The 56,247-nt window shown below is 71.3% G+C and carries 46 protein-coding genes and 1 pseudogene (1 of these 47 only partly in view); 19 read left to right on the forward strand and 28 right to left on the reverse strand.

What is annotated here, in order from left to right; translation table 11 throughout:
* A pseudogene (locus ACIY1X_RS02630) lies at window positions 1-375 on the forward strand (MFS transporter); the annotation flags it as partial.
* Here the strand turns inward: ACIY1X_RS02630 and ACIY1X_RS02635 are convergent.
* From ACIY1X_RS02635 to ACIY1X_RS02650, 4 genes are read right to left on the reverse strand one after another with little or no spacing between them, the layout of a single operon-like run.
* The gene (locus tag ACIY1X_RS02635) at window positions 364-1,392 is read right to left on the reverse strand and encodes a S49 family peptidase (protein ID WP_399677792.1); all 1,029 of its coding nucleotides are present in this window, start codon (window positions 1,390-1,392) and stop codon (window positions 364-366) included. The pseudogene ACIY1X_RS02630 and the gene ACIY1X_RS02635 overlap by 12 nt on opposite strands.
* A gap of 29 nt (window positions 1,393-1,421) precedes the next feature.
* A complete protein-coding gene (locus ACIY1X_RS02640; protein ID WP_038208289.1) occupies window positions 1,422-1,790 on the reverse strand; it encodes a Rieske 2Fe-2S domain-containing protein in 369 nt (122 codons plus the stop codon).
* 11 nt (window positions 1,791-1,801) lie between these two features.
* Complete coding sequence (locus tag ACIY1X_RS02645; RefSeq protein ID WP_038208274.1) at window positions 1,802-2,479, reverse strand: HAD-IA family hydrolase; 678 nt, start codon at window positions 2,477-2,479, stop codon at window positions 1,802-1,804.
* Window positions 2,463-3,518 (reverse strand): RluA family pseudouridine synthase, encoded by a 1,056-nt coding sequence (locus ACIY1X_RS02650; protein WP_399677793.1) that lies wholly within the window; start codon window positions 3,516-3,518, stop codon window positions 2,463-2,465. Before ACIY1X_RS02650 ends, ACIY1X_RS02645 begins: the two co-directional genes overlap by 17 nt.
* Window positions 3,519-4,065: 547 nt before the next feature.
* Here ACIY1X_RS02650 and ACIY1X_RS02655 point away from each other — a divergent pair.
* Window positions 4,066-6,963: an Rne/Rng family ribonuclease gene (locus tag ACIY1X_RS02655; RefSeq protein ID WP_399677794.1), complete on the forward strand. Its 2,898-nt coding sequence runs from the start codon at window positions 4,066-4,068 to the stop codon at window positions 6,961-6,963.
* A 107-nt stretch (window positions 6,964-7,070) separates the two neighbouring features.
* Here ACIY1X_RS02655 and ACIY1X_RS02660 read toward each other — a convergent pair whose 3' ends face one another.
* The 6 genes from ACIY1X_RS02660 to hemC form a co-directional block, all read right to left on the reverse strand.
* Window positions 7,071-9,341, reverse strand: coding sequence for a polysaccharide biosynthesis tyrosine autokinase (locus tag ACIY1X_RS02660; RefSeq protein WP_399677796.1), 2,271 nt, complete (start codon window positions 9,339-9,341; stop codon window positions 7,071-7,073).
* 15 nt (window positions 9,342-9,356) lie between these two features.
* Window positions 9,357-10,484, reverse strand: a complete 1,128-nt coding sequence (locus ACIY1X_RS02665; protein ID WP_399677798.1) for a polysaccharide biosynthesis/export family protein — start codon at window positions 10,482-10,484, stop codon at window positions 9,357-9,359.
* Between the two features lie 202 nt (window positions 10,485-10,686).
* Window positions 10,687-11,973: a heme biosynthesis protein HemY gene (locus tag ACIY1X_RS02670; RefSeq protein WP_399677799.1), complete on the reverse strand. Its 1,287-nt coding sequence runs from the start codon at window positions 11,971-11,973 to the stop codon at window positions 10,687-10,689.
* 34 nt (window positions 11,974-12,007) lie between these two features.
* Window positions 12,008-13,090, reverse strand: coding sequence for a uroporphyrinogen-III C-methyltransferase (locus ACIY1X_RS02675; protein ID WP_399677801.1), 1,083 nt, complete (start codon window positions 13,088-13,090; stop codon window positions 12,008-12,010).
* On the reverse strand, window positions 13,087-13,866 hold the full coding sequence (locus ACIY1X_RS02680; RefSeq protein WP_399677803.1) for a uroporphyrinogen-III synthase: 780 nt from the start codon (window positions 13,864-13,866) through the stop codon (window positions 13,087-13,089). Before ACIY1X_RS02680 ends, ACIY1X_RS02675 begins: the two co-directional genes overlap by 4 nt.
* A gap of 8 nt (window positions 13,867-13,874) precedes the next feature.
* Window positions 13,875-14,819 (reverse strand): hydroxymethylbilane synthase, encoded by a 945-nt coding sequence (gene hemC / locus ACIY1X_RS02685; RefSeq protein WP_399677805.1) that lies wholly within the window; start codon window positions 14,817-14,819, stop codon window positions 13,875-13,877.
* Window positions 14,820-14,876: 57 nt separating this feature from the next.
* Here hemC and ppc point away from each other — a divergent pair, with 57 nt between their 5' ends.
* Window positions 14,877-17,750, forward strand: coding sequence for a phosphoenolpyruvate carboxylase (gene ppc / locus ACIY1X_RS02690; RefSeq protein ID WP_399677807.1), 2,874 nt, complete (start codon window positions 14,877-14,879; stop codon window positions 17,748-17,750).
* Window positions 17,751-17,948: 198 nt separating this feature from the next.
* Here the strand turns inward: ppc and ACIY1X_RS02695 are convergent, their stop codons facing one another.
* Window positions 17,949-19,418: a rhomboid family intramembrane serine protease gene (locus tag ACIY1X_RS02695; protein ID WP_399677809.1), complete on the reverse strand. Its 1,470-nt coding sequence runs from the start codon at window positions 19,416-19,418 to the stop codon at window positions 17,949-17,951.
* A 73-nt stretch (window positions 19,419-19,491) separates the two neighbouring features.
* A complete protein-coding gene (argH, locus tag ACIY1X_RS02700; RefSeq protein ID WP_399677811.1) occupies window positions 19,492-20,889 on the reverse strand; it encodes an argininosuccinate lyase in 1,398 nt (465 codons plus the stop codon).
* A gap of 150 nt (window positions 20,890-21,039) precedes the next feature.
* Here argH and ACIY1X_RS02705 point away from each other — a divergent pair, with 150 nt between their 5' ends.
* Genes ACIY1X_RS02705 through ACIY1X_RS02715 form a run of 3 tightly spaced genes read left to right on the forward strand, consistent with a single transcriptional unit; the run spans window position 21,040 to window position 24,127 of the window.
* A complete protein-coding gene (locus ACIY1X_RS02705) occupies window positions 21,040-22,095 on the forward strand; it encodes a sensor histidine kinase (protein WP_399677813.1) in 1,056 nt (351 codons plus the stop codon).
* The gene (locus ACIY1X_RS02710; RefSeq protein ID WP_399677815.1) at window positions 22,092-22,886 is read left to right on the forward strand and encodes a LytR/AlgR family response regulator transcription factor; all 795 of its coding nucleotides are present in this window, start codon (window positions 22,092-22,094) and stop codon (window positions 22,884-22,886) included. Before ACIY1X_RS02705 ends, ACIY1X_RS02710 begins: the two co-directional genes overlap by 4 nt.
* Complete coding sequence (locus ACIY1X_RS02715) at window positions 22,883-24,127, forward strand: AI-2E family transporter (RefSeq protein ID WP_399677817.1); 1,245 nt, start codon at window positions 22,883-22,885, stop codon at window positions 24,125-24,127. The genes ACIY1X_RS02710 and ACIY1X_RS02715 overlap by 4 nt, the downstream gene beginning before the upstream one ends.
* A 17-nt stretch (window positions 24,128-24,144) precedes the next feature.
* On the opposite strand, the gene ACIY1X_RS02720 is transcribed toward ACIY1X_RS02715, so the two are convergent.
* Window positions 24,145-24,477 (reverse strand): hypothetical protein, encoded by a 333-nt coding sequence (locus ACIY1X_RS02720; protein ID WP_399677818.1) that lies wholly within the window; start codon window positions 24,475-24,477, stop codon window positions 24,145-24,147.
* A gap of 27 nt (window positions 24,478-24,504) precedes the next feature.
* Window positions 24,505-25,854 (reverse strand): bacterial transcriptional activator domain-containing protein, encoded by a 1,350-nt coding sequence (locus ACIY1X_RS02725; protein WP_038208221.1) that lies wholly within the window; start codon window positions 25,852-25,854, stop codon window positions 24,505-24,507.
* Window positions 25,855-26,102: 248 nt separating this feature from the next.
* Between ACIY1X_RS02725 and ACIY1X_RS02730 the strand changes: the two genes are divergently transcribed.
* Window positions 26,103-26,879, forward strand: coding sequence for an SGNH/GDSL hydrolase family protein (locus tag ACIY1X_RS02730; protein WP_399677820.1), 777 nt, complete (start codon window positions 26,103-26,105; stop codon window positions 26,877-26,879).
* Between the two features lie 6 nt (window positions 26,880-26,885).
* On the opposite strand, the gene ACIY1X_RS02735 is transcribed toward ACIY1X_RS02730, so the two are convergent.
* Window positions 26,886-27,752, reverse strand: a complete 867-nt coding sequence (locus ACIY1X_RS02735; protein ID WP_038208219.1) for an amidohydrolase family protein — start codon at window positions 27,750-27,752, stop codon at window positions 26,886-26,888.
* A gap of 103 nt (window positions 27,753-27,855) precedes the next feature.
* On the opposite strand from ACIY1X_RS02735, the gene ACIY1X_RS02740 reads away from it, so the two are divergent.
* The 7 genes from ACIY1X_RS02740 to ACIY1X_RS02770 all read left to right on the forward strand — a co-directional run bounded on the left by ACIY1X_RS02740 (window position 27,856) and on the right by ACIY1X_RS02770 (window position 36,460).
* Window positions 27,856-28,632 (forward strand): crotonase/enoyl-CoA hydratase family protein, encoded by a 777-nt coding sequence (locus ACIY1X_RS02740; RefSeq protein ID WP_038208216.1) that lies wholly within the window; start codon window positions 27,856-27,858, stop codon window positions 28,630-28,632.
* 35 nt (window positions 28,633-28,667) lie between these two features.
* Window positions 28,668-30,542 (forward strand): feruloyl-CoA synthase, encoded by a 1,875-nt coding sequence (locus ACIY1X_RS02745; protein ID WP_038208212.1) that lies wholly within the window; start codon window positions 28,668-28,670, stop codon window positions 30,540-30,542.
* A 16-nt stretch (window positions 30,543-30,558) separates the two neighbouring features.
* The gene (locus ACIY1X_RS02750) at window positions 30,559-31,323 is read left to right on the forward strand and encodes an SDR family NAD(P)-dependent oxidoreductase (RefSeq protein WP_038208210.1); all 765 of its coding nucleotides are present in this window, start codon (window positions 30,559-30,561) and stop codon (window positions 31,321-31,323) included.
* A gap of 29 nt (window positions 31,324-31,352) precedes the next feature.
* Complete coding sequence (locus ACIY1X_RS02755; RefSeq protein WP_038208209.1) at window positions 31,353-32,345, forward strand: Bug family tripartite tricarboxylate transporter substrate binding protein; 993 nt, start codon at window positions 31,353-31,355, stop codon at window positions 32,343-32,345.
* A 14-nt stretch (window positions 32,346-32,359) separates the two neighbouring features.
* A complete protein-coding gene (locus ACIY1X_RS02760; protein ID WP_399677855.1) occupies window positions 32,360-34,063 on the forward strand; it encodes a tannase/feruloyl esterase family alpha/beta hydrolase in 1,704 nt (567 codons plus the stop codon).
* A 20-nt stretch (window positions 34,064-34,083) separates the two neighbouring features.
* Window positions 34,084-35,859, forward strand: a complete 1,776-nt coding sequence (locus ACIY1X_RS02765) for an acyl-CoA dehydrogenase family protein (RefSeq protein WP_399677822.1) — start codon at window positions 34,084-34,086, stop codon at window positions 35,857-35,859.
* 112 nt (window positions 35,860-35,971) lie between these two features.
* The gene (locus tag ACIY1X_RS02770; RefSeq protein ID WP_399677824.1) at window positions 35,972-36,460 is read left to right on the forward strand and encodes a MarR family winged helix-turn-helix transcriptional regulator; all 489 of its coding nucleotides are present in this window, start codon (window positions 35,972-35,974) and stop codon (window positions 36,458-36,460) included.
* Here the strand turns inward: ACIY1X_RS02770 and ACIY1X_RS02775 are convergent, their stop codons facing one another.
* From ACIY1X_RS02775 to ACIY1X_RS02785, 3 genes are all read right to left on the reverse strand, one after another.
* Window positions 36,461-37,231, reverse strand: a complete 771-nt coding sequence (locus ACIY1X_RS02775) for an SDR family NAD(P)-dependent oxidoreductase (protein WP_399677826.1) — start codon at window positions 37,229-37,231, stop codon at window positions 36,461-36,463.
* Window positions 37,232-37,275: 44 nt separating this feature from the next.
* Complete coding sequence (locus ACIY1X_RS02780; protein WP_399677827.1) at window positions 37,276-38,040, reverse strand: sulfite exporter TauE/SafE family protein; 765 nt, start codon at window positions 38,038-38,040, stop codon at window positions 37,276-37,278.
* Window positions 38,041-38,287: 247 nt separating this feature from the next.
* Window positions 38,288-38,902: a hypothetical protein gene (locus ACIY1X_RS02785; protein WP_399677829.1), complete on the reverse strand. Its 615-nt coding sequence runs from the start codon at window positions 38,900-38,902 to the stop codon at window positions 38,288-38,290.
* A gap of 197 nt (window positions 38,903-39,099) precedes the next feature.
* On the opposite strand from ACIY1X_RS02785, the gene ACIY1X_RS02790 reads away from it, so the two are divergent.
* Both ACIY1X_RS02790 and ACIY1X_RS02795 read left to right on the forward strand, forming a co-directional pair.
* Entirely contained in the window at window positions 39,100-40,065 is a 966-nt protein-coding gene (locus ACIY1X_RS02790; protein WP_399677830.1) for a serine/threonine protein kinase, read from the forward strand.
* Window positions 40,066-40,078: 13 nt separating this feature from the next.
* Window positions 40,079-41,230, forward strand: coding sequence for a hypothetical protein (locus tag ACIY1X_RS02795; protein WP_399677831.1), 1,152 nt, complete (start codon window positions 40,079-40,081; stop codon window positions 41,228-41,230).
* Here ACIY1X_RS02795 and ACIY1X_RS02800 read toward each other — a convergent pair.
* From ACIY1X_RS02800 to dctP, 3 genes are all read right to left on the reverse strand, one after another.
* Window positions 41,216-41,815: a hypothetical protein gene (locus ACIY1X_RS02800; protein ID WP_399677833.1), complete on the reverse strand. Its 600-nt coding sequence runs from the start codon at window positions 41,813-41,815 to the stop codon at window positions 41,216-41,218. The genes ACIY1X_RS02795 and ACIY1X_RS02800 overlap by 15 nt on opposite strands.
* Window positions 41,816-42,378: 563 nt before the next feature.
* A complete protein-coding gene (locus ACIY1X_RS02805) occupies window positions 42,379-45,357 on the reverse strand; it encodes an EAL domain-containing protein (RefSeq protein WP_399677835.1) in 2,979 nt (992 codons plus the stop codon).
* Window positions 45,354-46,418: a TRAP transporter substrate-binding protein DctP gene (gene dctP / locus ACIY1X_RS02810; RefSeq protein ID WP_399677836.1), complete on the reverse strand. Its 1,065-nt coding sequence runs from the start codon at window positions 46,416-46,418 to the stop codon at window positions 45,354-45,356. The genes ACIY1X_RS02805 and dctP overlap by 4 nt, the downstream gene beginning before the upstream one ends.
* Before the next feature lie 156 nt (window positions 46,419-46,574).
* Here dctP and ACIY1X_RS02815 point away from each other — a divergent pair, with 156 nt between their 5' ends.
* Both ACIY1X_RS02815 and ACIY1X_RS02820 read left to right on the forward strand, forming a co-directional pair.
* Complete coding sequence (locus tag ACIY1X_RS02815; protein ID WP_051953850.1) at window positions 46,575-48,074, forward strand: diguanylate cyclase domain-containing protein; 1,500 nt, start codon at window positions 46,575-46,577, stop codon at window positions 48,072-48,074.
* A 105-nt stretch (window positions 48,075-48,179) separates the two neighbouring features.
* On the forward strand, window positions 48,180-48,788 hold the full coding sequence (locus ACIY1X_RS02820; RefSeq protein WP_399677838.1) for a hypothetical protein: 609 nt from the start codon (window positions 48,180-48,182) through the stop codon (window positions 48,786-48,788).
* Between the two features lie 15 nt (window positions 48,789-48,803).
* Here the strand turns inward: ACIY1X_RS02820 and ACIY1X_RS02825 are convergent, their stop codons facing one another.
* From ACIY1X_RS02825 to ACIY1X_RS02850, 6 genes are all read right to left on the reverse strand, one after another.
* Window positions 48,804-49,295 (reverse strand): cyclic nucleotide-binding domain-containing protein, encoded by a 492-nt coding sequence (locus ACIY1X_RS02825; protein ID WP_399677839.1) that lies wholly within the window; start codon window positions 49,293-49,295, stop codon window positions 48,804-48,806.
* 58 nt (window positions 49,296-49,353) lie between these two features.
* Window positions 49,354-50,358, reverse strand: a complete 1,005-nt coding sequence (locus ACIY1X_RS02830; protein WP_399677841.1) for a TRAP transporter substrate-binding protein — start codon at window positions 50,356-50,358, stop codon at window positions 49,354-49,356.
* Window positions 50,359-50,423: 65 nt separating this feature from the next.
* Window positions 50,424-51,257, reverse strand: coding sequence for a shikimate dehydrogenase (locus ACIY1X_RS02835; RefSeq protein WP_038212510.1), 834 nt, complete (start codon window positions 51,255-51,257; stop codon window positions 50,424-50,426).
* Between the two features lie 22 nt (window positions 51,258-51,279).
* Window positions 51,280-52,137 (reverse strand): sugar phosphate isomerase/epimerase, encoded by an 858-nt coding sequence (locus tag ACIY1X_RS02840; protein ID WP_084217334.1) that lies wholly within the window; start codon window positions 52,135-52,137, stop codon window positions 51,280-51,282.
* Between the two features lie 25 nt (window positions 52,138-52,162).
* Entirely contained in the window at window positions 52,163-53,563 is a 1,401-nt protein-coding gene (locus ACIY1X_RS02845) for an MFS transporter (protein WP_399677843.1), read from the reverse strand.
* Window positions 53,564-53,625: 62 nt separating this feature from the next.
* Complete coding sequence (locus ACIY1X_RS02850; protein ID WP_399677845.1) at window positions 53,626-54,546, reverse strand: shikimate dehydrogenase family protein; 921 nt, start codon at window positions 54,544-54,546, stop codon at window positions 53,626-53,628.
* A gap of 210 nt (window positions 54,547-54,756) precedes the next feature.
* Between ACIY1X_RS02850 and ACIY1X_RS02855 the strand changes: the two genes are divergently transcribed.
* Window positions 54,757-55,557 carry an IclR family transcriptional regulator C-terminal domain-containing protein gene (locus ACIY1X_RS02855; RefSeq protein ID WP_399677847.1) on the forward strand — a complete coding sequence of 267 codons (801 nt, stop codon included), beginning with the start codon at window positions 54,757-54,759 and terminating at the stop codon, window positions 55,555-55,557.
* A 12-nt stretch (window positions 55,558-55,569) separates the two neighbouring features.
* Here ACIY1X_RS02855 and rtcA read toward each other — a convergent pair whose 3' ends face one another.
* On the reverse strand, window positions 55,570-56,247 hold the 3' portion of the coding sequence (rtcA, locus tag ACIY1X_RS02860) for an RNA 3'-terminal phosphate cyclase (protein WP_399677849.1). It continues 366 nt past the right edge of the window; the window shows 678 of its 1,044 coding nt (coding positions 367-1,044); its start codon lies beyond the right edge, outside the window; its stop codon occupies window positions 55,570-55,572.

The raw sequence follows: 56,247 nt of genomic DNA on the forward strand, positions 1-56,247 counted from the left end.
CCGCTGCTGCGCGCCAGCGCGCTGCTGGCGGCGGCCTCGATGACGCTGGTGCTGCTCACCCCTTCGCCGTGGGTGGCGCTGGCGGGCTTCGCCGGCGTGGGCATCGGCTTCGCCAACGTGGTGCCGGTGCTGTTCGCCGCCGCGGCGCAGGTGCCGGGGGTGGAGCCGGCGCGCGGCATCGCGGCGGTGTCGGCGGCGGCGTACCTGGGCTTCATGGCGGGGCCGCCGGTGATCGGTTTTCTCGCGCGGGCCAGTTCGCTCACGGCCGCGCTGGCGGTGGTGGTGCTGTTCGCGATGGCGCTGGCCGTGGCGGCGCCGCGCGCCGCGCGGGCGGCCGGGGGCGGAGCGCGCGCCCCGGTGCCCTCAGCGGACTGAAGGGCCGGCGCGCATGCCGCGCAGCGTCACGTCGGCGAAGGCGGCGCCGAAGCGCTTGGCCAGGCGCTCGGCCACGTTGTCGCGGCGGGTGTAGTCGATCACCTCCTCGGCCTTGACCACCTCGCGCGCCACGTAGTCGACGTTGCCCAGGCCGTCCGCCAGGCCGAGGTCCACGGCCTGCTGGCCGGTCCAGAACAGGCCGCTGAACAGGCCCGGCGTGTCGGCCTTCAGGCGCTCGCCGCGGCCCTTCTTCACCACGTCGATGAACTGGGCGTGGATCTGGTCGAGCATTTGCTGCGCGTGCTGGCGGTGCGTCTCGCTCAGCGGGCTGAACGGGTCGAGGAAGCCCTTGTTCTCGCCCGAGGTGAGCAGCCGCCGCTCCACGCCCAGCTTGTCCATGGTGCCGGTGAAGCCGAAGCCGTCCATCAGCACGCCCACGCTGCCCACCAGGCTGGCCTTGTCGACGTAGATCCTGTCGGTGGCGGCGGCGATGTAGTAGGCGGCCGAGGTGCAGCTTTCCTCCACCACGGCATAGATGGGCTTCTTGTGCTTGGCCCGCAGGCGCTTGATCTCGTCGTTGATGATGCCGGCCTGCACCGGGCTGCCGCCGGGCGAGTTGATCAGCAGCACCAGGCCCTTGGCGCCCTGGTCCTCCAGCGCATTCTTCATGGCGGCGACGACGAACTCGGCGCTGGCGTCGCCGCCGTTGGCGATCTCGCCCTCGATCTCGACCACCGCGGTGTGGGCCGTGCTGGTCGTGGCCGAGGGCTGGGTCCGCGAGAAGCCCAGCCACAGCAGGGCGATGAAGAAGGCCAGCCATGCCAGGCGCACGAAGGTCTTCCAGCGCCGTGCGGCGCGTTGCTCCTTCAGTGCGGCGAAGGCCAGCTTCTCGAGGGCGGCCCGCTCCCAGCCGGGCTTGGCGGCAGGGTCGGCAGGGGCCGCGGCGGGTGCGGCGGCGCCCGGGGCGGGCGCGAAGGGTTCGAAACCCGAAGGTTCGCGGCGGTCGGAATCGCTCATGGGAAGAGGTGCAAGGGCCGTGCGCCCGGTCAGAAGGCGACGGGCTGCAGGTTCCAGTCAGTATGCCAGCGGACCACGCCGTCGTGCTCCGACAGGGCGATGCGCACCAGGCCGCCGCGGCAGGGGCCGCCGGCGCACTCGCCGGTGTCGGGCCGGTACACGGCGCCGTGGGTGGCGCACAGCAGCCACTGGCCGGTGTCGTCGAAGAAGCGGCCTTCCTGGTAGTCCATCTCCATCGCCACGTGGGTGCAGCGGTTGAGGAAGGCGTGCACGCGGCCCTCGAAGCGGATGGCGAAGGCGCGGCAGGTCTGCCCGCCGTAGACGACGTCGAAGCCCACGGCCAGGCCGCCGTCGACCAGGTCGCGGCTGTTGCACAGGGGGATGGCTTCCTCGGTCATCGGCGGGTGGATCAGGCGTTGGTCAGCAGCCAGTCGGACAGATCCTGCACGGAATGCGCCACGTGCAGCGGCGCCAGCGCCTCGAAGCCGGCCGGCTCGTGGGCGCCGTAGCTCACGCCCACGCCGGCGCAGCCGGCGTTGCGCGCCAGCTGCAGATCGTGGATGGTGTCGCCGATCATCAGCGTGCGCTCAGGCGGGACCTGAAGCTCCTCCATCAGTTCGAGCAGCATGCGCGGATGGGGCTTGCCGAAAGTCTCGTCGGCGGTGCGCGAGGCGTCGAAGCGGTGGCGCAGGTCGATGCTGTCCAGCACGGCGTCCAGCCCCCGGCGCGACTTGCCGGTGGCCACCGCCAGCCGGTGGCCGCGCGCCGCCAGCGCGTCGAGCATCGGCAGCACGCCGTCGAAGAGCACCAGGTCGTCCTGGTGGCGCAGGTAGTGATGGCGGTAGCGCTCGCCCAGCTCGCGGTACTTCGCCGGTGGCACGTCGGGCGCGGCCTTGGCCAGCGCCTCGGCCAGGCCCAGGCCGATGACCCAGGCGGCATCGCGCTCCGCCGGCCGGCGTCCGCCCACGTCCACCACCGCGGCCTGGATGCAGCGCGTGATGACGGCGGTGGAGTCGTACAGCGTGCCGTCCCAGTCGAAGGCGATGAGGTCGAAGCGCAGCGGGCGCGGGTCAGTGGGGTTCGTCATTCGTCTCGAGGGTAGCGCGGGCCGGTGTCGGCAGCAGGTCGGCCAGTTCCGCAGGCAGCGGCGCCTGCAGGGCGACCGGCTCACCGCTGGCGGGATGATCGAAGGACAGGCGCCAGGCGTGCAGGAACATGCGTTTCAGGCCCAGGCGCGCCAGCGCGCGGCGGCGCTCGGCGTCGCCGTACTTGTCGTCGCCGGCGATCGGGTGCCCGGAAGAGGCCAGGTGCACGCGGATCTGGTGCGTGCGGCCGGTCTTGATCGTCACCGCCAGCAGGGTCATCGGCGCGGCGTCGCCCGGCAGCGTGAGGCGCGCCAGCACCCGCACCAGCGTCAGGGCGCGCATCGCGTCGGGATGGTCCTTCGGCACCACCTTCACGCGCCGTTCGCCCTCGGCCTGGCCGGGCGTGGGCGCCAGCAGGTAGCGGGCCAGCGGCGCGTCGATCACCTTCAGCCGGGCGGGCCAGTCGCCCTCCACCAGCGCCAGGTAGGTCTTGCCGGTCTCGCGGCCGCGGAACTGCGCCTGCAGCGCCGTGAGGGCGCTGCGCTTCTTGGCCACCAGCAGCACGCCGGAGGTGTCGCGGTCCAGCCGGTGCACCAGTTCCAGGAAGCGCGCCTGCGGCCGGGCGGCGCGCAGCTGCTCGATGACGCCGAAGCTCACGCCGCTGCCGCCGTGCACCGCCACGCCGGCGGGCTTGTCCACGGCGATCAGGGCCTCGTCCTCGTACAGCAGGTCGAAGGCGCGCGCCGGCGCGGGCGGCGCGGCGGCCGGCTCGGCCACGCGCAACGGCGGCAGGCGGACCACGTCGCCGGGGGCGACGCGCGCATCCGCCTGGGCGCGGCCCTTGTTCAGCCGCACCTCGCCGGAGCGGATGACGCGGTACACGTGCGTCTTGGGCACGCCCTTGAGGTGGCGGAAGAGGTAGTTGTCCAGCCGCTGGCCGGCCGATTCCTCGTCCACCGTGAGAAAGCGCACCTGCTGCGCCGCCGCGGCCGGCGGGGCGGCAGACCGGCCGGCCGGCTTCGCACCTATAATGTTTTTCACCAGCGCGATCGTGCAAGTGCTTGATTGAACGGGAAGTTTAGAGCACCCACCCATCGCCTGGCAGGTCGATGCCGCTGCGGCGCATGGCTTGCCCCTCGCGGCATCCCAGGCAAGGCAATGAGGCCGACGCCGACGAAACCCCCAACGGAATACATGCCAGCCGGCGCCCCGCAATCGAATGCAGCAGGTGCCGGCCGGCGGATCGAGACGAGTGCCCCGGTGCTGATGTGGCTTGTTCAATGGTGCCTGCGCTGGCTGATGCCAGCGCCCTCCGGCATTGAATCGCCCGCAGCGCCCGTCACTGCTGCGCCCCAGGCCATCGAGAAGGTGGCTTCGCAGCGCCTGATCGGCCTCGCGCCCATCCTCGCGCCCCCACCGCCCCGGTTGCTGCCGAACTGACCCGGAGGGTGGGCCCGGCGCCCCCTCTCCCCTGTCGGCAGCCTGGTGCGCACCGGTCGTTCCGCCCGTTTCGCCGCGTCGTCCTCCGTGCATCGAAGGTCCTCCGGGACCATCGAGAGACAACGAACAACAAAGGACACGCACTCCCATGAAACGGATGCTGATCAACGCCACGCAGGCCGAAGAGCGCCGCCTGGCCATCGTCGACGGGCAGAAGCTCCTCGACTACGAAATCGAGATCGAAGGGCGCGAGCAGCGCAAGGGCAACATCTACAAGGCCGTCGTCACCCGCGTCGAGCCCAGCCTGGAGGCCTGCTTCGTCGACTACGGCGAGGACCGCCACGGCTTCCTGCCCTTCAAGGAAATCTCCAGGCAGTACTTCGCCGAAGGCGTCTCGGCCAGCCAGGCCCGGATCCAGGACGCGATCAAGGAAGGCCAGGAGCTGATCGTCCAGGTCGAGAAGGAAGAGCGCGGCAACAAGGGCGCGGCGCTGACCACCTTCATCAGCCTGGCCGGCCGCTACGTCGTGCTGATGCCCAACAACCCGCGCGGCGGCGGCGTCAGCCGGCGCATCGAGGGCGAGGACCGCGCCGAGCTGAAGGAGGCGATGGACCAGCTCGAATACCCCAAGGGCATGAGCATCATCGCGCGCACCGCGGGCATCGGCCGCACCGCGCCCGAGCTACAGTGGGACCTGAACTACCTGCTCAAGCTGTGGAGCGCCATCGACGGCGCCGCCAAGGGCGCCCGCGGCGCCTTCCTGATCTACCAGGAGTCGTCGCTGGTGATCCGCGCGATCCGCGACTACTTCAACCACGACATCGGCGACATCCTGATCGACACCGACGACATCTACGAGCAGGCGCAGCAGTTCATGGCGCACGTCATGCCCGAGCATGCCGCCCGCGTGAAGCGCTACCGCGACGACGCGGCGCTGTTCAGCCGCTTCCAGATCGAGCACCAGATCGAGTCGGCCTACGCCCGCACGGTGCAGCTGCCCAGCGGCGGCGCCATCGTGATCGACCACACCGAGGCGCTGGTGTCGATCGACGTCAACTCGGCGCGCGCCATCAAGGGCGGCGACATCGAGGAGACCGCCACCCGCACCAACCTCGAGGCCGCCGACGAGGTGGCCCGCCAGATGCGCCTGCGCGACCTGGGCGGCCTGATCGTCATCGACTTCATCGACATGGACGAGTCGAAGAACCGCCGCGAGGTCGAGAACCGCCTGCGCGACGCGCTGCGCCAGGACCGCGCCCGCGTGCAGTTCGGCTCGATCAGCAAGTTCGGCCTGATGGAGATGAGCCGCCAGCGCCTGAAGCCGGCGCTGAGCGAAGGTGCCTCCATCCCCTGCCCGCGCTGCGGCGGCTCCGGCCACATCCGCGACACGGAGTCGAGCGCGCTGCAGATCCTGCGCATCATCCAGGAGGAGTCCATGAAGGACAACACCGCCGCCGTGCACGTGCAGGTGCCGGTGGAGGTGGCCTCCTTCCTGCTCAACGAGAAGCGCACCGAGATCGCCAAGATCGAGATCAAGCAGCGCGTGAACGTGCTGATGATCCCGAACAAGACGCTGGAGACGCCCAACTACAGGCTGGAGCGCCTCAAGCACGACGACGTCCGGCTGGACCAGCTGCGCGCCAGCTACAGCATGGCCGACGAGTTCGAGGACCCGACGCGCGTGACGCGCCGCTCGCAGGAGCCGACCAACAAGCAGACGCCGGTGATCAAGGGCGTGCTGCCGGATGCGCCGGCACCGGTGGTGCCGCCGCGCGAGGCGGTGGCGCCCGCGCCGGCGGCCCCGGCACCCGTGGCCGCCGCGCCGGTCGCGGCAGCAGCCCGGGCACCGGCCGAAGGCGGCTTCTTCGCCTGGCTCAAGGGCCTGTTCGGCGGCGCGCCCGCCGAGGCGCCGGCAGCGGCGCCCGTCGCTGCGCCGGCCGAGCCGGCGAAGACGCAGCAGCCGCGCGAAGGCCGTGGCGGCGACGGACGCCGCGGTGGACGCTCGCGCGACCGTGACCGCGATGGTGAAGGCCGCGGCGGCGCCCGTTCGGGCGAGCGGCGCGACGGCGAGCGGCGAGGCGGCGGCGAACGCCGCGGCGACCGGGGCGAATCCGGCCGGGAAGCCCGCGACGCCGAGCGCCAGGGCGGCAACGGCAACGGCGGCCGCAACCGGGGCCGCCGCGATGCCGACGCCCGCCCGGGCACCGAGGACGCCGGCCTGGCGACGGCTTCGGCCGACACGCCGCGCACCAGCGCCGAAGGGGAGGCCCGCCCGCCGCGCAGCCGCGGCGAGCGGCGCGAGCGGCAGCCGGGCGAGGCCCGCGGCGGCGAGGCAGCGCGCGAGAACCGCACGGCCGGCGAGCAGGGCGAGGCGGCGGCAGGCCGGTCCGCCGACGCGCCGCGCCGCAATGGCGAGGAGCGCCGCGAACGCCGGGGCGGCTCCGAGCGGGCACGACCCGAAGGTGCCGGTCCGACCGAGGAAGCGGACCGCAGCGCTGCACCGGTGACCGCAGAGGGTGCGGAGGCCGAACAGCGTGCACCCCGCGCCGAGGGCGAGGAACGGCGTGGCCGCTCGCGTGACCGCTACGGTCGTGACCGCCGCGAGGGCCGCGAGGGCCGCGACGACTTCCGCGAGGCATCCGGCCGCGGCCCGGCCCCTGCTGCGGAGCCCGACGCACTGCCGGTGTCGGCGCCTGCCGCCGCCGCTGCGCAGGCCGAGCCTGCACCCGTGGCCGCAGCGGCGCCCGCCGCGTCGTCGGGATCGCAGCGCGCCCCGCTGCCGCGCGTCGCGCCGTTCGAGCTGCCCACCACCACGCTGGAAGGCGTGGCGCAGGACGCCGGCCTGATCTGGGTGAACTCGAACGCGCAGCGCGTGGCGGAAGTGCGCGCCGCGATCGCGGCCGAGCCCCGCCCGGTCCACGTGCCGCGCGAGCGCCCGCCGCTGCCGGTGCTGGACGACGGCCCGCTGGTCCTGGTCGAGACGCGCAAGGACCTGGCCGGCGTGGTCCTGCCCTTCGAGGCATCGTCGGGCGCGGCCAGCGCCTGACCGGCGGCGCGGCCGCCGCCGCGGCCCCGTAAAGCACAACGCCCACCTCGTCATCGGACGGGGTGGGCGTTGTCACGTGAGGGCCGGGGCGCGCCGGCCCCGCGGCATCACTGCTCGTCGGGCAGGATGCTCTCGTAGTTGTAGTTGGTGTAGCGGTAGCGGCCGTACTTGTAGTTGCCGAAGCTGCCCTTCTTCACCTCGACCGCGTTCAGCAGCACGCCGGTGGCGGACTTGCCGCTCAGCGAGAGCCGGCGCGTGCTCTCGCGCAGTTCGCCCATGGTGGACACGCCGGCGCGCGCCACGATGAGCACCGTGCCCGAATGCGAGGCGATGGTGGCGGTGTCCGAGGCGACCAGCACCGGCGGGCTGTCGATGATGACCAGGTCGTACAGCTCCGACAGCCGCTCCAGCACCTCCTTGAAGGCGGACGAGGTGAGCAGCTCCGCCGGGTTCGGCGGCAGCTGGCCGGTGGCGAGGAAGTCCAGCTGGTCCACCACGTGCCGGTGCACCGTCTGCTGGATGGTCAGGCTGCCGGCGATCAGCTCCGACAGGCCGCCGTGGCGCTGCAGGCCGAAGTACTGGTGCATGTGGCCGCGGCGCAGGTCGGCGTCGATCAGCAGCGTGCGCTTGCCGGCCATGGCCATGAGGGTGGCGAAGTTGGCGGCCACGAAGCTCTGGCCCGCGCCGGGTGCCGGGCTGGTCATCAGCACGCGGTTGTTGGAGGCGCCCAGCATCGCGAACTGCATGGCGGTACGCAGCGTGCGCAGGCTCTCGACGGCCGGGTCCTCCGGCATCTCCAGCGCCACCAGCCGCGCCCCCGTGGGGCCGGTCAGGCGCCGGGTCGCCACGCTGGTCTGCAGCGCGCTGTGCGGGATGGTGGAGAACACGGGCAGGCCGATGTGGTCCTCCAGCTCGTCCGGATCCTTGATGCGCTGCTCCACCAGCGCGTTGCGCACGAAGGCGGCGATGCTGCCCAGCAGCAGGCCGGCGAACAGCGCCAGCGCGAGGATCAGCGGCTTGCGGGGCTTGATGGGCTTGATCGGCACCGGCGCCGTGTCCAGCAGGCGCGCGTTGCCGACCTTGCCCTCCTTGACCAGCCGCAGCTGCAGCGCCTGGCTCAGCAGCGACTGGTACAGGCTGGTGTTGACCTTCACGTCGCGCTCCATGCGCACGGCGTCCTGCTGGATGCCGGGCAGCGCCTTGATGCGGGTCTGGATGCCGCCGATGTCGGCCTGCAGCGCGGCGATCTGCGCGTCCAGCATCTGCATCTGCGGGTGCTGGCTGGTGAACCTCGACTCCATCTCCCGGCGCTTCTGCTGGGCTTCCAGCAGCTTGGTCTGGCGCTCGACCACGGTTTCCAGGATCAGCTTGGCCTCTTCCTCCAGGGCCACGGTGCCGCGCTGGTTGCGGTAGCGCTTGTAGATCTCCTCGGACTCCTCCAGTTGCCGCTTGAAGACCGGCAGCTGCGAATCCAGGAAGGACAGGGTCTTCTGCGCCTCCTCGGCCTTGCGCTCGACGTTCTGCCGCACGTACTGCGCCGCGATGGCGTTGAGCACCTGGGCGATGCGCGCCGGGTCGGTGCCCTGCAGCGAGACGTCGATGACGCCCGACTGCTTGCCCCGCTCCTGCAGCGTCAGGCTGCGCTGCAGCCCGTTGACGGTGTCGAGCCGCCGGTGGCGCACCAGCCTGAACTCGGCGCCGGGCAGACCGGCCAGCGCCGTGACCTCCAGCTCCAGCCTGCCGTCCGGGGTGGACACGGTCAGCGGCTGGCCGACCCGGCCGATCACCTCGTCGATGCCCTCGGCGCGCAGCGCGTAGGCGCCGTCCTCGCCGGCCGTCAGCACGAAGGGCTCGCCCTCCAGGGCGGGCGGCACGTCGAAGCGGGCCACGCTGATCGACTCCTTGCCGGACACGTAGCCGCCCAGGCCGAAGATGCCCGGCTGCGACAGCCCCGTCGCCCGCTCCGCCAGCCAGTTGCCCACCAGCGGCACCAGCCGCGGCTCGGCCACCAGGTCGAGCCGGGTGGCGTCCACGGCCTTGCCCAGGATGGCGCGCGAGCGAATGATCTCGACCTCGGCGCTGGTGGGCGTCTTCACGTCGAACAGCGCCGACGCCTCGCCCAGGAAGCTCTTGGTCGCCGAGCTGCTCTCGGAGTCCTCGACCTGCACCAGGATGTTGGTCTCGTAGGTCTTCTTGGAGAAGGTCACCACGGCCAGCCCCGCCAGCAGGCTGGCCAGCACGATGCCGACGATCAGGCCGCGGTTGGAGACGAAGACGTCCAGCAGCTGGCCCACGTGCAGCGGCTCGTCGGAGGGCGACTCCACCGGCTGCAGCGTGACGGGCACGACCGTGGAGGGGGTGTTGAAGGTGGAACTCATGGCCACGACTCCTGCTTACCTGTAGGTGCCACGGATCAGGTTGGCACTCTGCGCGCTCGGCAGAATGAGGTTGATGATCCGGCTCCAGCGCACGAGGCCGACCGGGTCGACGTAGACGAGGTCCTTGGGCTCCAGGTCGAAGCCGTCGGCCAGCGCCAGCGAGGACGGCGTGCGGGCATCGAGGTGGAAGATCTTCTGCCCGCCCGCCGGCTCGTTGCGCACCACGTAGATCTGGCGCGGGTTGGCCGTGGCCAGGTCCACGCCGCCCACCTCGCCCAGCGCGTCGCTCAGGCTCAGCCGGCCGTTGCGCATCAGCACGGCCGAGGGCTTGAGCACCTCGCCGGCCACGATGACCTTGCGCTCCTCGCGGTTGCGCACGTAGACGATGTCGCCGCTTTGCAGCGGGATGCGGGTCGGGTCCACGCCCGACTGGGCCAGGGCGACCATGTCCACGATCGTGCTCTTGCCGCCCCGGGTGAGCATCACGGACGAGCGGTCGCCCTCCGGCAGGATGCCGCCGGCGCGGCTGATGGCCTCGGGCAGCGTCATGGGGATGTCGGTGAACACCTGCAGGCCCGGCACGCGCACCTCGCCCTCGACGAAGACGCGCTTGCTGCGGAAGGCCTGGATGCGCACCGTGACCTGCGGGTCCTTGTAGACCCGCGCCAGGTTCCTCTTGAGGTGGTCCTCCACCTGCTGGACGGTCATGCCCTCGGCCTTGAACAGCCCGACGTAGGGGAAGCTCAGCTGGCCGGTCTCGGACACCACGAAGCCCGGCGCAGGCGCGATGCTGGCCGGGTCGGCCACCGTGGTGGGCGGGATGAAGCTGGACGTCAGCTCGGGGTGGTCGTACACGGTGACGCCGAGCACGTCGCCGGGGCCGATGCGGTAGGACGCGGGCGTGCCCAGCAACTGCTGCACGTCGTCGCCCAGCGTCCTCGGGTGGCTGGCTCGCTGCGCCAGGATCAGCTCCGGCGTGATCGGCGTGACGGCGCCTTCGGCAGGCCGGTCGCCGTCCGCCGAAGGGGGCGGCGCCAGGGATTCCGGCACGCTGTTGAAACCCGGTGCGGCCGCACAGCCCTGCAGGATGACGAGGATGGCCAGCAGCCCGCTTCGCCAGCCGAGTAATGCGTTACTTTTCACTTTTCGCCTCGACCAAGGAAGAAAGTAATACTTTTGGAAACAGTTAACACTGTACTCCACAAGCTCGGCCGGTTTCAATTTTTTTAAGTAAATAGAACTAATGAGGGATACCGGCGGGTGCAGGCGGGCGGCGGCTGCCGTGGGCGGCCGCAGCGAACTCGGGGGAGGGAAGGAGTGAAAGGACGGGGGCGCGGCGCCGCGCTCAGCCGCGGCCGAGGGCGGCCTGCTTCCAGGCCTCGGCGGCCCGCGCCGGGTCGCCCTGCATCTCGGCCAGCTCGGCCAGGGCCGACCAGGCGCGCCGGTGCAGTTCGGCGTCTTGCAGCGCCGTGCCGGCCTGCGCCAGCAGTTGCTGCGCCTTGCCCCAGAGCTGGCGGCGCATGCAGGCCATGCCGGCCAGGTACTGGAGGGTGGCGTTGCGCGGGTCGGCGCGCTGGGCCGCCTCGATGCGCGCCAGCCAGTCGGCATCGACGGTGTCGAGGCTGGCCTCCAGCGCGCGCGCCAGCTTGATGCGCAGGCCCTCGTCCATCGCGCGCGGCTGCGCGACGGCCCGCTCCCACACCGGCAGCAGCCAGGCGCGGGCCGTGGCCGGCTCGCCGCCCAGGGCGATCATGCGCTGCGCCGCCTGGATGGCGACCTCGGGGATCTCGCGCTCGGCCGGCTCCAGCCGCGCCCAGGCCTGGCGCAGTTGCCCGGTGTCGTGCGCCTGGCCGATCAGGTCGGCGGCCAGGCCGCGCAGGATGCTGGCGGCGGCGCCGGCGGAGAAGGCGCGGTGCTTGGCGAGCAGACGCGCGGTGTCCAGCGCGTCCTGCGGCCGGCCGGCCTGGCGCGCCGCCTTCAGCCGCAGCCGCAGGGCCAGCGTGCGGCGCTGGGCGCCCTGGGGCAGTTCGGCCAGCCGGGCCAGCGAGGCGGCGGGGTCGCGGTCTTCCAGGGCCCAGCGCGCGGCGCGCAGCTGCACACCCTCGCGCGTCTCGGGCGCCAGGCCGGCCGCGGCGCGGGCGTCGTCGCCTTCCTGCAGGGCCTGGTGCAGGTGCGCGTCGCGACCGGGCTGGTCCTGCAGCGACTGCGCGGCCTCGGCCGCCAGCAGGTGGGCCAGGGCGCGCACCTGCGGCGCCTGGGGCAGCGGGGCCTCCAGCGCGGCCAGCATGCGCTCCTGCGCCAGGGCCGCCTGCGCCGCCCGCCGCGCGCGGCTGAAGCGGCCGGCCAGCAGTTGCACCATCGCGTCGAGCAGCGCCGCGTGCAGCGCCCGCTCCTTCTGCTGCAGGCGCCACTGCCGCGCCTGGATCGGCAGCGAGAACAGGGCCGCCAGCGCGCGCAGCGCCAGGTGCAGCACCACGAACAGCAGCCCCAGCGCCAGCAGCACCAGGTTGAGCGACAGGTCGATGCGCGTGGGCGGCCAGAACAGCGTGACGGTGCCCTGGTTGTTGCCGGCGAACAGCGCCACCGCGGCGGCGATGCCGAACAGCGCGAGCAGCCAGAGCGCGGCGCGCATCAGGGGGTCTCCCTCGCGGGGCGGCAGGGGTTGCTCATCGGCCGGCAGCAGCGGCAGCAAGAGCCGCCAGGGTGTCGTCGACATGCGGCGGCGCCGACGCCCTGACCAGCGACTGCACCTGCTGCAACTGGGTCGCGGCGACCTGCACCTTGCGCGAGGCCGGATCGAAATAGCGGTTGATCAGCGCCTGCACGCCGGCCAGTTCGGCGCGCGCGTTGTCCGCCTGGCGCGACAGCAGCGCCAGCCGCGCGCTGAGCAGCTTGAGCTTGAGGTTCTCGCGCAGAAAGAAGGTCTGGTCGGGCGCGAGCAGCGCCGCCTCGGGCCGGTCGATGCGCGAGACGCGCACCAGCGAGCGCATCTCGTTGCGCACCGTCATCAGGAAGCGCTGCCACCACGGCGCGTCGGCCGGCACGGCCTCGTTGGCCCAGGCGTCGGGCGCGGCCGCGCCGCGCACCGCGAGCTGGTTGAGGGTGGGCAGGTCGTCGACGCCGCGCAGCAGTTCGTCCAGGCGCGACAGCGCCTCGCCGCCGTCGCCGCTGGCGGTCGCGCGGATGCGGTCCGCGTCGCGCTGCAACGCGCGCTGCAGCGGCGCCAGCCGGGGCTGCGCCGCGCGCGCCACGCGCTGCTCGCCGGCCTTGAGCGCCGCCAGCAGCGGCTGCACGTTGCCGGTGGCCTGGGCCTGCTCCAGCGCCAGGCGCACGGCGGACTCGATGTCGACCACGAGGTTCTCGTCGCGCGAGCGCGAGAGGCTGTGCATCAGTTCGTCGAGCTGGGCGCGCTGCAGCGTGAGTTCGGACACGCGGGTGTCCAGCAGCGCCAGGCGCGCCGCGGCGTCGCTCACCGTCTCCTGCGCCTGGCGGGCCAGGGCGCGGGCCTCGGTGGCCTGGACGGTGGCATCGGCGCTTTGACGGGCGAGCTGTTCCTGCATGCCCGAGACCTTCTGCCACAGCAGGATCGCCAGCAGCAGCGCGATGCCGGTCAGCAGCGCCAGCACGCCGAAGGCCAGCCGCACGCCCTGCGCCGTGACCGCGACGGGCACCACGGCCACCGGCGCCGGCAAGGCCAGGGGCGGCGCCGTACCGGGGGAGGATTCTTCGGACACGGAGGCGGCCGTCATCGAAGAGATTCTATCGAGGCGACCATCTCCGGCAGGCGCGGCGAGACCGCCTCCACCCGCCCGAAACCGGCCTGGCGCGCGGCCTCCACGATGCGTTCGTGGGTCGCCAGCGCGCGCGCCTCGGCCCAGTCCTGGCCCGGCAGCGCGGCCCGCAGGTTGCCCACGGCTTCGGAGCTGCTGAAGAGCCACCAGCTCCCGTCGCGCGCGGCGGCCTGCGCCCGTCGGCGCGCAGCCTCGTCGAACTGCGGCGCCAGCCGCCGGTAGACGGCGACGGTCTGCACCGCCGCGCCCGCCGCTTCCAGCCGGCGGGCCAGCCAGTCGCGCCCCGCCGGCCGACCCTGCGCGTCGGCCCCGCGCACCAGCAGCACGCGCAGGCCGGGGCGCACCTGCGTCTCGACCTGTTCCCACAGGGCTTCCGAATCGAATCGCGCCTGCGCCTCGGGCGGCGTATCGATGCGCTCCGCGGGCACGCCGGCCGCCTGCAGTGCGGCGGCCGTGCCGGGGCCGGTGCACCAGCAGCGCGCGGCGCCGAGGCCGGCCGCCTGCATCGGCCGCAGCCGGAAAAAGTGCGCCACGGCGGCGGCGCTCACGAACATCAGCGCGTCGTGCGCGTCCGCCGGCGGCAGCGGCGCCATCGCGCCGGGCAACTGCGCGGCGATCTCGATCAGCGGAAACGCCTCGGCCTCGATGCCGGCAGCGCGCAATGCATCCACCCAGCGGCCGACCTCGCCGGCCGGCCGCGTGACCAGCACCGAAGGACGCACTGCCGTGGCCATGCCGGCGGCTAGCGGGCGCCGCCGGCGCGCAGCGCGCCGGCCACGCGCATGCCGAGGGCCTCGGCCCCGGCCAGGTCGGTCACGGCCTCGGCCGCCTGCGCGCGCACCAGCGCGCCGCTGCCCTCGGCGTCACCCCAGGCCGCGGCCAGGTGCAGGCCCTGCGCACCCGTGCGGGCATGCGCGGCCAGCGGCATGGAGCAACTGCCGCCCAGCGCCCGGCTGACGGCGCGTTCGGCGGCGGTCGCCAGCCAGGTCGGCCGGTGCGCCAGCGGCGCCAGGGCGGCGCGCAGGTCATCGCGGCCGGCGCGGATCTCGATGCCCAGCGCGCCCTGCCCCGCCGCGGGCAGCATCGCCTCGGGCTCGAAGACCTGGCGGATGCGCGCCTCCAGGCCCAGGCGCTTGAGGCCCGCCGCCGCCAGCACGATGGCGGCGTACTGCCCCTCGTCCAGCTTGCGCAGGCGCGTGTCGAGGTTGCCGCGCAGCGGCTCGATGCGCAGGTCGGGACGCAACGCCTTGAGCAGCACCGTGCGGCGCAGGCTGGAGGTGCCGACCACCGCGCCCTGCGGCACCTCGTCGAGCGAGGCGTGCCCCGGCGAGACCAGCGCGTCGCGCGGGTCCTCGCGCTCCATCACGCAGGCCAGCTCGAAGCCCTCGGGCAGTTCCATCGGTACGTCCTTGAGCGAGTGCACCGCGATGTCGGCGCGGCCCTCGTCCAGCGCCGTTTCCAATTCCTTGACGAACAGGCCCTTGCCGCCGACCTTGCTGAGCGTGCGGTCCAGGATCTGGTCGCCGCGCGTGGTCATGCCCAGCAGCTCGACGGCGTGGCCCCGTTCTTGCAGAAGTGCTTTCACATGCTCGGCCTGCCAGAGGGCCAGGCGGCTTTCGCGCGTGGCGATGACGATGGGTTTCACGGGTGGAGGAACGCAGGCTTCGGGGGCTGACGATGCTAGCATGTTGCGCCGCAGCAACGCCGCTGCGCGCGCCATGTCCCCTACCCAGGAGCCACCCGGATGAGCACCGCCGCCCGCAGGACCCCGCCCGCGAAGACCAGGAAGAGCACCAGCCCGGCCCAACCCGCCGCCACCCGGCGCCAGGCCGACGAGCAGCCGCTGATCGAGGACATCCGCCTGCTGGGCCGGATCCTCGGCGACGTGATCCGCGAGCAGGAAGGCGCGGCCACCTTCGAGCTGGTGGAGAAGATCCGCACCCTGTCGGTCGCCTTCCGCCGCGACGAGGACCACTCGGCCGACCGCGCACTCAAGAACCTGCTCAAGAGCCTGTCGGCCAACGAGGCGGTGCGCGTGATCCGCGCCTTCACTTACTTCAGCCACCTGGCCAACCTGGCCGAGGACCGCCACCAGATCCGCCGCCGCACCGAGGCCGAGCGCGCCGGCGACGCCATCGAGGGCAGCCTGGAGGTGGCGCTGGCGCGCATCCGCAAGGCCGGCATCGGCGCGGCGCAGGTGGCCGAGTCGCTGGCGCACAGTTATCTCTCGCCGGTGCTCACGGCGCACCCGACGGAGGTGCAGCGCAAGAGCATCCTCGACGCCGAGCGCGGCATCGCGCAGTTGCTGGCCGCGCGCGACGAGATCCGCCAGCGCCAGCGCCTGTACGCCGGCGGCAAGGACGCGCTGACGCCGCGCGAGCTGGCCGACAACGAGGCGCAGCTGCGGGTGCGCGTCACGCAGCTGTGGCAGACGCGGCTGGTGCGCTTCACCAAACTGCTGGTGGCCGACGAGATCGAGAACGCCCTCTCCTACTACGAGGCGACCTTCCTGCGCGAGATCCCGCGCGTGTACGCCGACCTGGAAAAGGCGCTGGGCCGCGAGGACATCGCGCCCTTCTTCCGCATGGGCCAGTGGATCGGCGGCGACCGCGACGGCAATCCCAACGTGACCGCCGAGACGCTGGACTACGCCCTGCGCCGCCAGTGCGAGCTGGCGCTGCGCTACTACCTGACCGAGGTGCACTACCTGGGCGGCGAGCTGTCGCTGTCGGCCGCGCTGGTGGACGTCTCGCCCGAGATGCAGGCGCTGGCCGAGGCCTCGCCCGACCCGAGCGAGCACCGCCGCGACGAACCCTACCGCCGCGCCCTCATCGGCATCTACGCCCGCCTGGCGGCCACGCTGCGCGAGCTGACCGGCGGCGTGGCGGCGCGCCACGCGGTGGCGCCGCAGAACCCGTACCCTGATGCGCAGAGCCTGTTGGCCGACCTGCGCACCATCGAGGAATCGCTGCGCGAGAAGCACGGCGCCGCGCTGGTCGAGCCGCGCCTGAAGCCGCTGGTCCGCGCGGTGGAGGTGTTCGGCTTCCACCTCGCCACGGTGGACCTGCGGCAAAGCTCCGACAAGCACGAGGCGGTGGTGGCCGACCTGCTGAAGGTGGCGCGCATCGAGCCCGACTACACCGCGCTGGCGGAAGACGCCAAGCAGACGCTGCTGCTGCGCCTGCTGGACGACGCCCGGCCGCTGCGCGTGCCCGACGCGGCTTACGCGCCGCTCACGGTGAGCGAGCTGGCCATCTTCGCGCAGGCCCGCACCGCGCACGCGCGCTACGGCCGCGCCGCCATCCGCCACTACATCATCAGCCACACCGAGACGGTGAGCGACCTGCTCGAAGCGCTGCTGCTGCAGAAGGAAGTCGGGCTGATGCGCGGCACCTTGAACGAGGACGCCGTGTGCGACCTGATCGTCGTGCCCCTGTTCGAGACCATCGAGGACCTGCGCAACGCCGCGCCCATCGTGCGCGCCTTCTACGGCCTGCCGGGCGTGCACGCGATGGTGCAGCGCTCCGGCGCCGAGCAGGACGTGATGCTCGGCTACAGCGACAGCAACAAGGACGGCGGCATCTTCACCAGCAACTGGGAGCTGTACCGCGCCGGCAATGCGCTGGTGAAGTTGTTCGACGAACTGAATGCAGGGCAGGAGCGGCCGATCCGCCTGCGCATGTTCCACGGCCGCGGCGGCACCGTCGGCCGCGGCGGCGGCCCGAGCTACCAGGCCATCCTGGCGCAGCCGCCGGGCACCGTGCGCGGGCAACTGCGCCTGACGGAACAGGGCGAGGTGATCGGCTCGAAGTACGCCAACAGCGAGATCGGCCGCCGCAACCTGGAGACGCTGGTGGCCGCCACGCTGGAGGCGACCTTCCTCACGCCGAACAAGGCGGCGCCCGCAGCCTTCCTCGACGCGGCGGAGGCGCTCTCGCGCGCCAGCATGGCCGCCTACCGCACGCTGGTGTACGAGACGCCAGGTTTCGTCGACTATTTCTTCGGCGCCACGCCGATCCGCGAGATCGCCGAGCTGAACATCGGCTCGCGCCCGGCCTCGCGCAACCCGCAGCGCAACATCGAGGACCTGCGCGCCGTGCCCTGGAGCTTCAGCTGGGGCCAGTGCCGCCTGACGCTCAACGGCTGGTACGGCTTCGGCAGCGCGGTCGTGCGCTTCGTCGCGGGCGCACCCGACGCCAAGGGCCGCAAGGAACGCGAGGCGCTGCTGCAGCGCATGTACGCGCAGTGGCCCTTCTTCCGCACGCTGCTGTCGAACATGGACATGGTGCTGGCCAAGAGCGACCTGGCGCTGGCCACGCGCTATGCCGAGCTGGTGGGCGACCGCAAGCTGCGCCAGAAGGTGTTCTCGATGATCGAGGCCGAGTGGCACAGGACCTCCGACGCGCTCACGCTCATCACCGGCGCGAAGCAGCGGCTGGAGGGCAACGTGGAGATGCAGCGCTCTGTGCGCCACCGCTTCCCCTACATCGACCCGCTGCACCACATGCAGGTGGAGCTGATGCGGCGCTTTCGCAGCGGCGACGGCGGCGAGCGGCTGCAGCGCGGCATCCACCTGTCGATCAACGGGGTGGCGGCGGGGCTGCGCAACACGGGCTGATTGCGGGGCCCCTGGAGCGTTGGCGATCTCGGTGCCGGCCCCGGGCGGCTCGATGCAGCCTTTGAACCATCCACCCGCCGTTCACGCTGAGCTTGTCGAAGCGCGGCACCCGGCTTCGACAAGCTCAGCCCGAACGGAAGTTGTGGACCCACCGCACCGCGGACCTCCTTGCCATGGCGAGCGCCCCGTTCCGGCACATCACCCCTGCGCCAGCAAGCGCGTGACTTGTTCCGCTGGCGCAAATTGCTGCAACTGCGGCAGCCACGCCCGGGCCCGCTCGTGCTGCCCGGCCTGCAGCAGCCCCGTGGCGCAGATGCCCAGCGTGTCGGCCAGGCGCGGATGCGCGGGCGCCGTGCGGATCAGCGCCTGGCACAGCTTCTCGGCGTCGGCGAACTCGCGCGCACGCACGAAGCGGCGCACCAGCCGCACCATGTCGTCGGGCTGCAGCCGGGCGCCGGGCCGGGCGGTGTCGAGGTAGGTGCGGTAGCTGGCGTGCTGCAGCGCCAGCGTCGCGTCGTCCTTGCCGGGCAGCGCGAAGATCATGCGCGCGCAGCGGTGGAAGTCCTCGCCGGCCGGCCACAGCTTCGCCAGGTTGAACCACTGGCGCAGCGTCTCGGCGTCGCGCGGGCGCAGCCTGGCCGCCGCCTTCCAGGCCGCGGCCGCGCGCTCGAACTGCATCTCGCCGGTGAGCCGGCGCGCCAGCGCGACCTGCGCCGCGTGGCCGTCGTCGGCCTCGGCCGGGGCCGGCGCGCGGGGCGCCTCCACGCGGCGCACGGCCAGGGTCAGCGCCATCAGCGTGGCGCCGGTGAGCAGGCCGCCCAGGTGCGCCATGTAGTCGACGCCGCCGTCGGACAGCAGTTGCTGCAGCAGCTCGTTGGCGATCCACGCCGGCAGCAGCAGCAGGGCCGGCGCGCTGACGCAGTTGAAATAGAAGAAGAGCTGGTAGAAGAAGCGGATGCGCCGCATGCGGTAGAGCACGGCGTACATCGCCATCAGCGCCGAGACGGCGCCCGAGGCGCCCAGCCCCAGGCCGCCCTGCCCCATGTGGAACCAGGTGGACATGGCCGAGGCGCCCACCGCGCCGAGCAGGTAGAAGCCGAGATAGGTCGCGCGGCCCAGCGCCAGTTCGACCGTGCAGCCGAAGAGGAACAGGAACAGCATGTTGCCCAGCAGGTGGCTGGTGCTGCCGTGCAGGAAGGCGGCCGTGAGCAGGGTGACGGGCCGCCATTCGGTGTCGGGATTGAAGTCCATCGCCCAGCGCGCGGTGAAGGGCGCGGGCAGCATCGCGTCGTACTGGCGGCGGGCGCTCACCCATTCCTCGTAGCGGGGGTTCGCCGGGGTGACGACCTCGTCGGCGCGCAGCTTCGCCAGGAAGGGCGCGGCCTGGTTCATCGCGTCGAGCAGGGGCGCGTACTGCTTGCGCTCGTAGGCGCGCCGCGCCTGGCGGGCGTGCTTCGCGCCGGTGGCGTCCAGCCAGTCGAGATACGCCGGCATCTCCAGCGCCGGCAGCGCACTCCTGGCGTAGAAGGCGGCGGCACGCTCGTGCGCCTTGTGCTCGCTGCGCTGCGGGCCCCACCAGACGAGCACGTTCAGCAGGATGAGCAGCACCGTCATCCACGGCGGGTTGCGCCAGGTGGGCGGGTTCTCCAGCGGGATGGCGTAGAACATGCGCTCGGCGCGATGCAGCGGGGCGGGCGCCGGCGCGGGTCGGGTGGTCGTCGTTCCGGGAGCGGGCGGCCGATCAGCCCAGGCGCGCGCGGTGGCGCGCGATCTGCGCCTTCACCTGCGCCGGCGCGGTGCCGCCCAGCGTGTTGCGGGCGTTGAGCGAGCCGCGCAGGCTCAGCACGTCGTACACGTCCTTGTCGATGCCGGGGTTGAAGCCCTGCAGCACCGCGAGCGGCAGTTCCGACAGGTCCACGCTGTGCGAGATGGCGGCCTTGACGGCGTGCGCCACCGTCTCGTGCGCGTCGCGGAAGGGCAGGCCCTTCTTCACCAGGTAGTCGGCCAGGTCGGTGGCGGTGGCGTAGCCCTTGAGGGCGGCGGCCTCCATCGCCTCGCGCTTGACGGTGATGCCGCCCACCATCTCGGCGAAGATGCGCAGCGTGTCCTTGAGCGTGTCGACGGTGTCGAACAGCGGCTCCTTGTCCTCCTGGTTGTCCTTGTTGTAGGCCAGCGGCTGGCCCTTCATCAGCGTGATCAGGCCCATCAGGTGGCCGACCACGCGGCCCGTCTTGCCGCGTGCCAGCTCGGGCACGTCGGGGTTCTTCTTCTGCGGCATGATCGAGCTGCCGGTGGTGAAGCGGTCGGCGATCTGGATGAAGCCGAAGTTCTGGCTCATCCACAGGATCAGCTCCTCGCTGAAGCGGCTGATGTGCACCATGCACAGGCTGGCCGCGGCGGTGAACTCGATGGCGAAGTCGCGGTCGCTCACCGCGTCCAGGCTGTTCTGGCACACGCCCTCCATGCCCAGCGTCTTCGCGACACGCTCGCGGTCCAGCGGGTAGGTGGTGCCGGCCAGGGCGGCGGCGCCCAGCGGCAGGCGGTTCACGCGCCTGCGCACGTCGGCCAGCCGCTCGGCGTCGCGGGCGAACATCTCCACGTAGGCCAGCATGTGGTGGCCGAAGCTCACCGGCTGCGCCACCTGCAGATGGGTGAAGCCGGGCAGGATGGCGTCCACGTTCTGCCCGGCGATCGTGAGCAGCGCCTTCTGCAGGTCGGTCAGCAGGCCGTCGATCAGGTCGATCTCGCCGCGCAGCCACAGGCGCACGTCGGTGGCGACCTGGTCGTTGCGGCTGCGGCCGGTGTGCAGGCGCTTGCCGGCGTCGCCCACCAGTTGCGTCAGGCGCGCCTCGATGTTCAGGTGCACGTCCTCCAGGGCCAGCTTCCACTCGAAGCTGCCGGCGTCGATCTCGCCCTGGATCTGCGCCATCCCACGCCGGATATCGGCCAGGTCCTGCGCGGAGATGATCTTCTGTGCCGCCAGCATCTCGGCATGGGCCAGCGAACCCTCGATGTCGGCATGCGCCAGGCGCTTGTCGAAGAACACGCTCGAGGTGTAGCGCTGCACCAGCTCGCTCATCGGCTCGGAAAAAAGGGCCGACCAGGCTTCGGATTTCTTGTCGAGTTGGTTCTGGGTCATGACGGAGTGCACGGCAGGCAGGGCGGGAAGGGGCGGCCGGAGGCGGCAACGGCGGCGGGCGCAGCAATAATGGCCCGCTGCCTGCCCACCGCCTCGCGAGGGATGCGAAACCCATCGATTTTATCGGCCGACCCCGGCGTCGATTCGACGATGCCGGCCCCGCTGCGGCCGCCCGCCGCCGCGCCCGCTCCCGCGCCCCAGCGGCCGGCGGCGCAGCCGCTGTTCGACGCCTGCCGCATCGGCGTGGTGCTGCGCGCCGTGCTGGCGGTGCAGGCGCTGGTGGCCATCGCGACCCTGTTCGTCGCCCCCGGCTTCGTCGACTGGCTGGGGCTGGCGGCGGCCGTCACCGGCGGCGCGCTGCCCGCCACCCTGCTGTGGCTGGTGGCCGTGTGCGCCCTGCGCCGGCCGATGGCGCGCTGGCCGCGGCGGCTGCAGTACGCCGCGGGGGTGCTGCTGGGCGCTGCTTCGGCTGCCTACGGCTGCGCGCTGCTGCGCTTCACCGGCGTCATGCCCTCGGCCTCGTGGCTGGCCAGCGGGCTGGCCGGCGCGACCTTTGCCGGCAGCGCGATGGTGGCGATGGCGCTGCGCGCCAGCGGCCGCACGCCGGCCGCCACCACGGCGCGGCTGGAGGAGCTGCAGCAGCGCATCCGCCCGCACTTCCTCTTCAACACGCTCAACAGCGCCATCGCCCTGGTGCGCGAGGCGCCGGCCCAGGCCGAGACGATGCTGGAGGACCTGTCGGAGCTGTTCCGTTCCGCGCTGGCCGACCCGGACCAACCGGCCACCCTGGGCGACGAGATCGCGCTGGCGCAGCGCTACCTGGCGATCGAGCAGGTGCGCTTCGGCCGCCGCATGCGGGTGCGCTGGGCGGTCGACCCGCGGGCCGACGGTGCGCGGCTGCCGCGCCTGTTGCTGCAGCCGCTGGTGGAGAACGCCGTCAAGCACGGCGTGGAGCCCAGCCCGCAGGGCGGCAAGCTGCGCATCCGCACCGAGCGGCGCGGGGCCAAGGTGGTGATCGAGGTGGTCAACAGCCTGCCGCCGCTGTACTGGGCCGACGCGCCGCTGCCGCGCGGCCATGGCATCGCGCTGAACAACGTGCGCGACCGGCTCAAGCTGCTGCACGACGTGCAGGCGAGCTTCCGCGCCGGGGTGGACGGAGACCACTACCGCGTGCGCATCGACATCCCCGCAGAAGAAGAACCATGAGCCTGCCGCCCGAATCCTTTCCCGCCGCCCGCCCGCTCTCGCACGCGCTGCGCACCCTGGTGGTGGACGACGAGACCCTCGCCCGCGCCCGCCTGCGCACCCTGCTGGGCGAGTGCCGCGCGCCCGCCGCGCTGGTCGGCGGCGAGGCGGCCCAGGGCAGCGAGGCCCTGGCGCTGCTGGACGCCCAGCCCTTCGACCTGATGCTGCTGGACATCCACATGCCCGGCATCGACGGCGTGGAGCTCGCACGGCTGCTGCGCGAGCGTCCCGACGCGCCGGCGGTGGTCTTCGTCACCGCGCACGCGGAGCATGCCGTCACCGCCTTCGAGCTGGAGGCGGTCGACTACCTGACCAAGCCGGTGCGCGCCGAGCGGCTGCAGCAGGCGCTGGCCAAGGCCGAGCGCGTGCTGCGCGAACGCCGTGCCGCGCAGGGCGCGGCGGCGCCGGCCGAGCACCTGCTGATCCAGGACCGCGGGCGCGCCGAGCGCATCCCGCTGGCCGAGGTGATCTACCTGCGCGCGGAGCTGAAGTACATCACCGTGCGCACCGCCACCCGCTCGCTGGTGATGGACGGCACGCTGGGCGAACTGGAGGAGCGCTGGCCCGAGCGCTTCGTGCGGGCGCACCGCAGCACCCTGGTCGCGCGCAGCGCCATCCGCGCGCTGGAGCGCCACTACGACCAGGAGGAAGACACCGAGGGCTGGGCGTTGCGCCTGGCCGGCGTGCCGGAGCTGGTGATGGTCTCGCGCCGCATGCTCGCCGGCGTGCGCGAGGCCGTGAGGAACCCATGAACAACCCACCGCCGCCCGAACCCAGCCCCGGCCCGGACGCCGGCCCCGCCGCCGACGAGGAGCCGCCCGCCACTTCGGAAGTCGCGGAGGAGGCCGCTCCGCCGGACGCGCCGGCACCGCCCCCGCCCGCCGACGGCCCGCCGGTCGTTCTGCAGATGCCGGTGGACGTGCGCAGCATCTCGCTGGCGGTGCTGGCCGTGCTGGCCTGCGTGTTCGCGCTGCGCTGGGCGGCGGCGGTGTTCATCCCGCTGATGCTCAGCCTGATGCTGACCTATGCGCTCGCGCCGGTGGTCGACCGGCTGGAGCGCTGGCGCCTGCCGCGCTGGCTGGGCGCCGCGCTGCTGCTGGTGGCGCTGGGCGGCGGGCTGGGATGGACGGGCTATTCGCTGTCGGGCAGCGCCGCCGAGGTGATCGACGCCCTGCCCGTGGCCGCGCAGAAGCTGCGCGCCGCCGTGCGCGAGCGCAGCACCAAGGCCAGCCCGCTCGACACCGTGCAGGCCGCGGCGGCGCAACTGGAGCGCGCCGCCCAGGACAACGCCACTCCGGCCCCGCCGCGCCGCGGCGTGCAGCGCGTCATCATCGAGCGCCCGCCCTTCAACGTACGCGACTACCTGTGGAGCGGCACCGTCGGCCTGCTCGGCGCCGCCGGCCAGCTCACGCTGGTGGTCTTCCTCACCTACTTCGCGCTGTGCTCGGGCGACACCTTCCGCCGCAAGCTGGTCAAGATCACCGGCCACGGCCTGCAGCGCAAGAGGATCACGGTGCACGTGCTGGACGACATCACGCGGCAGATCGAGCGCTACCTGATGGTGCAGATCTTCACCAGCGCGGTCGTCGGCGTGGCCACCGGCCTGACCTTCTGGGCGCTGGGGCTGGCCAACGCGGCGGTGTGGGGCATCCTCGCCGGCGTCACCAACCTGATCCCGTACGTCGGCTCGGTGATCATGCTCGCCGCCGCCGGGCTGGTGGCCTTCCTGCAGTTCAGCAGCATCGAGATGGCCCTGGCCGTGGCCGGCAGTTCGCTGCTCATCCACACCCTGGTCGGCAACCTGCTGGCCCCCTGGCTGACCAGCCGCACCGCGCGCATGAACCCCGTCACCGTGTTCGTCGGCGTGATCTTCTGGGGCTGGCTCTGGGGCGTGTGGGGGCTGCTGCTGGGCATCCCCATCCTCATGGTCGTCAAGGCGGTGTGCGACCGGGTGGAGGATTTGCGGCCGGTGGGGGAACTGCTGGGAGATTGAGGGCGGATGGACCGAACCTAGACGTGCCCCAGATCGTCCAGGCGCCGCAGTTCCTCCGCCGACGCTTCGGATGCCTGAAGGATGTTTCGCAGTATCTGCGCCGTGATCGGCCGACCGGCTTCGCTCACCAGCGGTTGATGCCCCTCTTCCTCCAGGGCGAGCAGAAGCCCTCTTGCTTGCGCAAAGAGATCTTCCACCCGGCTGCCGAAGATCTCTTGATCGAACAGCGGCTCACCGCCTGCGAGACGGTCGCGCACGTCGGCGATGCCCAGCTTCGTGATGGAGCGGATGCGACCGATCAACGAGGCAGTCGGCTGGCACGGCCGGATCGAGATGGTCACGCGGCTCATGATCGTTCCGAGGTTGCCGCGGAGGCCTCAAGCCTGTGCCGGCGCCGCCCCTGCCTGCCCCTCATCCACCACCTCCCGCAGCATCCACCGCACCTCCCGCGCCGCCTCGCTCTCGGGATATTTGCGCTCCAGCTGCTGCAGGATCGGCAGCGCCATCTTCGGCTTGCCCAGGCCCTGCACCAGCGCACGCGCCGCGAGTTCGTAGACCTGGGGGATCAGCGGGTCGCCGCGGAAGCGCTTGTCGAAGCCGTTGAGCAGGCGCAGCGCCTCCTTCGCGTCGCCGCCCTGCCAGGCATGGCGGGCCAGCGCGAAGGTGCTGGCGCTGCCCTCGGGCATGAAGGCCTCGTCCTTGCCGCGGCAGGCCTGGTAGACGCGCAGCGCCTCCGACACCTGCGATTGCTGCACCAACTGCTCGATGAAGCGGCGGCCGTGGTCCAGCAGCGTGGGCGTCTTGTCGTCCGCGAGCAGCAGCACGCGGTGGTAGCGGCGCTGCGCCGGCAGCGAGTAGGGGTCGATGCGCTGCGCCTCGTAAGCCAGCGCCAGCGCGGCGGGCACGTCGCCGGCAGCGACAAGACCGGCCACCTCCTTGTCGGCGGCGCGCTGGGCCTGCTGCTCGGGCGTGAGCTGCGGGCGGCCCTCGTCGGCCTCGCCGCCGGGCAGCAGGTCGATGCCGAAGGCGCGGTGGTGCTGATAGATCACGTAGCCCAGCAGCGCGAACATCACCCAGCTGAAGTAGATGACGACGAAGCTCAGCAGCGGGATGGCGATGGTGCGGCCGATCTTGGTGACGACGAACACGGCGCCGAAGCCCATGCCGCCATTGAGCAAATACAGGAAGAAGAACAGCAGCAGGTAGGGCCAGCCGACCACTGTCATGGTGTCCCACAGGCGTGCCGGGTTGAGGGCTGCCATGCCGCTGCCGGTGAGCAGGATCACCATCACCGTGGCCGGCATCACCAGCGAGACGACGCCGGTGGCCAGCAGGCCCATCCCCTCGCCGAACAGGCGCTGCACCAGCCCGGCGGCGAAGCCCTGCGCCAGCAGCACGAGGAACAGCTTCCACGGCAGCGCGGTGACGTCCTCCTCCATCCGGTGCGGATAGTCGGCAGCGCGGAAGATGCCGCGCGCGCCCAGCGCCATCACCTTGAAGCCGTAGCGGCTGACGGCCAGCAGCAGCCCCAGCACCACCACCACGATGGCCAGCGGCAGCCCGATGACCGCGCCGAGCGGCAGGACCAGCAGGCTGGACGCCGCCAGCGCCAGCGCATACAGCAGCGGCGTGCCCTGCAGCGGAAGGCCGAAGAAGGTGTTGAGCCGATGCCAGAAGGGGGCCGGGGCGGGCAGGCTGTCCTCGTCGTCGAGAGCCGGATTGGGCATGGGTGCTCCGTGCATGGGGCTCGTTCCCCCTGTTGATCTGGCGGAGTATATGTGTCATTTTGTTTCCTGAATCGGCGGCGGCGCGCTTCCGGCCGTCGCGGCGACGCGGCGCTGTCAGGAACGCCCGTTAAGATTTTTGGCCTCGCTCCGCGCTGCGCTGTCAACCGGCCGGCTGGCTCGAGGGTTGCATGGCCTTGGCTCTTCCCCGTATCTGTCGTACCGACCACGTGATGCCGTTTCGCCTTCCCATGTCCGCTGCGCGCCGGCTGGCGCCGTCCCTGCTGGTCTGCGCCGCCGCGCTGTGGGGCGCAGCAGCCGCCTTCGCCGAGCAGCCGGCGCCCGATCCGGGCCTCTCGCCCGCCTACCTGGCCGCGCAGCTGCGCTGGAAGAGTTCGCTGGACGCCTTCGCCGCGGCCGACCGGACGCGGATGCCCGAGAGCGGCGGCGTGCTGTTCTTCGGCAGCTCCAGCATCCGCATGTGGAGCCGCCTGGCGCAGGATTTCAGCGAGCTGCCGGTGGTCATCAACCGCGGCTTCGGCGGTTCCACCATGGCCGAATGCAGCGTGCTCGCGCGCGACCTGGTGGTGCGCTACCGCCCGCGCCACGTGCTGGTGTACGCCGGCGACAACGACCTGATGCTGGGCCGCACGCCGATCCAGGTGCTGGAGGCCTTCGCGCAGTTCGCCCACACCGTGCGCGAGGCCCTGCCCGACACGCGCATCAGCTACATCTCGATCAAGCCCAGCCCCTCGCGCGAGCGGCTGCTGCCGCAGATCCGCGAGGCCAACCACATCATCGCGGCCTACGTGCGCACGCAGGCGGATGCGGACTTCATCGACATCTACACGCCGATGATGGGCGAGGACGGCCGCCCGCGCGCGGAGCTGTTCCTGCCCGACCGCCTGCACATGAACCAGGCCGGCTACCGGCTGTGGCACGACGCCATCACCGCCCACCTGCAGGCCGATGAAGACGACGATCCGCCGGCGGTGACCACCACCACCGCCGACGCCGTGCCGCGCTGAGCGCGCTCAGCCGCCCAGGCCGAGCAGCCGGACGGCGTTGTCCTTCAGGATGCCCGGCATCACCTCGGGCTTGAAGCCGGCCTCCTGGAAGTCCTTCATCCAGCGGTCGGGCGAGATCAGCGGCCAGTCGCTGCCGAACAGCACGCGGTCCTTCAGCAGCGTGTTGGCGTACTGCACCAGTTGCTTCGGGAAGTACTTGGGGCTCCAGCCCGAGAGGTCGATCCACACGTTGGGCTTGTGCGTGGCCACCGACAGCGCCTCGTCCTGCCACGGGAAGCTCGGGTGCGCCATGACGATCTGCATGTCGGGGAAGTCGATCGCCACGTCGTCCAGGTGCATCGGGTTGCTGTATTCCAGCCGCAGGCCGCCGCCGCAGCGCATGCCCGAGCCGATGCCGCTGTGGCCGGTGTGGAACACCGCCGGCAGCCTGTGCTCGGCGATCACCTCGTAGATCGGCCAGGCCATGCGGTCGTAGGGGTGGTAGCCCTGCACGGTGGGGTGGAACTTGAAGCCGCGCACGCCGTGCTCCTCGATCAGCCGCCGTGCCTCGCGCGCGCCCATCTTCCCCTTGTGCGGGTCGATGCTGCCGAAGGCGATCAGCACGTCGGGGTTCTTCTGCGCCGCCTCGGCGATCTCCTCGTTGGGAATGCGGCGGCGGCCCAGGTTGGACTCGCTGTCCACGCCGAACATCACCATGCCGATCTTCCGCTCCCGGTAGTAGTCGATGCTCTCCTGGATGGTCGGGCGGCGGCCGGACTTGAAGTACTTGTCGGCCGCGCGGTCGTACTCCTCGCCATAGTTGTCGAAGGGGTTCCAGCAGCTCACCTCGGCATGGGTGTGCGTGTCGATGGCGATGAGGTTGGCGATGTCCATGGACTGTCTCCGGGCTAGGGTAAATACCGATCCAATCAGGCGCGGCGGTGCTTGAGTTGGTTATTTTTCATAACCATAATCGATTCCAGCAAGGACTGCAATCATGACGCCGAACCCCGACCTCCGCCTCGACATCCAGGACGACATCGCCATCGTCCGCCTGACCCGTCCGGCCAAGCGCAATGCGCTCAACGACGGGCTGATCCTCGCGCTGCGCGACACCTTCCAGAACCTGCCCGGCACGGTGCGCGCGGCGGTGCTCGACGGCGAGGGCCCGCACTTCTGCGCCGGGCTCGACCTCTCGGAAATCAGCGAGCGCAACGCCAGCCAGGGCGTGCAGCACTCGCGCATGTGGCACCAGGCGCTGGATTGCATCCAGGGCGGTCCGGTGCCGGTGATCGCGGCGCTGCATGGCGCGGTGGTCGGCGGCGGGCTGGAGCTGGCCAGCGCCAGCCACATCCGCGTGGCCGACGAGAGCACCTTCTATGCGCTGCCCGAGGGCTCGCGCGGCATCTTCGTCGGCGGCGGCGGCTCGGTGCGCATCCCCAGGCTGATCGGCGTGGCGCGCATGACCGACATGATGATGACCGGCCGCGTCTACAACGCCGAGGAAGGCGAGCGCGCCGGCTTCGCGCAGTACCTGGTGCCCGAGGGCACGGCCTTCGACAAGGCGCTGGAGCTGGCGCGCCGCGTCGCCACCAACGCACCGCTGACCAACTACGCCCTGATGCACGCGCTGCCGCGCATCGCCGAGCAGCCGGCCGACCATGGCTTCTTCACCGAGGCGCTGATGTCCGGCATCGTGCAGGACGCGCCGGACGCCAAGGAGCGCGTGCGCGCCTTCCTCGAAGGCCGCGCCGCCAAGGTCGCCAAGGGCTGAGGCCCGGCCCCCTTTTTCAATCGACGGAGATCGACATGACGGAGACGACACGGGCGGCTGCGCCGGCCTACCGCCCCCTGGCCTTCGGCGTCACGCGCGGCGTGCTGCGCGAGGGCGGCGACGGCGTGCAGTACCTCGCGGCCGAGCGGCCCCTGGGGCCCTACGCGCACCGCATGACCGACCGCCTGGTGTACTGGGCGGCCGTGGCGCCGGAGCGCACCTTCATCGCCCGCCGCGCGCGCAACGCCGACGGCAGCACCGGCGACTGGATCCGCGTCACCTACCGCGAGGCGCTGGCGAAGGCGCGCGCCATCGGCCAGGCGCTGCTCGACCGCGGCCTGTCCGAAGAGCGCCCCGTCGCCATCCTGAGCGAGAACGGCATCGAGCACGCGCTGCTGGCGCTGGGCTGCCTGTACGCGGGCATCCCGCACTGCCCCGTCTCGCCGCCCTACTCGCTGGTGAGCAAGGACTACGAAAAGCTGCGCCACGTGCTGGGCACGCTGACGCCGGGCCTGGTGTTCGCGGCCGACACGCGCTATGCCCCCGCCATCGCCGCCACCGTGCCGCAGGACGTGGAGGTGGTGCTGGCCGGCGGCACGCTGGAGGGCCGCCGCACCACGCCGCTCGCCGAGCTGCTGGCCGCCGAGCCCACCGCTGCGGTGGACACGGCCATGCACGCCACACACCCGGGCACCATCACCAAGTTCCTCTTCACCTCGGGCTCGACCAAGAACCCCAAGGCGGTGATCAACACGCACCGCATGTGGTGCGCCAACCAGGCGCAACTGCGCGCCTCGATCCCCGCGCTGGGCGACGAGCCGCCGGTGCTGGTCGACTGGCTGCCGTGGAACCACACCTTCGGCGGCAACCACAACGTGGGCATCGTGCTGGACAACGGCGGCACGCTCTACATCGACGACGGCAAGCCCACGCCTGCCGGCATCGCCGAGACGCTGCGCAACCTGCGCGAGATCGCGCCCACCGTGTACTTCAACGTGCCCACCGGCTTCGAGTACATCGCCAACGCGATGGAAGAGGACGCGGTGCTGCGCAAGCGCCTGCTGTCGCGCTGCCGCATGTTCTTCTACGCCGGCGCCGCGCTGCCGCAGGCGGTGTGGGACCAGCTCCACCGCATCCAGGAGGCCGAGATCGGCGAGCGCCTGGTGATGGGCACCGGCCTGGGCATGACCGAATCGGGCCCCTTCGGCCTGTACATCACCCGCCCGCAGGTGCAGACCGGCGACCTCGGCCTGCCCACGCCGGGCATGGAAGTGAAGCTGGTGCCGACCGACGGCAAGGTCGAGATCCGCTACCGCGGCCCCAACGTCACGCCCGGCTACTGGCGCATGCCCGAGGCGACGCACGACGCCTTCGACGAGGAAGGCTTCTTCAAGACCGGCGACGCCGTGGCCTGGATCGACCCGGACAACATCCACCTGGGCCTGCGCTTCGACGGCCGCATCGCGGAAGACTTCAAGCTCGCCACCGGCACCTTCGTCAGCGTGGGGCCGCTGCGCGCCAAGGTGATCGCCTTCGGCGCGCCCTACATCCAGGACGTGGTGCTCACCGGCCTGAACATGAAGGAAGTGGGCGCGCTGATCTTCCCGACGCAGGCGGTGCGCGAACTGGCCGGCCTGCCGCCAGGCGCGCCGATGCAGCAGGTGCTGGAGAGCGAGGCGGTGCAGCAGCACTTCCAGAAAGTCGTCGACCGGCTGGCCGGCGACGCCACCGGCAGCGCCAACCGCATCGCCCGCGCCGCGCTGATGGCCGAGCCGCCCTCCATCGACAAGGGCGAGGTGACGGACAAGGGCTCCATCAACCAGCGCGCCGTGCTCAAGCACCGCGACGCCGCCGTGCAGGCGCTGCACGCCGACGCGCTGCCCTTCACCCTCAAGCCGCAATGGCAATGACGCAAAGGAGCGAGACATGAAGATCGAAGGACAGAGCGCGCTCGTCACCGGCGGCGCATCCGGCCTGGGCGAGGCCACCGCCCGCGAGCTGGCCCGGCTGGGCGCCAGGGTCGCCGTGCTGGACCGCAACGCCGAACTCGCAGCGAAGGTGGCGGCCGAGATCGGCGGCGCAGCCTTCGCCTGCGACATCACCGACACCGCCAGCGTCGAGGCCGCGCTGGCCGGCGCCGAGGCGGCGCACGGCCCGGCGCGCATCCTGATGAACGTGGCCGGCATCGGCAGCGCCAAGCGCATCGTCGGCAAGGACGGCAGCCCGGCGCCGCTGGAAGACTTCGCGCGCGTCGTCAACGTCAACCTGATCGGCACCTACAACATCAGCCGCCTGTTCGCCGCGCGCTGCGCGAAGCTCGATGCGCTGGACGGCGGCGAGCGCGGCGTGATGATGTTCACCGCCTCGGTCGCGGCCTTCGACGGGCAGGTCGGCCAGCAGGCGTACAGCGCCAGCAAGGGCGGCCTGGTGGGCATGACGCTGCCGATGGCGCGCGACCTGGCGCAGCACGGCATCCGCGTGTGCACCGTGGCGCCCGGCATCTTCGCCACGCCGCTGCTGCTGGAGCTGCCCGAGCCCGTGCAGCAGTCGCTGGCCGCCTCGATCCCCTTCCCGCCGCGCCTGGGCAAGCCCTCGGAGTTCGCCGAGCTGGCCTGCCACATCGTCACCAACGGCCACCTCAACGGCGAGGTGATCCGCCTGGACGGCGCGCTGCGCATGTCGCCCCGATAACCCGCCCCCGCCACCAAAGGAGACAGACCATGCAAGACCGTCGCCACTTCCTCCTCCACGCCCTCGGCGGTGCCGCCGCGCTGGGCGCGCTCGCACCGCTTTCCGCGCTGGCCCAGGCGCTGGACCAGGTGAAGATCATGTACGGCTTCCCGGCCGGCAGCGCGGGCGACAGCGTCGCCCGCCGCGTCGCCGAGAAGATCGGCGGCACGCCCTACAGCAAGAACCCCGGCTATGTGGAGAACCGGCCCGGCGCCGGCGGCCGCATCGCGGTCGAGGCGCTGAAGAACTCGCCGCCCGACGGCTCGGTGCTCACGCTGGCGCCGGTGTCGGCCCTCTCGGTCTACCCGTACATCTACCCCAAGCTCAGCTACAAGCCGGAGGACGTGACGCAGGTGTCCATCGGCGCCATCATGTTCCACGGCCTGGCCGTGGGCCCGGCCGTGCCGGCCGAGGTGAAGACGCTCAAGGACTTCCTGGCCTGGGCCAAGGCCAACCCGGACCAGGCCAGCTACGGCTCGCCCGGCGCCGGCTCCATGCCGCACCTGCTGGGCGCGCTGCTCGGCCTGCGCTCGGGCGTGGCGCTCAAGCACGTGCCCTACCGCGGCACGGTGCCCAGCATCACCGACCTGGTGGGCGGCCAGATCGCCGCGGCGATGAACCCCAGCGGCGACTACCTGCAGTACATGAAGAGCGGCCGCGTGCGCGTGCTGGCCACCTCGGGCAAGCAGCGCTCGCCCTACCTGCCCGACGTTCCCACCTTCACCGAGCTGGGCTACCCGGACGTGACCTCGGAGGAATGGTTCGGCTTCTTCGCCCCCGCGAAGACGCCTGCCGCCACCATCGCCGCGGCCAACGCCGCCATCACCGCCGCGCTGAAGGACAAGTCGGTCGTCGACTCGCTGGCGCTGGTGGGCCTGGTGGCGCACGGCAGCACGCCGCAGGCGATGGCGGCCGACCAGAAGGCCGAGTACGAGCGCTGGGGCCCGCTGGTCAAGCAGATCGGGTTCACCGCGGAATCCTGAGCGCCATGCGGGGCATGCGCCTGACCGTGGCGGCCGGCAGTGCCGCCCTGCTCCTGGCCGCCTGCGGCAGCCGGCCGGATGCAGATGCCAGCCTGCCGCGCCTGGCCGCCGCGCGGCCGGGCGCGCTGCACCAGTGCGCGACGCTGGCGCAAGGCGCCCTGCCCGCCGGCACGGTGCTCACGCGCGCCGAGCCGGTGGCGGCCGGCACCGTCACGGTGGGCAACAGCCCGGTCGCGGTGCCGGCCCACTGCCTGGTGCAGGGCCGGCTGAACGAACGCACCAGCCCGGTGGACGGCCAGCGCTATGCCATCGGCTTCGAGCTGCGGCTGCCTGACGCCTGGAACGGACGCTTCCTGCACCAGGTCAACGGCGGCCTGGACGGCGCGGTGGTGCCCGCCATGGGCACGATCGGCGGCGGCGCGCCGACCCACACGGCCCTGCAGCAGGGCTTCGCCGTGGTCAGTTCCGACGCCGGCCACAGCGGCGCGCAGAACCCGCGCTTCGGCCTCGATCCGCAGGCGCGGCGGGACTACGGCTACGACGCCGTCACCCAGCTCACGCCGGTGGCCAAGCAGCTCGTCGCCGCCGCCTACGGTCGCGGGCCCGACCGCTCCTACATCGCCGGCTGCTCCAACGGCGGCCGCCACGCCATGGTGGCCGCCGCGCGCCTGCCCGGCGAATACGACGGCGTGCTGGCCGGCAACCCGGGCTTCAACCTGCCCAGGGCCGCCGTCGCGCAGCTGTGGGGGGCGCAGCAGTACGCACGGATCGCCACCGGCCGCACCGCCGCCGGCCAGCCCGACCTGCAGACCGCCTTCACGCCGGACGAGCTGACCTTCGTCGCCGGCCGCATCCGCGCCCGCTGCGACGCGCTGGACGGCCTGGCCGACGGCATCGTGGGCGACGTGCAGGCCTGCCAGGCGCGCTTCGACGTCGCGCGCGACGTGCCGGCCTGCGCCGGCGAGCGCACCGGCCGGTGCCTCACGCCGGCGCAGAAGGACACGCTCGCGCGCGTCTTCGCCGGCGCCCGCGACAGCCGAGGCAAGGCCCTGTACAGCGCCTTCCCGTTCGATCCCGGCCTGGCCGGCCAGGACTGGCGCAACTGGAAGCTCGCCTCGCCGGGCACGCGCGACGCCGCCGCGGTGGCCTTCATCTTCAGCACGCCGCCGCTGGCCGACCGGCCGCAGGGCCTGCCCTTCGCGCTGGGCTTCGACATGGACCGCGACGCGCCGCGCATCGCCGCCCGCGACGCCACCTACCGCGAATCGGCGCTGGACTTCATGCTGCCGCCGGCCGGCGACCTGGCCGCGCTGCGCGGCCGCGGCGCGAAGATGGTCGTCTACCACGGCACTGCCGACGGCGTGTTCTCGCCCAGCGACACGGCGCGCTGGTACGGCGAGCTGGACTCCGCCCACGGCGGCCGGGCCGCGGCCTTCGCGCGCTACTTCCCCGTGCCGGCCATGAATCACTGCCGCGGCGGCCCGTCCACCGACCAGTTCGACCTGCTGGCGCCGCTGGTGGCCTGGGTCGAGCAGGGCCGGGCGCCCGATGCCGTGGAAGCCCGCGCCCGCGGCGCCGGCACGCCGCAGCCCAACCCCGAGGTGCCGGCGGACTGGTCGCCGCAGCGCAGCCGCCCGCTGTGCGCCTGGCCGCGCGTGGCCCGCTACGTCGGCGGCGATCCCGAGCAGGCGGCCAGCTTCGCCTGCCGCGCTTCCTGAACCCCTTCTCCGCTCGCACCATGGACTACCGCCCCCTCCCCGACGACACCCTGTTCCTGCTGCGCGACGTGCTGGCCGCGCCGGCGGCGCTGCAGGCGCTGGCGCCCTTCGGCGAGGTCGATGCGGAACTCGCACAGCAGGTGCTGGAAGAAGCCGGCAGGTTCGTCGGCGAGGTGGTCGCGCCGCTGAACCGCGAGGGCGACGAGACCGGCTGCCGCCGCGAGGCAGACGGCAGCGTGCACACGCCGCCGGGCTTCCGCGAGGCGTACCGCGCCTTCGTGGACGGCGGCTGGCCTGCTCTCTCGGCCCACCCCGACGACGGCGGCCAGGGGCTGCCGGCCGTGCTGGAAGCGGTGCTGTACGAATGGCTCAGCGGCGCCAACCACGGCTTCACCATGGCGCCGGGCCTGCTGCACGGCGCCTACGAGTGCCTGAAGCACCACGGCAGCGACGCGCTCAAGGCGCGCTACCTCGGCCGGATCGCCACCGGCGAATGGCTCGCCACCATGTGCCTGACCGAGGCCCACGCCGGCAGCGACCTGGGGCTGGTGCGCACGCGCGCCGAGCCGCAGGCCGACGGCTCGCTGCGCATCGCCGGCACCAAGATCTTCATCTCCGGCGGCGAGCACGACCTGACGGACAACATCGTCCACCTGGTGCTGTGCCGCCTGCCCGACGGCCCGCCCGGCCCCAAGGGCCTGTCGCTCGCGCTGGTGCCCAAGGTGCTGGAGGACGGCAGCCGCAACGCGGTGCACTGCGAGCGCATCGAGGAAAAGATGGGCCTGCACGGCAGCCCCACCTGCGTGATGCGCTTCGACGAGGCCACCGGCTGGCTGGTGGGCGAGCCCGGCCGCGGGCTGGCCGCCATGTTCGTCATGATGAACAGCGCGCGCCTGCACGTGGCGCTGCAGGGCATCGGCCTGCTAGACGCCGCCTTGCAGAAAGCCACGGCCTATGCCGCCGAACGCAGGCAGATGAAAGCGCCCCCAGCCGCCGGCGATGCCGGCGGCGCCCCCCGAGGGGGACTCGGCAGCTTGGGGCGGCCCGGCGCTGCCTCGGCGCCCGGCGTGCCCGGCAGCGAGCCGAGCCTGATCGAGGACCACCCCGCCGTCGCCCGCATCCTCGACACCCAGCGCGCCTGGGCCGATGGCGCGCGCCTGATCGCCTACCGCACCGGCGTGCAGCTCGACGTGGCCCGCCACGCCGTCGACGCCCGCGCGCGCGAGGCGGCGCAGCAGTGGTGCAGCTACGTCACGCCGGTGCTCAAGGCCGCCTGCACGCAGCAGGGCTTCGACGGCGCCAGCGCCTGCCTGCAGGTCTTCGGCGGCCACGGCTACGTGCGGGAGTGGGGCATCGAGCAGGTGCTGCGCGACGCGCGCGTGACCATGATCTACGAGGGCACCAACGAGATCCAGGCGATCGACCTCTTGGTGCGCAAGGTTCTGCCCGACGCCGGCGCCGGCTTCGCCGCCACGCTGCTGGCGCTGCGCGACGAACTGGACGCCTCGCGCGAGGCCGATGCCGACGCCCAGCGCCGCCTGGCGCAGCTGCGCTACCTGACGACGAACGTCGCCATGGCCGCCCAGGCCAGGCCGCGCCTGCCCTACGAAGTGGCCGACGACTACCTGCGCCTGGCGATGCTGGCCATGATGGCCTGGGCCTGGGCGCGCATCGAGGCCACGCCCGGCGCCGACGCCGCGCGCTGGGCGCGCCCGGCCGCCGCCTTCCGCCGCTGGGTGCTGCCGGAGTTCGAGCTGCGCGCCGGCATCGTCAAGAAGGCCTGCGAGGCGGCATGAGCATTGCGTGCCAGTGCCGTAGCGCGAAGGTATTCCGGTGAGCCCGTCCGACGCCCCCACCCCCAGGGAAGCCCTGCGTGCGCGGCGGCCGGGCTACGGTAGCCTGCGCGCCATGGCATCGACATCGACGACAAGAAAAACAGCGCCCGGCACCCCCCGCTCCGCCAACACCCCCGATCCGCTGGACAGCGGCCTGCTCGAAAGCCTGGTCGGCTACAACACGCGGCGCGCCTACCTGGTCATCAGCGCCGTGTTCGCCGAACGCATGGCCGACTACGGCCTCAAGCCGGTGGACTTCTCCGTGCTCTCGCTGCTGGCACACAACCCGGGCGCCACCTCGCGCCAGTTGTGCGCCAAGCTCGACATCCTGCCGCCCAACTTCGTCAACATCGTGGCCGGCATGGACAAGCGCGGCCTGATCGAGCGGCGCCCCCACCCGTACGACGGGCGCGCCGTCGGCCTGCACCTCACACAGGCCGGCGAGGACCTGGTGCGCGAGGCCGAAAAAGCCGTCGTCCAGCTCGAACAGGACGCCAGCGCCAAGCTCACCGCACGCGAGCGCGAGACGCTGATCCGCCTGCTGCAGAAAATCTATCTTTGATCAGCCCTGGCGCACGTCGGCCACCGGCTGATCGCCGAAGTCCGGCCGCTCCAGCCACGCCAGCACCTTGCGCGCAGCCGACTCGGGCGAATCGAGCATCCCCTCGCTCTTGAGCTTCTCGAAGCGCCCGCGGTCCGGGAACAACGCCGCGTCGGCGCTGCGCAGTTGCACCTGCATGTCGGTGTCGATCACGCCCGGCGCCAGCGAGACGATGCGCGCGCCGCCCGACTCCAGCGCCACCGCGCGCGAGAAGTGGTCCATGCCCGCCTTGGCCGCGCAGTACGGCGCCTGGCTGCCCATCGCGTTGCGGCCCAGCCCGGAAGAGATGTTGAGCACCTGCCGGCGCCCCGCCCAGCCGGCCGTCGCGTGCAGGAAAGCGGCCGTCAGCAGCAGCGGCGCCTCCAGCCCCACGCGCAGCGCCTGCGACAGCGCCGGCAGCGCGGCCTGCGCCAGCGGCGCCGGATCGCCCACGGTGCCGGCGTTGTTGATCAGCGTGGCGGCGCCAAAGGCCGCGCCGTCCAGCCCGGCCAGCCCGGCCAGCCACTGCCCGAGCTGCTGCGCCGCGGGCACCGGGTCGGCCAGATCCAGCGACCACTGCACCACCTGGCTGCCGGCGCGCGCGGCCTCGGCCTCCAGCGCCGCGTCAGTGCGCCGCGAAATGCACAGTAGTTGCACGCCGCTGCCGCGCGCGAGCAGCTGCGAGGCCATGGCGCGGCCCATGCCGCGCGAGGCGCCGGTGAGGATGAACAGGGAGGCGGCGGCAGAGGCCATGAGGAGTCTCCAGAAAGGATGAACGGAAAAAAGAAAGAAGGCCGTCAGGCGAGGAAGCCGTCCCACACCAGCTTCAGGCCGGTGAGCAGCATGCCAGCGTAGACGCAGCGGTAGAACCAGACGGGATCGATGCGGCGCGCGACGCGCACGCCGGCCCACACACCCAGCGGCGCCAGCGGCATCAGCACCAGCGAGGTCGCCAGGTTGCGGGCGTCCAGCAGGCCCAGCCAGGCGTAAGGCACCCACTTGCTCAGGTTCACGATGAAGAACAGGTAGGCCATGGTGGCCGTGAACACCACCGGCGACAGCTTGAGCGGGATGACGTACGCGTTCAGCGGCGGCCCGCCCGCGTGCGCGATGAAGCTGGTGAAGCCGGAGGTCGCCGTCAGCAGCGCGCCCGCCGCGCGCGAGGGCGGCTTGGCACCGGGGCGCGGCGGAAAGAGCAGGCGCTGCGCCAGGAACAGCAGCGTGAACACCCCCACGATGCCGGCCACCACGCCCGAAGGCATCGCGCGGAACAGCAGCGTGCCCACCACCGTGCCCACCAGCGCCCAGGGCACCAGGAAGGCCAGCAGCGAGCGGTCGAAGTCGCGCCGGTAGGCGGCGATACCCAGCACGTCCATCACGAACAGCAGCGGCATCATGATCGCCGCCGCCTGCGGCACCGGCACCGCCAGCGCCATCAGCGGCACCGCCAGCGAGCCGAAGCCGGCGCCGAAGCCGCTCTTGCTGATGCCCAGCAGCAGCACGGCCGGGACGGCGACGGCGTAGAAGAATGGGTCGTGGAGGACGGGGAGGGAGGCGAACAAGGCGGGGGCGGGTCGGGCGGGCGGACCGGCGATTCTCGCTAGGGCGGGGAAAGCGTGCAGAGGCGGGGCACGGAGCATCATTGATCAGGCTGAAGGACGCACCGAAACTGGTCTCCGTTTGAATGACCTCATGCGACTTGTTCAGACCAATGTCTGCGTGGCAGCGATCACCGTCACTCAGTAGTCATCGCTGAGCGACCGCTATCGTTCCCGTCGCGACCGGTGCCACCTACTTGAGGATGGCGGGTCAATCTGGGACCAAGACGTACACGGGCATGTAGCTGCCGCCTCCGCCGAAAAACCCAACGCCAGGTATCACTCGGTGAGGATGCCGGACATCTCGGATCGCCCGCATTGCATCACGCCAAATCAGCACCGATGCTGCTGCTACAGAGTCACCAACGTCCTCGAGCGCCCAGGACGGCAGTTGGCATCCGTCGAGGGGCTCCAGCCCCATGTCTGGCCTTGAAAGGTGGACCTTGAAAAGTACGTCTTGATGCGGAAGTCGCGCGAGGGGAAACCAGTAGGTTTTGAAGGTGCGCCCGAGTTCGAAGAGGTCACTGACTGCTGGGAAGGCTGCGACGCAAGGTAAACCGTGCACGGCAGCCCGGTCCGCGAACTCGAACAGCTCTTGGTTTATTTTCCCAAGCATGTTCTGTCCATCGAGAACCTTGGGCCGTCGAGCGAATACAACCAACACCCGGAACCGATGGCTGGCATGCCGCTCCTGCGCAACGCTGTTTCCCTCGCGCGTGGCCCAGAAGTACATCGGCACTGCGGCGCCGAATCTCTGCCGCAGGTACGAGAGGAGTGGCGGCAGGATGGCGTACTCCGCCGTCCGTTCGGTGAAGATGCTCGACATGAGTTCAGGTGGGCAAAAGGGGGTATCGGTGCTGCGCACGAGCGCCACCACTCGGACTGGATTGTTCGGTTCGGCGTCCCGGCTAGAGTGGGCTTTCTAAGTCGCCCCAAGCCAATTCTGTTATCTTTGGTTACACAAGTCTATGATGCTGTCCTCGGTGTTCTGAGGCTGATTCAACTGAGCCAAGGAGGCTCGCCGTGCCAAGAGATTCGCTACAGCTTCGCGACGATCTGGTCGCCTGCCTGCCGAGCCTTGTGATCGACAGGCCGCTCGCTGAGTCGGGGCAGCGCGTGGTGTATTTGGCGCACTTCGTTGACGCCAATATTCCGGCAGACGTCTTGCCTCCAGATGGGTCTGATCCGGACCAGAGGCCGTTTCTCCACGGCTGGGAAGCATGGGGCCGAATCGTCGTGAAGGTGGTGTCCGGGGCGGACAACACCACCCTGGCCAGACTTCAAGCTGAAACCGCCATCCTCGAGGAAGTCAGACCGGCCAACTTCCCGAAGCTGCTGTTCTGCAACCTGTTCACTGAAAATCCGGTAACAGATGAGCGTCTCGGCGAGCGGTTGTACGTCTCAGTCGAGGAGTTCGTCGACTCGACGCCGCTTTGCGACTTGACGGACAGGTACAAGGGTGATGAGAGGGGCATCGCGACGCTTGCGCTGGGCATCTCCAACGCGCTACTGCCATTGTGGGTCCATCACCGCAGATTCGTGCATCGCGACATTAAGCCTGCGAACTTGCTGATCCGGCCCTCGGGTGAAGTAGTGGTCATTGACCTTGGGATCGTGCGAGAGACCGGCGCGCCCGGAGTCACGCATGACGGTCCTGGTCCTGGCCCGTTCACCCCAGGGTATGGCGCGCCCGAGCAGATGGCCAACGAGAAGGAGGCAGTGACCTTCAAGACGGACTTTTTCTCTATCGGAGTGGTCATGTACCGACTCATGGCCGGCGTAGAACCGTTCGCCTCAAGGCCGGGCATGCAGATTCACGAAATCATGATTGCTGCGGCCGGGCACGAACCCCCGCCGTTGGAGAATGTTGCAGGGGCGTCACCGGTGTTCTCTAACTTCGTGACCAAAGCAATGAAAAAGGTGCCGTGGCAGCGGCAGCGCACTCCAGTGCTGTTCATCGAAGAACTGCAGGAAATACTGGCGAATTAAAGAAGGAGCAAAAATGGCGCTGGGACTACTTCATCAGGTAGGGCACAACAGCAACTGGAATGTCGAATCGTTCCAGACGGACGGGTGTGGCGACGGCCTTATCCTGAGCCCACTGCACCAAGCGAAGACCACTGTGGAAAAGCTGCCGTTTGCGACTCGCGCGGCGTCGATCTTCGATCCTCAGTTCTATCTGCCCAGCTCACGCAAGCCAAAGCTGCTGACGTATCCCTTCTTCCCGGAGCAGGTCGATGGCGGATTTCAGACTGCTACTTTTGTGGCGCACGCCTCTGAGGTTGCCAAAGCCTGCATCGACTTTCAGATCGCTCAGGGATTTAGAAAGGTCGTCGTGCCCACCAGGTATATCAACCAGATGTACCCCTCATACTTCGACCAGCAGCGGATGTTCACCATCGATGCTTTCTTGGAGCACGCTGGCGATCATCCTCTGTGTCTGTCTGTAGCCCTCACGGCACCCATGATCCAAGACGCAGACTGGCGCCGACGCGTCCTGAACTGGATTACCTCGTTCCCGAATGTCGACGAGGTCTATGTGATGTACGAGCACGATCGCAACACAAAACAGATTCAAGATGCGCAGTTCCTCACCGACTGCATGGCATTCTGCTCCGATGTATTGAACACCGGTCTGGGTCTGGTCTTGGGCTACACCAATACTGAGGGGCTCCTCTACTCCGCAGCCGGTGACCTCACCATCACCATGGGCGCGTTCGAGAACACCCGCATCTTCTCGGTGGATAAATTTCTAGAATCTGAAGGGGAGCGGCGAGGCCCTAAGGCACGCATCTACCTTGCTGGATTGCTCAACTGGGTGCAGTTCGAGGACGCCAAGCGAATCCGCGACCGGACGCCGCGCGTGTGGCAACAGATCTATCGGCCGACGCCCTGGGCGGACGAGGCATTGGCTCGCTTGGTCGAGCCGACCTTCAATCAGCCACCGCTGTACAAGCACTACTTCCGCAACATGCAGGACCACGTCGACGAGCTTTTCCCTCTGTCGCTCGCAGAGCGTCGAGCATTGCTCATTCGCAAGGTGGATGCCGCGTTGGCGGCGTACCGAGAAATCGACAGCATGGGCGTTGCTCTCGAGAAGCATGGGCAAGCTAGTCACCTGCAAGAATGGCGACGGGTGCTATCTGGCGCCTGAAACGATCTTGCGGGCAAGGGCACGGGACGACAGCACAGCCTGTGCCTGCCATCGCTTGGCGAGGCTCATAGGACCTTGCGTTGCAGCGGCGTGGTGAATGAACAGGCCTCGCCCGCGCTCGACGGAAGCGAGGCCAACGCCGGCGGTTCGAAAACGGTCCAACTGAGCAATGGCCGGCCGAGCGAAGGCGTGGTCCAGTACGACCCAGGACTCATCTGCGAACTGTAGATTCCTGTAGGCTTGGCCCAGCACGCGCTGCCAGTCACTTATCTTGGCCTCGACTGCGATGAGCCGCTCGAACGGAGGCGTTCGAAGGCCCGAGATAGACAACGAATTCCTTGACTGCACTACGACGCCGGCTGCTGAAAGCTGCGCTAGAACTCTCTGCGCGGCGCCTTCGGAAGTGCCAAGAAAGGCTGCGAGCTCGGCGCGGCTCTTGATGGAGTCTCCTACGCCTTGTCTGAGGAGAACGGCAATACGGGGTGAAACCATCGCGGCAGCCTGCAGTGCTTTGGTACTGCGCGGTGAGCGTTTGGCTAGAACAAGGTCAGCGACGCCCACGCCGGCGTCCACCTCGAGTTCCACTCGATATTCTTGACGCCTTGCGCGAGCTACGCAGGCGATGATGGCCTTTACTAGGGCTGCTTCCGATTTAAATCCAGCGCTTTTCACGTCTGTGTGCTCGTTCTCTTATGTTGGTGGGCGAAGCCTCGTGGCGTCAGTTGACAACATGCACTATCGGCTGGTCCCGCCAATGCATGCGTCGTGCTGGCTAACGTTGACGTCAAAACTCGTCCTAGCGCAGTGGCTGACGGCTGAACCATGGCTCGTCGGAGAAGCAGTCCGCCTAGGCGGCATAGTCGCAACAACGCATTTTGGAACAGGGCAGGCGAGACGCTGGCGGGTTGCAGGGCAAGAGGGCCTCGGTTCGTGATTCGGCCCAGCCCACAGAGGTGGTAGTTCGCGCCACCACGCCGCTTGCGCCGTCGTCAAACGGCCGGCTGCGAAAGTGAAGCAGTAGGTCAAGAGTGGGGATTGACAATGACCGGTTATCGCGGCCGCGGACACTTAGGAGTTGACGCGCGAATGGCTGAGATCAGTCTGAAGTCGTCGCTTGTCTGAACTAGCGACACGCTCCGCGCCGCCTCTCACCCCAGATCCGGCGCCAACTCCACATCCAACTGCCCCTCCAGCTCCTCGAAGGTCAGCGGCCGGCCGAAGAAGAAGCCCTGGTACATGCGGCAGCCGTGGCGCACCAGGAAGTCGAGCTGCTCGCGCGTTTCCACGCCCTCGGCGACGATCTCCAGGTCGAGGTTGGCGGCCATGCCGATCAAGGTCTGCACGATCAGCTCGATCTTGGCGTTGTTGCCGATGCCGCCGACGAAGAACTTGTCGATCTTGATCTGCGCCAGCGGCAGTTGCGCCATGTACGACAGCGACGAGTAGCCGGTGCCGAAGTCGTCCATCGCGAAGCGGATGCCGATGGCGGCCAGCGACTTCATCTTGGCGACGGTCTCGGCCAGTTGCTCGTGCAGCAGGCTCTCGGTCAGCTCCAGCTTCAGGCGCGAGGGGTCGGCGCCGGTGCGGATCAGCACCTCGCGCACCTGCTCGGCGAAGTCGTCGCGGCGGAACTGGCGCGCGCTGACGTTGACGGCCAGCGTCAGGTGCCGGCGGCGCGGGTGGTGGCTCCACTCGTCGAGCTGGCGGCAGGCCTGCTCCAGCGCCCACAGGCCGATGGGCACGATCAGGCCGGTCTCCTCGGCCACGTCGATGAAGGCGGCCGGCAGCAACTGGCCGCGCTCCGGGTGGTTCCAGCGGATCAGCACCTCGGCGCCGATGATCTGGCCCTCGGCCGTCACCTGTCGCTGGTAGTGCAGCGTGAACTGCCGGCGCGACTTCAGCGCTGCGTGCAGCTCGCTTTCCAGCGCGGCGCGGGCGGCCACGCTGGCCTGCATGTCGGGCTCGAAGAAGCGCAGCACGCCGCCGCCGGCCTTCTTGGCGTGCACCATCGCGATGTCGGCCTGCTTGAGCAGGTCTTCCAGCGAGACGGCATGCGCGCCGAAGAGCGCGGCGCCGATGCTGGCGGTGCCGTGGTAGAGCAGGCCGGGCAGCTGCACCGGCCGGCCCAGCTCGGCCAGCACGGCGTCGCCGAAGGCCTGCACCTGCAGCGCGGCGGCATCCGGCCGCGTGCCGACGGCGCCAAGCATCACGATGAACTCGTCGCCGCCCAGGCGCGCCACGGTGTCGCCCTCGCCCAGCAGCTGGGTCAGGCGCTCGGCGGTGTGCTTGAGCAGCAGGTCGCCCACCGAGCGCCCCTGCGCGTCGTTGAGGGTCTTGAAGTTGTCCAGGTCCAGGAACAGCAGCGCGCCCAGGCGCTGGTGGCGCTGGTTGCCGTCCAGCGCCGACTGCAGGCGGTGCAGCAGCAGGCGGCGGTTGGGCAGGCCGGTGAGGTTGTCGTAGAAGGCCAGGTGCTCGATCTGGCGCGCGGCGGCCATGCGCTCGGTGATGTCGCGCAGGATGACGATGAAGCGCGCCTCGCGGCCCTCGCCGGCGCTCTTGCGCGAGGCAGACACCTCGAACCAGGCGGTGCCCTGCAGCGCGCGGTGCTCGAACTGCCGGCCGGTCGACACGCCGCCGAGGTAGGCGTCGCGCACCGCCGCCATGATCTGCGCGCCGGGCTCGCCGGGCAGCAGTTCGGCCACGGTGCGGCCCACCGGCGCGTCGAGCTCCAGCGAGGTGCTGCGCGCGGCGTGGAAGCGCAGGCACAGGCCGTCCAGGTCGAGTTCGAGCAGGGCGTCGGGCAGCGCGTCCAGCGTGGCCTGCAACTGGGCGCGGCTCTCGATGATGTCGGCCATCTGCAGGCGCTTCTCGGTGGTGTCGCGGTACACGCACACCAGGCCGCCGGCGGGCGTGCTGCTGCGCACGATCACCAGCACGCGGCCGTCGGGCAGGTGCAGTTCCTGCTCGCCGGGCACCAGCGGCGGCGGTGGCTCCTGCGCAGCGGCCTGCAGGGCCAGTTCCTGCTCGATGGGGGCGAAGGGCGCGCCGGAGGCGATGGCCGGCTCGGCCCGCGGGAACAGCTCGACGAAGCGGCGGTTCCAGTTGAGCACGCGGCCCTGGGCGTCCAGCAGCACGAAGCCGTCGGACATGGATTCCAGCGCCTGGTCGAGCATGGCCTTGGAGTGGCGCAGGTGCTCGCGCTGGCGCCACTGTCCGCGCCAGTGCCGCCACGAGAGCCAGCCCACGCCCAGGATCGTCAGGATGAAGGTGGCCGCCGCGCCGCGCGCCAGGCGGCGCTGGCGCGCCCAGTCGGCCAGCACCACGTCCATCGGCAGGCTGCCGGCCACCACCAGGCCGTCCTGCAGCGTGGCGCGCGCCGCCACGATGGCCGGCACGCCGGACAGCCGGGCCGGCAAGCGCCGCAGCAGCCCGCCGTCGCCGCCGGGCTGCAGCGGCCGGCCGAGCGCGCGGGCGGTCCGCATGCCCAGCGGCGCGCTGGCCAGCAGCGTGCCGTTGTCGCGCTCCAGCGTGGTCTCGAGCCCGCGGATGTCCACGCCCTGGTTGATGATGCGCAGGAGCGAGGCGGCCTGCACCTCGGCCACGGCGACGGCGCGGCCCTGCTCGCCCAGGCGCAGCGGCCGCCCGAGGTACAGCACCTGCTGCGACGTCACGGGGCTGACCACGGGCGCGCTGACCACCAGCCCCGCCACCGGCTGCGCCAGCGCGCGCGCGAGGAAGCCGTCGGGCAGTTGCAGCGCCTGCTCGGCGCCGCTGCGGCCCGATGCGGCGAGCACGTGGCCCTCGGGCGAGACCAGGGCGGCGTACTGCACCAGCAGGTCGCTGCGCGTCACGCCGCGCAGCAGGGCGTCCGCCTGCGCCGGCGCGCCCGGGCCCTGGCGCAGGGCGGCGCCGGCCTCGGCCAGCCGCAGGTCGATGTCCAGCAGGATCTGGTTGAGCGCCGCCGACGCGCCCTGGGTGAAGCGCGCCAGCTGGTTCTCGGCGGCCTGCTCGGCGGCCTGCCTGGACTGCAGCACGAAGAAGCGCGTGGCCGCCGCCACGGCCAGCACGAAGAGCAGCACGGCGCCGAAGATGGCGGCCGCGGCGTAGAACTGGCCGCGCCGGTTCATGGCCGGCCTCCCGCGCGCAGGCCGACGAGGGGCGCCAGCGTCTGGTTCCACAGCTCGGCGCAGGCGCTGCCGCAGCGGCGCATCCAGCCCGGCAGCACCGCGTTGGCGAGGATGTCGCGGCGCAGGCGCTCGTCGGCCACGCCGGGTGCCTGGGCCTGCATGCGCCCGCGGCGCGCCGGCTCGCAGGTGCTGGCGCCGATGTTGCAGGCCACGCCGGCCAGCGCGTCGCTGTCCGACTCGGCCCAGTTGCGGGCCTCCAGCCGCGGCATGTGCTCCAGCAGCAGCGCCTGCAGCTCGGGCGGGAAGGCGGCCCACGCGTCCTCGTTGACGGCGAACAGGGTCAGGCCCCAGTTGAGCGGCTGGGTGAACAGCGTGCCGGTGACGCGGTGCAGGCCCACGGCGTTGCCCGCCATCGCGCCGGTGATGGCGCAGTCGATGCCATCGGATTCCATCATGCCCATCATCGCGTTGAACTCGGTGAACACCGGCTCGGCGCCCAGCGCGCGCACGAAGTCGGCCTGCGAGTAGCCCGACACGCGCACGCGCCGGCCCTTGATCTCGGCCAGCGCCTGCATCGGCTGCCGGCAGAAGAAGACCTGCGCCGGATAGACGTACACCGCCAGCAGGCGGGCGTTGAAGCGCTCGCGCAGCAGGCGCTCCGTCGCCGGACGGAAGGCCTGCACCATGCGGCGCAGCGAGGCCAGGTCGCCGCTCAGGCCCGCCATGTCGGGGATGGCCAGCTCGGGCCACTCGCCGGCCACGTGGGCGAGCGTCACGGTGCCCAGGGGCACCACGCCCACCGAGATCAGGTCCAGCATCTTCTGGCCCGGCACGCCGGCGCGGTCGAAGGGCATCAGGCTGGCGCGGAAGCGCCCCTGGCTCAGGCGGGGCAGCTCCTCAGTCCAGAAGCGGGCCTCGTGCTGCGCGTAGCGGCCGGTGCCGCCGACCACGCGCAGGTGCCACGCGCCGTCGGCGGCGGCCGAGGCGCAGGCGCACGCGGCCAGCAGCGTGCAGACGGGCAGAAGGCGGCGCGCGAGCCAGCGGCGCAGGGGCGCGGTCATGCTTGAAAAAAGAGGCAGGAGGACCAACGGCCGGCGCCGTGGCGGATGGCTCCGGATTGTGCCGGCAAGTGGCACGCGCGGCCGATGAGAGAAAAGTACTCGCCTGCGCCGGCGGGCCCCGCTGATAGCATCACAAGGCCCGCGCCCCCCTTTCCCATGCCCGCTCCGACCCCGCCGATGCTTGCCCCCAACGACGACCAGTCGATGTTCGATCTCGCCCCGGTCTCGCTCTGGCTGGAGGACTTCGGCGGCCTGAAGCGCCTGTTCGACGGCTGGCGCGCGCAGGGCGTGCAGGACCTGCGCGCCTACCTGGCGCAGGACCCGTCGCGGCTGACGGCCTGCACCGCGGCGCTGAAGGTGATCAAGGTCAACCAGGCCACGCTGCAGCTCTTCGGCGCCGCCAGCCTCGACGAGCTGGTGGACCGCATGGGCGACGTGTTCCGCGACGACGCCGGCGAGCACATGCTGCACGAGCTGGAGCAGTTGTGGGGCGGCGCGCTGCACTTCGAGGACCGCACCGTCAACTACACGCTGGACGGCCGCCGCCTGGAGGTCGACGTGCGGGTGCGCGTGCTGCCCGGCCACGAGCAGACGTGGGGGCGTGTGCTGGTCTCGCTGGACGACGTCACCGAGCAGTCGCGCACCGCTGCCGCGCTGGCGCGCAGCGAGCGCTATGCGCGCGGCCTGTTCGAGCGCTCGCCGGTGTCGCTGTGGGTGGAGGACTTCAGCGGCATCCGCCGGCTGCTGGAAGAAGTGCGCGTGCAGGGCATCCGCGACTTCGGCACCTTCCTGAAGGTGCACCCCGAGTTCATCAGCCGCTGCATGCAGGAGATCCGCGTGCTCGACGTGAACGAGGAGACGCTGCGCATGTTCGGCGCCTCCTCCAAGGACGAGCTGCTGCGCCGCCTGCCCGACATCTTCCAGGGCGAGATGCATGACTCCTTCGCCGAGCAGTTGCGCGACCTGTGGGACGGCCGCACCACGCAGCAGCGCGAGGTGGTGAACCACTCGCTCTCGGGCGAGGCGATCCACATCCACATGCAGCTCGCGGTGCTGCCCGAGCACATGCAGCGCTGGGACCTGGTGCTCGTCTCGCTGGTGGACATCACGGCGCGCAAGCGGGCCGAGGCGTACCTGGAATACCTGGGCACGCACGACGTGCTCACGCAGCTGCGCAACCGCACCTGGTACACCGAGGAGATCAAGCGCCTGGCGCGCAAGGGGCCGTGGCCGGTGGCGGTGATGGCGATCGACATGAACGGCCTCAAGCGCGTCAACGACGAGGTCAGCCACGCCGCCGGCGACGCGCTGCTGCGCCGCGCCGGCGAGGTGCTGGGCAAGTGCGTGGACGCGCCGGCCAGCGTGGCGCGCATCGGCGGCGACGAGTTCGCCATCCTGCTGCCCGGCGGCGACGAGCGCGCGGTGCAGGCGGTGCGCGACCGCCTGGCCTCGCTGGTGGAGGTGAACAACCAGTTCTACGCCGGCACCAGCGGCCACGCGCTGAGCTTCGCCATCGGCGCCGCGCTGTGCAGCCCCGGCGAGAGCCTGGAGGCCGCGCTGCTGCGGGCCGACCGCGCCATGTACTCCGACAAGGCGCAGCACTACGGAACGGGCATCGCCCTGCCGCCTGCCGCCGCGGCCGGCGAAGAGCGCTGAAGCGCGCCGCCGGCCCCGCCCGGCGCGTTGCCTACACTGCGTTCCTCGCCTTTCTTCCCGCCCTCCCCGTCCCCTCACCGCCGCCGTGCCGGCGCGCGGCCCGCCATGGAAATCCTCCTCGTCCTGATCGTCCTCGCCGCCGGCCTGTACGTGCTCAAGCAGCGCGAGCAGCAGCGCCGCATCGCCCTGCTCGGCCGCTACCTCGGCACCTACCAGATCGAGCGGCAGATGGAGCAGCTGCTCGACGGCTACCTGCGCTGGCTGGGCGAGAACGACCCCGAGCGCCGCCGCCAGATCCGCGGCATCCTCAGCGGCGTGGAGCAGTCGCTGGCGCAGCAGTTCGCGCGCTTCGCCGCCGACGTGCAGCGCATGGAGGCGCCGCTGGCCCAGGTGAGCCGGCTGCCGCTGTGGCTGCCCTTCGCCCAGCCGCTGCTGCCGGCGCGGCGGCTGTTCGACGTGCGGCGCGTCTTCGCCGTCCATGCGCGCGGCATCGAGGCGGTGGCCGCCAACGCCGCGCAGCTCGACCCGAAGGCGCAGGCCTACATGATGAGCGCCGAGTTGCTGCTCATGCAGCACACCTGCCACTGGTTCTGCCGCTCGAAGGCGGTGGCCTCGGCCCGGCTGCTGGTGCGCCACCAGACGCCGTACGTGCAGGTGCTCGATTCGGTGTCGCGCGCCACCCGCACCGACTACCTGGCGCTGGTCGGGCGCTGAAGGGCGCCGGGGGCGTCAGCGGGCGGCGTGCAGCGAGAGCACCTGCTCGGACAGCTGCCGCAACTGCGCCGCGAGCGAGCCGGCGCAGCGCAGCGCGACCCGCGGCTCCTCCTCCAGCAGCGCGCGGAAGCAGGCGCCGTCCAGCGTCGCCACCAGGCAGCGGGACAGGGCCACGCCCTCGGCGGGCGGGGCCGCCGCGCCGGGTGCGGCGGCCCACTCGCCGAACAGGTCGCCGCCGCCGATCTCCTGCAGGTCGACCTGCACGCCCTCGGCCGTGCGCAGGCTCAGGCGCATGCGGCCGGCCACCAGCAGGTGCGCGGCGTCGGCGCCCGCCTCACGCAGGTCCAGCGGCTCCCAGGGCGCCAGGCGCTGCCACCGGCAGCGGGCGGCCAGCGCATCGAGCCGCGGCGCGGCCAGGGGCGCCAGCACGGCCACGCGCGCCAGCGCCGCGCCGGAGGGCACGAGGCTGGCGTCGTCGCGGATGGAGAGGGGGGCGGCAGCCGGCATGGCGGGCCATTGTTCGGCGGGCCGGCGGGCACGGCCATCCTCCGGCAGGTGGAGGGGGCTACTTGCGCACCTTGGCGATCTCGGCCATCAGTTCCTTGACGGTGGCCTCGCCCACGCTGGCGGTGTACTTGTCGATCACCGGCCTGACCTTCTCGCGCAGCTTCGCCACCTCGGCCGGCGGCAGCTCGGTGACCGTCATGCCGGCCTGCTTCAGCGCGGCCAGCGCGCTGTCGGCCGCGCCGCGCGAGACCTGCCGCTGGAACACCGTCGCCTCGGCCGCGGCCGCCTCGACGATCTTCTTCTCCTCGGCCGAGAGCGAATCCCAGAAGCGCTTGCTGACGACCAGCGCCTGCGGGTTGTAGATGTGGCGCGTCTCGGTCAGGTACTTCTGCACCTCCGCGAAGCGCGACGAGAGGATCACCGTGTTGGGGTTCTCCTGGCCGTCCACCACGCGCTGCTCCAGCGCCGGGAACAGCTCGGGGAAGGGCATCGGCGTGGCGTTGGCGCCGAGCGCGGCGAACAGGTCGATGTAGATCGGCGACTGGATCACGCGGATCTTCAGGCCCGCGATGTCCTCGGCCCGGGCGATCGGCCGGCGGCCGTTGGTGAGGTTGCGAAAGCCCAGGTCCCAGTAGCCCAGGCCGTGCAGCTGGCGGGCGTCGAGCATGCCCAGCAGCTTGCGGCCGAAGGGCCCGTCGGCCACGGCGTCGGCCTCCTGCGCGTTGGCGAAGAGGAAGGGGAAGTCGTAGACCGCGAACTCCTTGACCTGCGCCGCCAGGATGCCGGCGTTGAGCACGGTCATCTCCACCGTGCCGCCCTGCAGGGCCGAGACGGTCTGCAGGTCGCCGCCCAGCGTACCGCCGGGGAAGAGCTTCACGCTCATCCTGCCGCCGGACTTCTGCGCCACCAGGTCGGCGAACTTCTGCGCACCCTGGGCCTGCGGGTGGCCGGTCTGGTTCTGGAAGGCGAACTTGATGGTGCGCTCCTTCACCTGGGCGCCGGCCAGGCCGGCGGCGGCCAGCGCCGCGGCGGCGATGACGGCGGATAGCGTGCGTCTTCTCATGGCGTGTGTCTCCTTCTTCGTTGTGGAACCAGCCGGGGCGCCCGCCTGCGCGTGCACCCGTCGAATCAGTACTGCAGCTTCGCGACGGCGCGCAGCGCCTCCGCGGTCGTCGTGCCGAAGCCGAAGAACTCCAGGTAGGCCGGGATCTGCTCGAACAGCATGTCGGTGCCCACCTGCACTTCGCAGCCCTTCGCGCGCGCCGCCTGCAGCAGCGGCGTGTACTCGGCCTTCATCACCACCTCGCCGACGAAGGTCTTCGGGTCGATGCGGCCGATGTCGAAGGGCAGCGGGTCGCCCTCCTTCATGCCCAGCGGCGTGGCGTTGACGACGATGTCGAAGCCGGCCGGGTCGTTGGCGCCAGTGTCCACCTTCAGTTGCGGATGGTGCTCGCGCAGGCGGCCGGCCAGCGCCTCGGCCGCGCCGGCATGCGCGTCGAACAGCATCAGCTCGGCGGCGCCGGCGGCCGCGATGGAGGCGGCGATGGCCGAGCCCACGCCGCCCGAGCCGGACACCAGCACGCGCGCGCCGCGGAAGCTGCGGCCCTTGCGCTCGACGCCGCGCACGAAGCCGGCGCCGTCGAACATGTCGCCCAGCAGCGTGCCGTCGGGCCGCTTGAGGATGGCGTTGCAGGCGCCGGCGATCTGCGCCGTCGGCGTGGCCTCGTCGACCAGCCGCAGCGTGGATATCTTGTGCGGCATGGTCACCAGCGCGCCGCGCAGGTTGGTGAAGCGCATGATCTGCGGCAGCGCCGCGGCGTAGTCCTCGGCCTTGACGCCCATCGGCACCACGACCGCGTCGATGCCCTGCTGCTCGAACCAGGGGTTGTAGATCATGGGCGCCTTGAAGGTCCCGGTGGGGTAGCCGAGGTGCGCGATGAGGGTGGTCTTGCCGGAGATCATGGGAAGCATTGCCTGTGAGGACTCAGGAGCGCGCGACGTGGCTCTCGCTGAGCCGGCGCGCGGCCTTCATGCCGCGCTGCGCGACCACCATCGGGTCGGAGTTGACGTAGTCGTCGTTGAACACCTCGAAGGTGTAGTGGCCGCGGTAGCCGCGGTCTTCCAGCAGCTGCACCAGGTCGCGCACGTCGTGCAGGCCCTCGCCGGGGAACAGGCGCTGGTGCCGCGCCAGCTCGATCATGTCGGCCTGGCGGTCGCTGTACTCGAAGAAGTAGTCCGCGAGCTGCACCAGGAAGATCTTCTCCACCGGCACCTCGGCCAGCCGCGCCAGCGTCTCGGGCGTGTCGTCGCCGTGCACCGACATGTGGAAGCTGTCGAGGTTCAGGCCGACGTTGCTGCGGTTGCAGCGGCGCACGATGTCCCAGGCCTGGTGCCAGCGGTTGACGTGCCGGCCCCAGGACAGGGCCTCGTAGCAGATGCGGATGCCCAGCGGCGTGGCCAGCGTGGCGAGCGTGCGCAGGTCTTCCGCGGCGCGCTCCGGGTCGTCGATGGCCAGCGGGCTGGTGGTGGAGCACACCAGCAGCAGGTCGGCGCCCACCAGCGCCATCTGGCGCAGCTGCTCGCGCGCCATCTCCAGGCGGTGCGGGCGCATGGCGTCGGGGGCGCACTCGAAGTCGCGCAGCGGCTGGAAGTCGGTGACCTTCAGGCCGCTGGCCTTCACGATGCGCGCCGCCTCCTCCACGCCGCCCGGGTGCGCGACCAGGTCGCGCGCCCACAGCTCCACGCCGGAGAAGCCCGCCGCCTTCATGCAGTCGAGCTTGTGGCCCAGCGCACCGCCCATGGTGACGGTGTTGAAGCCGAAGCGGGCGAGGTCGATGGACATGGCGGCGCCGGTCTCGAAGGCGGGCTCAGGCCGGCTGCGCGGCGGCCATCGACGCGGCGCGCAGGCGGTCGTACTCGGCCTTGTCGACCGGCTGCGCGTCGGGCCTGCCCAGGTCGTTCATGTGCACGCGATAGGTCTCGCGGGCGCTGAACGCCGCCAGCGCGGCGATCACGGTGATGCCGAAGGCGATGGCGCCGACCGTGAGCCAGATGTTCGACGCGCCGGGCGGGGCGACGGCCGTGAACAGCGCCGGCAGCATGGCGGTGATGGCGGTGCCGAGGTTCTGCGAGATCGCCATGGCCGACACGCGGGTGCGGGTCGGGAACAGCTCCGGGTAGAAGCTGGGGAACACCGCGTTGTAGCCCTGGTAGACGATGCCCCACATCAAGAGCGACATGCAGATGGCCAGCGGCACGTTCTTGATGCTGATGGCGTAGAGGTAGCCGAAGGCCAGCAGCCCGGCCAGCAGCGAGCCGACGATGATCGGCGGGCGGCGGCCGATGCGGTCGGACAGGTTGCCCACGTAGGGGATCACCAGCACCGCCAGGATGTTGCCCAGCACGGGGATCCACAGGTACACGTCCTTCTCGAAGCCGATGCCGTAGGCCGGCTGCACCGCGTAGGCGGCGCCGAAGATGGTGGCGACCACGGGGATCACGTTCATCAGCGCCATGCACACCACGCGCAGCATGTCGGGCGTGCTGTACTTGAAGGCGTCGACGATGGGCGAGCGGGCGCGCTCCTTGAGCGCCGACTTGTCGGTGAAGGCCGGCGTCTCGGCCACCTCGCGGCGGATGATCCAGCCGGCGACGATGACCACGAAGCTCAGGATGAAGGGGATGCGCCAGCCCCAGCTGTTGAACTGCTCGGTGGGCATGTAGTGCGCCAGGGGCAGGAACACGGCGGCGGCCAGGATCTGCCCCGCCTGCACGCCCTGCAGCGTGAAGCTGGCGAAGAAGCCGCGGCGGCCGAAGGGCGCGTGCTCCAGGATCATCGAGCTGGCGCCCGAGATCTCGCCGGCCACCGCGAAGCCCTGGATCAGCCGCATCAGCACCAGCAGCGTGGGCGCCAGCAGGCCGACCTGCTCGTAGGTGGGCAGCAGGCCCACCGCGATGGTCGAGAAGCCCATCAGGAACATGCACCACACCAGCACCTGCTTGCGCCCGTGCGTGTCGCCCAGGTGGCCCAGCACGAAGGCGCCGATGGGCCGCGCCACGTAGCCCACGCCGTAGGTGGCCAGCGAGGCGATGATGGCGATGGCCGGATCGCCCTTGGGAAAGAAGATCTGCGGGAACACCAGCGCGGCGGCGGTGGCGTAGATGAAGAAGTCGTAGTACTCGAGGGCCGAGCCGATCCAGCCGCTGGCCGCGGCCTTCTTCGACTGGTGCCTGCCCTGCGGCTCGTGGGCCGTGACGGTGCTGCTCATGTTGTCTCCGGGTGGATGGTGAGGTGGCGGGCCTTCGAAGGCATGGGCCGCCGCCACCGGTTTCAGCGCGGTCCCGCGTCCGGGTAGCGCCAGGGGTTGCGGATTTCGCCGGCCAGCGCCGGCGGGTAGATCAGCTCGCGCAGGAAGTCGGCGTCCTGGCGCACCAGGGCGCCCGCCTGCGGCAGCGCGAAGTAGTCGAAGTAGTGCGCCATCTGCTGCACCAGCATCTCGAAGCCGGGCTGCGCATGCAGGCCGCGCGCACGCGCGGCGCGCACCAGCGGCGTGGGCTGATTGCGCAGCAGGATGTCGAACAGGGCCGCATGCGGCTCCATGCGCGCCACGTCGCAGGGCAGCGGGTCGCCTTCAGAGAGGCCGACCGAGGTGCCGTTGATGACCAGGTCGTAGCCCGCCGGGTCGGCGTTGGGCACCGCCACCACGCGGGCGTCGAAGGCGTCGTCGATGCGCGCCGCCACGCCGGCCGACTTGCCCGGCGCCGGGTCGTAGAAGGCGATGTGGCCGGCGCCGTCGTCGCCGCCGCCCTCGGCCAGCGAGACGCCGATGGCCGCCGCGCTCACGCCTGCGCCCAGGATCAGCACGCGCCTGCCGCGGAAGGGGATGCCGAAGCGGTCGAGCGCGCCGACGATGCCCTCGCCGTCGAACAGGTCGCCCTCCAGGTCGCCGGTGTGCGTGCGGCGCACCACGTTGACCGAGCCGGCGATGCGCGCGAACAGGCCGCAGCCGTCCAGCAGGTCGACCGCCAGCGGCTTGTGCGGCGGCGCGATCACCATGCCCTTGACGTTGCGCGCCAGGAAGCTGGCCTTGAGCCACACGGCGAAGTCGCGGGCGCGCACCTGCACCGGCAGCATGCGCGCGGCGATGCCGCAGCGGTCGAACACGGCGTTGAACATGCGCGGCAGGCGCACGTTGGTCACCGGGTCGCCGGGGATCAGGTACAGGTCCGTGTTGCCGTGGATGTCTGCCATGGGAAATTGCCTTTCGCGGTGAAGTCGTCGGAAAAAGCGCCCTGCCGCGTTCGTGCAGGCACTGTAGGAAGCGGCGCCCGGGCGCGCATCGGCCGGCCGCATCGCCGCGTTCGATAATCGAACATTTTTGATCGATGATCGATCGCATAGAGGGTTTCCCCTGAGCCGACCGGCACCGCAGGGTGCGGGCCGCTGCGCACACTGTCCACCATGCCCGCGCCTTCCGCCAAGCCCTCCGACGACGACGCCCCGCCGGGCCTGGACCGGCGCGACTGGATCGCCGGCCTGGAGCGCGGCGTGGGCATCATCGAGGCCTTCGACGACGCCCACCCGCGCATGACCGCCAGCGAGGCCGGCCAGCGCACCGGCATGACCCGCACCGCCGCGCGGCGCTACCTGCTGACGCTGCAGCACATGGGCTACGTGGCGACCGACGGCAAGCTGTTCTGGCTGACGCCGCGGGTGCTGCGGCTGGGCCAGTCGTACCTCGAGTCGGCACGGCTGCCGCGCATCGTGCAGCCCTTCCTGCAGCGCGTGGCGGCCGGCACGCACGAGACGGCCTACCTGGCGGTGCTGGACGGCGACGAGGTGGTCTACATCGCCCGCAACGGACCCAACCGCAGCATGAACACCGGCTACGTGCTGGGCGCGCGGGTGGCGGCGCAGGTCACGGCCTCGGGCATGCTGATGCTGGCCCTGCGGCCCGAGGAGGAGACCCGGCGCTGGCTGGCGACGCACGAGCTGCAGGTCTTCACCTCTCACACCATCGCCAGCAAGCAGCAGCTGGCACGCGAGCTGGCGCGCATCCGCGCCCAGGGCTGGGCGCTGTCGGAGCAGCAGCTCGACCTGAACTCGCGCGGCATCGCCGTGCCGCTGCGGGACCGGCACGGCGAGCTGGTGGGCGCGCTCAACATCACCATGCCGATGGGCCGCGAGAGCAGCGACGGCGCGGTCGCGCGCGTGCTGCCGGTGCTGCGCGAGACGGCCGAGGCGATGCGCAACCTGATCTGAGGGGCGCGGCGCTCAGCCGGCCGGCGCCAGCCGCACCACCGGCACCGCGCCGGCCTCGTCGATGGCCGCCGTCACCGGCAGCACGCGCGGGATCACCGCGCACTGCGTGCGCAGGTGCGGCGTCGCCTGGCTGCAGCTGAAGCGCGCCGGCCGGCCGCTGCGCCACACGGCCAGCGCCAGCAGCAGGGCGAGCTGGTCGGCCAGGTGCGGCCCGACGGCCGCCGCGGGGCGGGCCTGGAAGGCGCGCATCTCGCCCAGCAGGCGGCGCGCCACCTGCTCGGAGGGCAGCGACTTCTCGCCCAGCGCCATGAACACCTCGGTGGCGTGCTCGTGGACCAGCGTCGCCATCAGCGCGTTGCCCGGCCCCTCGTCCTGCCGCGCGTCGCCGTGGCGCAGCTGCTCCGGCGCCCAGCGGGTCGCCTCGCCGAACACCGCCAGCTCGCGCGCGGCGATGCGCCGCGGCAGGCCCGGCGCCAGGCAGTCGGCCCAGGCCTCGCGCAGCTCGCCGCGCGCCATCAGGTCGAAGGGCTGCAGCGCGCCGGCCGCCGGCGTGACCGTGGCCAGCACCTCGCCGCCGCCGGCCGGGTGGAAGCCGTGGCGGCGCAGCGTCAGGTCCAGCTCCGCGCCCGTGCGCCGCACCAGCGGCGCGAAGGCGCGCTCGACGAAGTGGAAGGGCGGCGCCCACGGGTT

This window comes from Xenophilus sp. (assembly GCF_044462705.1).
Lineage (GTDB): Bacteria > Pseudomonadota > Gammaproteobacteria > Burkholderiales > Burkholderiaceae_C > Xenophilus > Xenophilus azovorans.

Excerpts from the sequence above, each read along its gene's own strand:
- ACIY1X_RS02705 (WP_399677813.1), top strand. The coding sequence starts at position 21,040 with ATGCCGGCCCCGCTGCGGCCGCCCGCCGCCGCGCCCGCTCCCGCGCCC.
- ACIY1X_RS02680 (WP_399677803.1), bottom strand. The coding sequence starts at position 13,866 with ATGGCCACGGCAGTGCGTCCTTCGGTGCTGGTCACGCGGCCGGCCGGC.
- ACIY1X_RS02805 (WP_399677835.1), bottom strand. The coding sequence starts at position 45,357 with ATGAACCGGCGCGGCCAGTTCTACGCCGCGGCCGCCATCTTCGGCGCC.
- ACIY1X_RS02845 (WP_399677843.1), bottom strand. The coding sequence starts at position 53,563 with ATGAGCAGCACCGTCACGGCCCACGAGCCGCAGGGCAGGCACCAGTCG.
- ACIY1X_RS02765 (WP_399677822.1), top strand. The coding sequence starts at position 34,084 with ATGGACTACCGCCCCCTCCCCGACGACACCCTGTTCCTGCTGCGCGAC.
- ACIY1X_RS02775 (WP_399677826.1), bottom strand. The coding sequence starts at position 37,231 with ATGGCCTCTGCCGCCGCCTCCCTGTTCATCCTCACCGGCGCCTCGCGC.
- ACIY1X_RS02850 (WP_399677845.1), bottom strand. The coding sequence starts at position 54,546 with ATGGCAGACATCCACGGCAACACGGACCTGTACCTGATCCCCGGCGAC.
- ACIY1X_RS02840 (WP_084217334.1), bottom strand. The coding sequence starts at position 52,137 with ATGTCCATCGACCTCGCCCGCTTCGGCTTCAACACCGTCACCATGGGC.
- ACIY1X_RS02635 (WP_399677792.1), bottom strand. The coding sequence starts at position 1,392 with ATGAGCGATTCCGACCGCCGCGAACCTTCGGGTTTCGAACCCTTCGCG.
- ACIY1X_RS02725 (WP_038208221.1), bottom strand. The coding sequence starts at position 25,854 with ATGCCCAATCCGGCTCTCGACGACGAGGACAGCCTGCCCGCCCCGGCC.
- ACIY1X_RS02745 (WP_038208212.1), top strand. The coding sequence starts at position 28,668 with ATGACGGAGACGACACGGGCGGCTGCGCCGGCCTACCGCCCCCTGGCC.
- argH (WP_399677811.1), bottom strand. The coding sequence starts at position 20,889 with ATGACCCAGAACCAACTCGACAAGAAATCCGAAGCCTGGTCGGCCCTT.
- hemC (WP_399677805.1), bottom strand. The coding sequence starts at position 14,819 with ATGCTAGCATCGTCAGCCCCCGAAGCCTGCGTTCCTCCACCCGTGAAA.
- ACIY1X_RS02740 (WP_038208216.1), top strand. The coding sequence starts at position 27,856 with ATGACGCCGAACCCCGACCTCCGCCTCGACATCCAGGACGACATCGCC.
- ACIY1X_RS02670 (WP_399677799.1), bottom strand. The coding sequence starts at position 11,973 with ATGCGCGCCGCGCTCTGGCTGCTCGCGCTGTTCGGCATCGCCGCCGCG.
- ACIY1X_RS02645 (WP_038208274.1), bottom strand. The coding sequence starts at position 2,479 with ATGACGAACCCCACTGACCCGCGCCCGCTGCGCTTCGACCTCATCGCC.
- ACIY1X_RS02795 (WP_399677831.1), top strand. The coding sequence starts at position 40,079 with ATGGCGCTGGGACTACTTCATCAGGTAGGGCACAACAGCAACTGGAAT.
- ACIY1X_RS02835 (WP_038212510.1), bottom strand. The coding sequence starts at position 51,257 with ATGATCTCCGGCAAGACCACCCTCATCGCGCACCTCGGCTACCCCACC.
- ACIY1X_RS02825 (WP_399677839.1), bottom strand. The coding sequence starts at position 49,295 with ATGCCGGCTGCCGCCCCCCTCTCCATCCGCGACGACGCCAGCCTCGTG.
- ACIY1X_RS02710 (WP_399677815.1), top strand. The coding sequence starts at position 22,092 with ATGAGCCTGCCGCCCGAATCCTTTCCCGCCGCCCGCCCGCTCTCGCAC.
- ACIY1X_RS02815 (WP_051953850.1), top strand. The coding sequence starts at position 46,575 with ATGCCCGCTCCGACCCCGCCGATGCTTGCCCCCAACGACGACCAGTCG.
- ACIY1X_RS02660 (WP_399677796.1), bottom strand. The coding sequence starts at position 9,341 with ATGAGTTCCACCTTCAACACCCCCTCCACGGTCGTGCCCGTCACGCTG.
- ACIY1X_RS02830 (WP_399677841.1), bottom strand. The coding sequence starts at position 50,358 with ATGAGAAGACGCACGCTATCCGCCGTCATCGCCGCCGCGGCGCTGGCC.
- ACIY1X_RS02770 (WP_399677824.1), top strand. The coding sequence starts at position 35,972 with ATGGCATCGACATCGACGACAAGAAAAACAGCGCCCGGCACCCCCCGC.
- ACIY1X_RS02640 (WP_038208289.1), bottom strand. The coding sequence starts at position 1,790 with ATGACCGAGGAAGCCATCCCCCTGTGCAACAGCCGCGACCTGGTCGAC.
- ACIY1X_RS02820 (WP_399677838.1), top strand. The coding sequence starts at position 48,180 with ATGGAAATCCTCCTCGTCCTGATCGTCCTCGCCGCCGGCCTGTACGTG.
- ACIY1X_RS02855 (WP_399677847.1), top strand. The coding sequence starts at position 54,757 with ATGCCCGCGCCTTCCGCCAAGCCCTCCGACGACGACGCCCCGCCGGGC.
- ACIY1X_RS02755 (WP_038208209.1), top strand. The coding sequence starts at position 31,353 with ATGCAAGACCGTCGCCACTTCCTCCTCCACGCCCTCGGCGGTGCCGCC.
- ACIY1X_RS02675 (WP_399677801.1), bottom strand. The coding sequence starts at position 13,090 with ATGACGGCCGCCTCCGTGTCCGAAGAATCCTCCCCCGGTACGGCGCCG.
- ACIY1X_RS02695 (WP_399677809.1), bottom strand. The coding sequence starts at position 19,418 with ATGTTCTACGCCATCCCGCTGGAGAACCCGCCCACCTGGCGCAACCCG.
- ACIY1X_RS02750 (WP_038208210.1), top strand. The coding sequence starts at position 30,559 with ATGAAGATCGAAGGACAGAGCGCGCTCGTCACCGGCGGCGCATCCGGC.
- ppc (WP_399677807.1), top strand. The coding sequence starts at position 14,877 with ATGAGCACCGCCGCCCGCAGGACCCCGCCCGCGAAGACCAGGAAGAGC.
- ACIY1X_RS02715 (WP_399677817.1), top strand. The coding sequence starts at position 22,883 with ATGAACAACCCACCGCCGCCCGAACCCAGCCCCGGCCCGGACGCCGGC.
- dctP (WP_399677836.1), bottom strand. The coding sequence starts at position 46,418 with ATGACCGCGCCCCTGCGCCGCTGGCTCGCGCGCCGCCTTCTGCCCGTC.
- ACIY1X_RS02735 (WP_038208219.1), bottom strand. The coding sequence starts at position 27,752 with ATGGACATCGCCAACCTCATCGCCATCGACACGCACACCCATGCCGAG.
- ACIY1X_RS02760 (WP_399677855.1), top strand. The coding sequence starts at position 32,360 with ATGCGCCTGACCGTGGCGGCCGGCAGTGCCGCCCTGCTCCTGGCCGCC.
- ACIY1X_RS02655 (WP_399677794.1), top strand. The coding sequence starts at position 4,066 with ATGAAACGGATGCTGATCAACGCCACGCAGGCCGAAGAGCGCCGCCTG.
- ACIY1X_RS02785 (WP_399677829.1), bottom strand. The coding sequence starts at position 38,902 with ATGTCGAGCATCTTCACCGAACGGACGGCGGAGTACGCCATCCTGCCG.
- ACIY1X_RS02720 (WP_399677818.1), bottom strand. The coding sequence starts at position 24,477 with ATGAGCCGCGTGACCATCTCGATCCGGCCGTGCCAGCCGACTGCCTCG.
- ACIY1X_RS02730 (WP_399677820.1), top strand. The coding sequence starts at position 26,103 with ATGTCCGCTGCGCGCCGGCTGGCGCCGTCCCTGCTGGTCTGCGCCGCC.